General features: G+C 61.2%; 53 protein-coding genes and 3 pseudogenes. 35 read left to right on the top strand and 21 right to left on the bottom strand.

The features are described 5' to 3' along the window. Window positions 1-283: 283 nt before the first annotated feature. The 4 genes from BCA01S_RS28115 (at window position 284) to BCA01S_RS28100 (ending at window position 4,704) form a co-directional block, all read left to right on the top strand. Window positions 284-1,798, top strand: a complete 1,515-nt coding sequence (locus tag BCA01S_RS28115) for a mannose-1-phosphate guanylyltransferase/mannose-6-phosphate isomerase (RefSeq protein WP_027779757.1) — start codon at window positions 284-286, stop codon at window positions 1,796-1,798. 39 nt (window positions 1,799-1,837) lie between these two features. Continuing rightward, entirely contained in the window at window positions 1,838-3,214 is a 1,377-nt protein-coding gene (locus tag BCA01S_RS28110; RefSeq protein ID WP_027779756.1) for an undecaprenyl-phosphate glucose phosphotransferase, read from the top strand. 79 nt (window positions 3,215-3,293) lie between these two features. Further along, window positions 3,294-4,358 (top strand): sugar-transfer associated ATP-grasp domain-containing protein, encoded by a 1,065-nt coding sequence (locus BCA01S_RS28105; RefSeq protein ID WP_027779755.1) that lies wholly within the window; start codon window positions 3,294-3,296, stop codon window positions 4,356-4,358. A gap of 22 nt (window positions 4,359-4,380) precedes the next feature. After that, on the top strand, window positions 4,381-4,704 hold the full coding sequence (locus tag BCA01S_RS28100) for a hypothetical protein (protein WP_027779754.1): 324 nt from the start codon (window positions 4,381-4,383) through the stop codon (window positions 4,702-4,704). A gap of 28 nt (window positions 4,705-4,732) precedes the next feature. Here the strand turns inward: BCA01S_RS28100 and BCA01S_RS28095 are convergent, their stop codons facing one another. Beyond that, complete coding sequence (locus tag BCA01S_RS28095) at window positions 4,733-5,599, bottom strand: hypothetical protein (RefSeq protein WP_027779753.1); 867 nt, start codon at window positions 5,597-5,599, stop codon at window positions 4,733-4,735. Window positions 5,600-5,872: 273 nt separating this feature from the next. After that, on the bottom strand, window positions 5,873-6,382 hold the full coding sequence (locus BCA01S_RS28090) for a phasin family protein (RefSeq protein ID WP_027779752.1): 510 nt from the start codon (window positions 6,380-6,382) through the stop codon (window positions 5,873-5,875). 76 nt (window positions 6,383-6,458) lie between these two features. Between BCA01S_RS28090 and BCA01S_RS38140 the strand changes: the two genes are divergently transcribed. Together BCA01S_RS38140 and BCA01S_RS28080 are read left to right on the top strand one after the other, a co-directional pair. Continuing rightward, complete coding sequence (locus tag BCA01S_RS38140; protein ID WP_027779751.1) at window positions 6,459-6,731, top strand: hypothetical protein; 273 nt, start codon at window positions 6,459-6,461, stop codon at window positions 6,729-6,731. Between the two features lie 162 nt (window positions 6,732-6,893). After that, the gene (locus BCA01S_RS28080) at window positions 6,894-7,280 is read left to right on the top strand and encodes an ester cyclase (protein ID WP_027779750.1); all 387 of its coding nucleotides are present in this window, start codon (window positions 6,894-6,896) and stop codon (window positions 7,278-7,280) included. Window positions 7,281-7,303: 23 nt separating this feature from the next. Here BCA01S_RS28080 and BCA01S_RS35385 read toward each other — a convergent pair whose 3' ends face one another. From BCA01S_RS35385 to BCA01S_RS28060, 4 genes are read right to left on the bottom strand one after another with little or no spacing between them, the layout of a single operon-like run. After that, the gene (locus tag BCA01S_RS35385; RefSeq protein WP_042319626.1) at window positions 7,304-8,797 is read right to left on the bottom strand and encodes an efflux transporter outer membrane subunit; all 1,494 of its coding nucleotides are present in this window, start codon (window positions 8,795-8,797) and stop codon (window positions 7,304-7,306) included. Between the two features lie 10 nt (window positions 8,798-8,807). Beyond that, window positions 8,808-9,950 carry an ABC transporter permease gene (locus BCA01S_RS28070; RefSeq protein WP_027779749.1) on the bottom strand — a complete coding sequence of 381 codons (1,143 nt, stop codon included), beginning with the start codon at window positions 9,948-9,950 and terminating at the stop codon, window positions 8,808-8,810. After that, the gene (locus BCA01S_RS28065) at window positions 9,947-10,897 is read right to left on the bottom strand and encodes an ABC transporter ATP-binding protein (RefSeq protein WP_027779748.1); all 951 of its coding nucleotides are present in this window, start codon (window positions 10,895-10,897) and stop codon (window positions 9,947-9,949) included. Before BCA01S_RS28065 ends, BCA01S_RS28070 begins: the two co-directional genes overlap by 4 nt. Beyond that, on the bottom strand, window positions 10,894-11,862 hold the full coding sequence (locus BCA01S_RS28060; RefSeq protein ID WP_027779747.1) for an HlyD family secretion protein: 969 nt from the start codon (window positions 11,860-11,862) through the stop codon (window positions 10,894-10,896). The genes BCA01S_RS28065 and BCA01S_RS28060 overlap by 4 nt, the downstream gene beginning before the upstream one ends. Before the next feature lie 181 nt (window positions 11,863-12,043). Between BCA01S_RS28060 and BCA01S_RS35380 the strand changes: the two genes are divergently transcribed. Then, window positions 12,044-12,868: a TetR/AcrR family transcriptional regulator gene (locus BCA01S_RS35380; protein ID WP_027779746.1), complete on the top strand. Its 825-nt coding sequence runs from the start codon at window positions 12,044-12,046 to the stop codon at window positions 12,866-12,868. 2 nt (window positions 12,869-12,870) lie between these two features. On the opposite strand, the gene BCA01S_RS28050 is transcribed toward BCA01S_RS35380, so the two are convergent. After that, entirely contained in the window at window positions 12,871-13,659 is a 789-nt protein-coding gene (locus tag BCA01S_RS28050) for an aldolase (RefSeq protein WP_027779745.1), read from the bottom strand. A gap of 18 nt (window positions 13,660-13,677) precedes the next feature. Then, the gene (locus BCA01S_RS28045; protein WP_027779744.1) at window positions 13,678-14,382 is read right to left on the bottom strand and encodes a haloacid dehalogenase type II; all 705 of its coding nucleotides are present in this window, start codon (window positions 14,380-14,382) and stop codon (window positions 13,678-13,680) included. Window positions 14,383-14,503: 121 nt separating this feature from the next. Between BCA01S_RS28045 and BCA01S_RS28040 the strand changes: the two genes are divergently transcribed. Next, window positions 14,504-15,355, top strand: a complete 852-nt coding sequence (locus BCA01S_RS28040; protein ID WP_027779743.1) for a LysR substrate-binding domain-containing protein — start codon at window positions 14,504-14,506, stop codon at window positions 15,353-15,355. A 55-nt stretch (window positions 15,356-15,410) separates the two neighbouring features. Here the strand turns inward: BCA01S_RS28040 and BCA01S_RS28035 are convergent, their stop codons facing one another. The 5 genes and pseudogenes from BCA01S_RS28035 to BCA01S_RS28015 form a co-directional block, all read right to left on the bottom strand. Next, on the bottom strand, window positions 15,411-17,213 hold the full coding sequence (locus BCA01S_RS28035) for an NAD(P)/FAD-dependent oxidoreductase (protein ID WP_027779742.1): 1,803 nt from the start codon (window positions 17,211-17,213) through the stop codon (window positions 15,411-15,413). 84 nt (window positions 17,214-17,297) lie between these two features. Continuing rightward, complete coding sequence (locus tag BCA01S_RS28030; RefSeq protein ID WP_027779741.1) at window positions 17,298-18,470, bottom strand: sigma-54-dependent Fis family transcriptional regulator; 1,173 nt, start codon at window positions 18,468-18,470, stop codon at window positions 17,298-17,300. Between the two features lie 255 nt (window positions 18,471-18,725). Beyond that, window positions 18,726-20,492, bottom strand: coding sequence for a methyl-accepting chemotaxis protein (locus tag BCA01S_RS35375; RefSeq protein ID WP_042319621.1), 1,767 nt, complete (start codon window positions 20,490-20,492; stop codon window positions 18,726-18,728). Window positions 20,493-20,697: 205 nt separating this feature from the next. Then, window positions 20,698-20,859 (bottom strand): annotated as a pseudogene (locus BCA01S_RS37405) (DUF2950 family protein); the annotation flags it as partial. Between the two features lie 21 nt (window positions 20,860-20,880). Next, window positions 20,881-22,884: a bifunctional DedA family/phosphatase PAP2 family protein gene (locus BCA01S_RS28015; protein WP_027779740.1), complete on the bottom strand. Its 2,004-nt coding sequence runs from the start codon at window positions 22,882-22,884 to the stop codon at window positions 20,881-20,883. 203 nt (window positions 22,885-23,087) lie between these two features. Here BCA01S_RS28015 and BCA01S_RS37400 point away from each other — a divergent pair, with 203 nt between their 5' ends. Both BCA01S_RS37400 and BCA01S_RS28010 read left to right on the top strand, forming a co-directional pair. Beyond that, window positions 23,088-23,438, top strand: coding sequence for a hypothetical protein (locus tag BCA01S_RS37400; RefSeq protein WP_084166962.1), 351 nt, complete (start codon window positions 23,088-23,090; stop codon window positions 23,436-23,438). Between the two features lie 87 nt (window positions 23,439-23,525). Beyond that, the gene (locus tag BCA01S_RS28010) at window positions 23,526-24,002 is read left to right on the top strand and encodes an OsmC family protein (RefSeq protein WP_027779739.1); all 477 of its coding nucleotides are present in this window, start codon (window positions 23,526-23,528) and stop codon (window positions 24,000-24,002) included. Window positions 24,003-24,107: 105 nt separating this feature from the next. Here the strand turns inward: BCA01S_RS28010 and BCA01S_RS28005 are convergent, their stop codons facing one another. Both BCA01S_RS28005 and BCA01S_RS28000 read right to left on the bottom strand, forming a co-directional pair. Beyond that, complete coding sequence (locus BCA01S_RS28005) at window positions 24,108-24,359, bottom strand: hypothetical protein (protein ID WP_020068515.1); 252 nt, start codon at window positions 24,357-24,359, stop codon at window positions 24,108-24,110. A 67-nt stretch (window positions 24,360-24,426) separates the two neighbouring features. Next, window positions 24,427-24,894 (bottom strand): Lrp/AsnC family transcriptional regulator, encoded by a 468-nt coding sequence (locus tag BCA01S_RS28000; RefSeq protein WP_027779737.1) that lies wholly within the window; start codon window positions 24,892-24,894, stop codon window positions 24,427-24,429. Between the two features lie 155 nt (window positions 24,895-25,049). Here BCA01S_RS28000 and BCA01S_RS27995 point away from each other — a divergent pair, with 155 nt between their 5' ends. Further along, a complete protein-coding gene (locus BCA01S_RS27995) occupies window positions 25,050-25,721 on the top strand; it encodes a LysE family translocator (RefSeq protein WP_027779736.1) in 672 nt (223 codons plus the stop codon). A gap of 18 nt (window positions 25,722-25,739) precedes the next feature. Here BCA01S_RS27995 and BCA01S_RS27990 read toward each other — a convergent pair whose 3' ends face one another. Continuing rightward, entirely contained in the window at window positions 25,740-25,913 is a 174-nt protein-coding gene (locus tag BCA01S_RS27990) for a DUF1289 domain-containing protein (RefSeq protein WP_020068518.1), read from the bottom strand. 173 nt (window positions 25,914-26,086) lie between these two features. Between BCA01S_RS27990 and BCA01S_RS27985 the strand changes: the two genes are divergently transcribed. Continuing rightward, window positions 26,087-26,407: a YnfA family protein gene (locus BCA01S_RS27985; RefSeq protein ID WP_027779735.1), complete on the top strand. Its 321-nt coding sequence runs from the start codon at window positions 26,087-26,089 to the stop codon at window positions 26,405-26,407. Window positions 26,408-26,488: 81 nt separating this feature from the next. Here the strand turns inward: BCA01S_RS27985 and BCA01S_RS27980 are convergent, their stop codons facing one another. After that, a complete protein-coding gene (locus tag BCA01S_RS27980; RefSeq protein WP_027779734.1) occupies window positions 26,489-26,998 on the bottom strand; it encodes a DUF1993 domain-containing protein in 510 nt (169 codons plus the stop codon). A gap of 311 nt (window positions 26,999-27,309) precedes the next feature. On the opposite strand from BCA01S_RS27980, the gene BCA01S_RS27975 reads away from it, so the two are divergent. The 6 genes from BCA01S_RS27975 to BCA01S_RS27950 all read left to right on the top strand — a co-directional run bounded on the left by BCA01S_RS27975 (window position 27,310) and on the right by BCA01S_RS27950 (window position 32,598). Continuing rightward, window positions 27,310-28,869, top strand: coding sequence for a S53 family peptidase (locus tag BCA01S_RS27975; protein WP_027779733.1), 1,560 nt, complete (start codon window positions 27,310-27,312; stop codon window positions 28,867-28,869). A 54-nt stretch (window positions 28,870-28,923) separates the two neighbouring features. After that, a complete protein-coding gene (locus tag BCA01S_RS27970) occupies window positions 28,924-30,579 on the top strand; it encodes a S10 family peptidase (protein ID WP_027779732.1) in 1,656 nt (551 codons plus the stop codon). Between the two features lie 162 nt (window positions 30,580-30,741). Next, window positions 30,742-31,380 carry a hypothetical protein gene (locus BCA01S_RS27965; RefSeq protein WP_027779731.1) on the top strand — a complete coding sequence of 213 codons (639 nt, stop codon included), beginning with the start codon at window positions 30,742-30,744 and terminating at the stop codon, window positions 31,378-31,380. 153 nt (window positions 31,381-31,533) lie between these two features. Beyond that, window positions 31,534-31,893 (top strand): hypothetical protein, encoded by a 360-nt coding sequence (locus tag BCA01S_RS27960; protein WP_027779730.1) that lies wholly within the window; start codon window positions 31,534-31,536, stop codon window positions 31,891-31,893. Window positions 31,894-32,179: 286 nt separating this feature from the next. Further along, the gene (locus BCA01S_RS38620) at window positions 32,180-32,326 is read left to right on the top strand and encodes a hypothetical protein (protein ID WP_169740544.1); all 147 of its coding nucleotides are present in this window, start codon (window positions 32,180-32,182) and stop codon (window positions 32,324-32,326) included. Window positions 32,327-32,331: 5 nt separating this feature from the next. Further along, window positions 32,332-32,598, top strand: coding sequence for an RNA-binding protein (locus BCA01S_RS27950; protein WP_027779729.1), 267 nt, complete (start codon window positions 32,332-32,334; stop codon window positions 32,596-32,598). 140 nt (window positions 32,599-32,738) lie between these two features. Here BCA01S_RS27950 and nadE read toward each other — a convergent pair whose 3' ends face one another. Beyond that, window positions 32,739-33,599 carry an NAD(+) synthase gene (nadE, locus tag BCA01S_RS27945; RefSeq protein WP_027779728.1) on the bottom strand — a complete coding sequence of 287 codons (861 nt, stop codon included), beginning with the start codon at window positions 33,597-33,599 and terminating at the stop codon, window positions 32,739-32,741. Window positions 33,600-33,867: 268 nt separating this feature from the next. Here nadE and BCA01S_RS27940 point away from each other — a divergent pair, with 268 nt between their 5' ends. Continuing rightward, complete coding sequence (locus tag BCA01S_RS27940; protein ID WP_027779727.1) at window positions 33,868-34,872, top strand: L,D-transpeptidase; 1,005 nt, start codon at window positions 33,868-33,870, stop codon at window positions 34,870-34,872. Between the two features lie 64 nt (window positions 34,873-34,936). On the opposite strand, the gene BCA01S_RS27935 is transcribed toward BCA01S_RS27940, so the two are convergent. Further along, window positions 34,937-36,496, bottom strand: coding sequence for an ABC1 kinase family protein (locus BCA01S_RS27935; protein WP_027779726.1), 1,560 nt, complete (start codon window positions 36,494-36,496; stop codon window positions 34,937-34,939). 586 nt (window positions 36,497-37,082) lie between these two features. Between BCA01S_RS27935 and BCA01S_RS27930 the strand changes: the two genes are divergently transcribed. The 5 genes and pseudogenes from BCA01S_RS27930 to BCA01S_RS27910 all read left to right on the top strand — a co-directional run bounded on the left by BCA01S_RS27930 (window position 37,083) and on the right by BCA01S_RS27910 (window position 42,293). Continuing rightward, window positions 37,083-38,504 carry a UbiA family prenyltransferase gene (locus BCA01S_RS27930; protein WP_027779725.1) on the top strand — a complete coding sequence of 474 codons (1,422 nt, stop codon included), beginning with the start codon at window positions 37,083-37,085 and terminating at the stop codon, window positions 38,502-38,504. A 477-nt stretch (window positions 38,505-38,981) separates the two neighbouring features. Then, window positions 38,982-39,674 (top strand): phosphatase PAP2 family protein, encoded by a 693-nt coding sequence (locus tag BCA01S_RS27925; RefSeq protein ID WP_027779724.1) that lies wholly within the window; start codon window positions 38,982-38,984, stop codon window positions 39,672-39,674. A gap of 484 nt (window positions 39,675-40,158) precedes the next feature. Next, window positions 40,159-41,439, top strand: a complete 1,281-nt coding sequence (locus BCA01S_RS27920; protein ID WP_244146083.1) for a hypothetical protein — start codon at window positions 40,159-40,161, stop codon at window positions 41,437-41,439. 318 nt (window positions 41,440-41,757) lie between these two features. Beyond that, window positions 41,758-42,000, top strand: a pseudogene (locus BCA01S_RS27915) (glycine betaine ABC transporter substrate-binding protein); the annotation flags it as partial. A gap of 2 nt (window positions 42,001-42,002) precedes the next feature. Further along, on the top strand, window positions 42,003-42,293 hold the full coding sequence (locus BCA01S_RS27910) for a helix-turn-helix domain-containing protein (protein ID WP_027779721.1): 291 nt from the start codon (window positions 42,003-42,005) through the stop codon (window positions 42,291-42,293). A gap of 168 nt (window positions 42,294-42,461) precedes the next feature. On the opposite strand, the gene BCA01S_RS27905 is transcribed toward BCA01S_RS27910, so the two are convergent. Further along, window positions 42,462-43,634 carry a TIGR03118 family protein gene (locus BCA01S_RS27905; RefSeq protein ID WP_027779720.1) on the bottom strand — a complete coding sequence of 391 codons (1,173 nt, stop codon included), beginning with the start codon at window positions 43,632-43,634 and terminating at the stop codon, window positions 42,462-42,464. A 283-nt stretch (window positions 43,635-43,917) separates the two neighbouring features. Here BCA01S_RS27905 and BCA01S_RS27900 point away from each other — a divergent pair, with 283 nt between their 5' ends. Next, entirely contained in the window at window positions 43,918-44,475 is a 558-nt protein-coding gene (locus tag BCA01S_RS27900; RefSeq protein WP_027779719.1) for a carboxymuconolactone decarboxylase family protein, read from the top strand. 35 nt (window positions 44,476-44,510) lie between these two features. Beyond that, window positions 44,511-45,041: pseudogene (locus BCA01S_RS35370) on the top strand (helix-turn-helix domain-containing protein); the annotation flags it as partial. A 200-nt stretch (window positions 45,042-45,241) separates the two neighbouring features. Here BCA01S_RS35370 and BCA01S_RS27890 read toward each other — a convergent pair. After that, window positions 45,242-45,451: a hypothetical protein gene (locus BCA01S_RS27890; protein WP_027779718.1), complete on the bottom strand. Its 210-nt coding sequence runs from the start codon at window positions 45,449-45,451 to the stop codon at window positions 45,242-45,244. A 418-nt stretch (window positions 45,452-45,869) separates the two neighbouring features. Between BCA01S_RS27890 and BCA01S_RS27880 the strand changes: the two genes are divergently transcribed. The 9 genes from BCA01S_RS27880 to BCA01S_RS27840 all read left to right on the top strand — a co-directional run bounded on the left by BCA01S_RS27880 (window position 45,870) and on the right by BCA01S_RS27840 (window position 55,461). After that, window positions 45,870-46,625 carry a DeoR/GlpR family DNA-binding transcription regulator gene (locus BCA01S_RS27880; protein ID WP_027779716.1) on the top strand — a complete coding sequence of 252 codons (756 nt, stop codon included), beginning with the start codon at window positions 45,870-45,872 and terminating at the stop codon, window positions 46,623-46,625. Window positions 46,626-47,172: 547 nt separating this feature from the next. After that, the gene (gene phnS / locus BCA01S_RS27875; protein WP_027779715.1) at window positions 47,173-48,261 is read left to right on the top strand and encodes a 2-aminoethylphosphonate ABC transporter substrate-binding protein; all 1,089 of its coding nucleotides are present in this window, start codon (window positions 47,173-47,175) and stop codon (window positions 48,259-48,261) included. A gap of 117 nt (window positions 48,262-48,378) precedes the next feature. Next, window positions 48,379-49,479, top strand: a complete 1,101-nt coding sequence (gene phnT / locus BCA01S_RS27870; protein ID WP_027779714.1) for a 2-aminoethylphosphonate ABC transport system ATP-binding subunit PhnT — start codon at window positions 48,379-48,381, stop codon at window positions 49,477-49,479. Further along, entirely contained in the window at window positions 49,457-50,410 is a 954-nt protein-coding gene (locus BCA01S_RS27865; protein WP_027779713.1) for a 2-aminoethylphosphonate ABC transporter permease subunit, read from the top strand. The genes phnT and BCA01S_RS27865 overlap by 23 nt, the downstream gene beginning before the upstream one ends. Next, a complete protein-coding gene (gene phnV / locus BCA01S_RS27860; RefSeq protein ID WP_020068552.1) occupies window positions 50,400-51,263 on the top strand; it encodes a 2-aminoethylphosphonate ABC transport system, membrane component PhnV in 864 nt (287 codons plus the stop codon). The genes BCA01S_RS27865 and phnV overlap by 11 nt, the downstream gene beginning before the upstream one ends. 97 nt (window positions 51,264-51,360) lie before the next feature. Then, complete coding sequence (locus tag BCA01S_RS27855; protein ID WP_244146084.1) at window positions 51,361-52,095, top strand: phosphonate utilization associated transcriptional regulator; 735 nt, start codon at window positions 51,361-51,363, stop codon at window positions 52,093-52,095. Window positions 52,096-52,170: 75 nt separating this feature from the next. After that, window positions 52,171-53,448: a phosphonoacetate hydrolase gene (gene phnA / locus BCA01S_RS27850; protein ID WP_027779711.1), complete on the top strand. Its 1,278-nt coding sequence runs from the start codon at window positions 52,171-52,173 to the stop codon at window positions 53,446-53,448. Further along, on the top strand, window positions 53,445-54,896 hold the full coding sequence (gene phnY / locus BCA01S_RS27845; RefSeq protein ID WP_027779710.1) for a phosphonoacetaldehyde dehydrogenase: 1,452 nt from the start codon (window positions 53,445-53,447) through the stop codon (window positions 54,894-54,896). Before phnA ends, phnY begins: the two co-directional genes overlap by 4 nt. Before the next feature lie 4 nt (window positions 54,897-54,900). Continuing rightward, window positions 54,901-55,461, top strand: a complete 561-nt coding sequence (locus BCA01S_RS27840; RefSeq protein ID WP_027779709.1) for a phosphonate degradation HD-domain oxygenase — start codon at window positions 54,901-54,903, stop codon at window positions 55,459-55,461. Window positions 55,462-55,534 lie beyond the last annotated feature (73 nt).

The raw sequence follows: 55,534 nt of genomic DNA, 5'->3' as shown, positions 1-55,534 counted from the left end.
GTAATGCTTCAGTGGCATCTGCATTCTGGCGCCACGCCGATATGTATGCCGTTTGTTTTTCGTGAGCGACCCGCTGCCGCCTGAGTGCCCAAGGGTGGACGCTCACGGACGAGAACCCGGTGTGCATCCTTGCCTTACGCGGACAGAACGGCTCGCGTAGCCCGTTGATGCCCACACCCCGTCATTGATCACATATGAGACCGGAAAGGTGCCGACGTATAGCGTATTTCGTCGGCGCTTACGCGATTAATCGTTATCCGGCTCGTATGTCTTGGAGCGATAAATGGATAAAGTTTTTGCAACCGCCGGCGAGACGGACTTCGAAGCTCTGCAAAAAGCATCGCAGGAATGCCCCCCGCTCGCGCAAGTCATTCTCGCAGGCGGCTCGGGCACGCGTCTATGGCCTGTGTCGCGTGAGCAGTTCCCGAAGCAGCTGATCGATGTGATTGGCGACAAGACCTTGTTGCAGGCCACGATGAACCGGATGGATGACTTCAATCCGCTATGGAGCGTCGTGCCCGATCCGGTAATTGTGTGCGGTGCCGAACATTATTTCGCAACTTCTGAGCAGGCTCGGGAAAGTGGCGTGAATGCCCGTATCGTCGTTGAGCCCGGTCGCCGCGATACGGCGCCCGCGCTGACCCTTGCCGCGCTGACAGCAGCATCTGAAGGCACGGACGTAATTCTCGTCGCGATGCCTGCGGACCACGCGATTGCAAATGTGAAGGCGCTCCATAAGGCAATTGAAATTGCGGCCCGCCATGCGGACGCGGGCGCTATTGCCACGCTGGGCGTTCCGCCTACTGGCCCGGACACGGGCTTTGGGTATATCCGCCTCGGCAGTGCACTTTCGGACGGCGCACATCGAATCGAACGTTTTGTCGAGAAGCCGGCGCCCGAGCTGGCCGCGCAGTACGTCGAGTCCGGCAATTACTGGTGGAACAGCGGCATGTTCGTAGTACGCGCATCCGTATGGCTCTCCGTGATCCGTCAGTTCCAGCCGCAAATACACGATGCATGCGTGCGAGCTTACGAAGGCGCCAAGGTCACCGACGGCTGTGTCGTTCCTGATGCTGAAGCGTTCTTGCAGTCGCCGTCGGACTCGATCGATTATGCGGTCATGGAACATTTAGGTAAGTCCGAATCGCCGTTCTCTGGTGTGGTCGTGCCGCTCGAGGCCGGCTGGTCGGATCTGGGCTCGTGGGACGCCGTGTGGCAGGCGATGGAAAAAGATGATTGCGGCAACGCATCGAGCGGACGTGTTCTCTTCGAAGGTGCGACGGCAACTTACGCTCGCTCGCAAGGCGGCCGACTGCTCGCATGCGTCGGTACGAACGATCTGATTGTCGTCGAGACGGACGACGCTGTTCTGGTGGCTGACCGTTCGCACGTGCAGGACATCAAGGGACTCGTGTCGCGTATCAAGGCGGAGAAGTCACCCGAAGCGGATGCGCACAGAAAGGTGCGTCGCCCGTGGGGCTTTTACGATTCGATCGATCAGGGCGACCGTTTCCAGGTAAAACGAATTGTTGTGATGCCGGGCGCGCGCCTCTCGTTGCAGATGCACCATCACCGCGCGGAGCACTGGATCGTGGTGAGCGGTACCGCTCTCGTCACGCGCGGCGAAGAACAGTTTCTTCTTGGCGAAAACGAGTCGACGTATATCCCGCTGGGTATTCGTCACCGGCTCGAGAATCCCGGTTGCGTTCCGCTTCAGATCATTGAAGTGCAGTCCGGCACCTATCTCGGCGAAGACGACATCGTTCGATTCGACGATAAGTATGGCCGTGCTGGTTAATCGGCCGTGGCGAACCAGAGAGCGTACGAGGGAACTGCTATGCGATTGATCACAGGTCTGATGGCCAGGCTGTTCGATGTGGCGATGATCCTCGGAGGCGCGGTTGCCGCGTCTCACATCCGCTTCGACGATTTCGCGCAACGAAACTTCTACCTGGCATTTGTCGCGTTTGCGGCGGCGTTTTCGCTCGCTGTGTTTCCGGCACTGGGCGTCTATCAGTCGTGGCGCGGCCGTTCGAAACGCGTTCTCGCCGGGCAGGTGGCGCTCGGCTGGCTCGTGGTGCAGGCCTGCGCGCTTGCGTTGATGTTCTCGTTGCACCGCATCGATTTCGTCTCGCGGTTATGGTTCGTGTATTGGACCGGCATCGCGGGCGGCGCAATGATCGCTGGGCGCATGGTGACCCACGTTCTTCTCGGACGAGTGCGCAACGCGGGATTGAATCTCCAGAAGGTCGCTGTCGCCGCGTGCGGAGAACATTGCGACGAAATCTTGCGCAAGATGGAGATGGAGCCCGCTGCGGGCTTTCGTGCAAACGCTGTCTACAACCTGCGTCCGGACAAGGAAACCACGATGTCCGTGCCCGTGTTCGAGCAGCGCGCCGCGTTCGCGAAATACGTGCGCGAACAGCAGGTGGATGAAGTGTGGCTGGCGCTGCCTTTGTCGGAAGAGCGCGCGATTCTGGAACTGGTCGATGAATTCCGCAACGATCTGATCAATGTGCGCTTCATGCCGGATGTGCGGGCCCTTGCCCTTTTCGATGGAAGCGTGACCGAGTTGCTCGGCTTTCCAACCATCAACCTGGCCGCCTCGCCATTGCCGCCGAACGCTCTCGTGAAGAAAGAGCTGTTCGATCGCATCTTCGCACTGATTGCGTTGATTGCTGTCTCGCCGATTCTTCTCGCGTGTGCGATAGCGGTGAAGCTCAGTTCGCCCGGTCCTGTGTTCTTCAAGCAATGCCGAAAGGGCGCGGACGGCCGCGTCTTCATGATTTACAAGTTCCGGAGCATGCGCTTGCATGCGAAGAAGGAAGGAGTGCTTGAGCAGGCTACGCGTGGCGACCCCCGCATCACGAGGGTCGGACGATTCTTGCGGCGTACGAGCCTGGATGAGTTGCCGCAGTTCTTCAACGTGCTGCGCGGCGATATGTCCGTCGTGGGGCCGAGGCCGCACGCGCTCGAGCACGACGACCTTTATCAGCACATCGTATCGGGCTATATTCACCGCTATCGGATCAAGCCCGGGATTACCGGGTGGGCACAAATCAATGGCTTTCGCGGGGAGACGGACCGCATCGAGAAGATGGAGGGCCGCGTAGCGCACGATTTGTACTATCTTCGGAACTGGTCGTTCGCGCTCGACGTCAAGATCATTTTCGCGACTGTATTCAAGGGGCTGCATCATCCCAACGCTTACTGATCCGTCCGTTGGATCGAGGCCCCAGCAATGCAGTGAAGTACGTGCGGTGCTTAAGCATAATCAGCAGGGGGAGGGGACTATGAAACTGATCGACGTTGAGACAGTAGCCAGACGTTCAATAAAGAGCGTGGGGCGATACGCATTCCACCGGGTGCATGGCGTGCAGGCTAAGCGCGTCCTGCGGCAACTGGAGAAGAAATACGGACCAGCGGACCCGGCGACTCTCAAGCAGGCCGATACGTACGCACTGGACGTATTCGGCGATGCGATCTACGCACCCTGGCTTCGCGTTTATGCTGCGTTCAGCGGCACTTTCAAGGAAGGCTGGATCCCCGACAACTTTTACGGCGGCGTGGTCGTGCCCAACATGAAAGGCGGCTACGGCAGGATCTCGAACCTGAAGCCCATGTCGCGGGTCATCTTCGGCGGTGACGCGTTTCCCGACATAGCCTACTTCGCGAATGGCTTGTTCTTTACGGACCGCAACGTGGTGGTTCCTGAACGCGAACTCGAAGACGCGGTGTTCCGCGACTGCGATAAGGTCGTCTTCAAATTGGACGGCTCAGGGCAAGGCAAAGGCATTCATTTCTTCGACCGAAAATCGTTCGACTGCGATCTCATCAAATCGCTCGGCAACGGAGTACTACAGAAGTTCATCGTTCAGCATCCATTGCTGAGCGCGTTCGCTGCCAACTCGGTCGCGACCTTACGCCTGACCACGGCGGTGGATGACCTTGGTCGCGCCTCGCTGCGCGCCGCATTTTTGCGCGTGGGCAGGGCGAGTCATACCCATATCACGGTGGATGACGAAGTTTGTGTGCCCGTGGACCTGGTAACGGGTGAATTCGCTCGCAAAGGCTTCATGAGCGACTGGGGCGCGACGGAAGAGCACCCCGATTCCAAAGTAAGGTTCGCCGGACTGAAAATGCCTGCGTTCAGCGATTGCATCGATACCGTTCTGCAACTTCATCGCAAGGTGCCGTTTGCGCGCTGCATTGGATGGGACGTGACAGTCGACAGTGACGGCAAGGTGCAGATTATGGAATGGAACGGCGAACACAACGACGTGAAGTTCAGTGAGGCGACGCAGGGCCCCTGCTTTCAGGACCTGAAGTGGGAACTGCTGAAGGGTAGTGCCTTATGACGGTATTCAGCGAGGAACGTGCGTGAGCGAACAATTGTGGTGCGTCCATATTGAGGGACCCGACGACTTCATTGCTATGGCTTCGCGAGAAGCGGCGCAGCGCGAAGCGTCGGCTATCAATGCGTATGTGGAGCGCTCAGGACAAGCTGGGAGCGCCTTTCGTGCGCGCGCGGTCGCAATGGAATGGCCGTTCACGCCGGAAGGGCACGCCCGCGCGCTGGAGAGCGACTGGGAAGACTTGCAGCGCATGCCGCACCGTCAGCAGCAGGGCGGGTCGTCCCAGGGCCTGTTGACGAATATCGCGCGGCGCGTGAAGGAACTCATTGAAGTGGCGCGAGGCGCATGACTGAACGGCCACGCGGCCGCTCAAGTGTTCAAACCCCCAGACGCTTCACAATTGCCGTCTTTACGACCGGCATGCCAATCTGCAAGAGCTTGCGGAAGCCCTCGTCGCGCCCGACCTTTTGCTCGACGTTATCTATCATCGCCTGCATGACGTTCGCGGGATAAAACTCCCGGAACAGTCTGTTCGCGCCGATTTGCTCAAAGACGTGATGAAGGAATGAGCCGCGCGGCGGTCCCACTCGTTTGAACAAACCCATCTTCACAACGCGATTGTTCCAGAGGTGCAGCGAGTACGAATTGGCGCACAACGCTGCGCACTCGTCGAAGTACTGCGGAAGAAATACCTTGTAGTAATCGTCGAAATGTACCGGATAGAAGTCGCTTTCTGGTACTCCCGCATTTACGCCATATACGGACGTCAGCAAACGCGGACCTGTGTCACCCCATTTTATGGAGGTGCCTTTCATCGCTTCGATCCGTTGTAAAAGCTCCAGCAGGCGCGGATCGGTGGGATCGAGGCGCAGCAAAGCGGTGCAGATGCTGGTGGCCGACTCTCGCCCGATAATGTTGCCCTCCAGGCTGCGATCAAACGCGCGCAAAAGCAGCATGTCGGTGTCAATCCAGATTTCGTCCGTTTTCGTAAACATGACGAAGCGAAAATAGTCGGTGAAATGCGCCATTGACGGGGTACCGTCAATAGAAAATGCTGTTAACGCGTCGGGTTTCACAATTTCGCTTGCGTCCTTGACGATCACGCCCTTGGGTACGTTTTCTACCTCGCCATAGGTATAAAGCGCGACGTCACTGCCATAGGCGGTGAACGAACTCAAACAGGCCACCTCATAGGCCGAAAGCTCTGGGCCATGCCAAAACGACGCGAAACGTGCGCTACTCATAGTCCATCCATTGGGAAATCTGGTGCGGTGGAAAGCAGGCGGGGCCCGGAACTGGTCGGGCCACTAGAGGGCGGACGGCGCACGCGCCTCTGCCTGGAATGCATGTGGCCCAATGATAAACACGCGACAGGTTTTCATATTAGTAAAGACCCTAAATGCAGGACATTTGTCGCGAAACGTTGAGTGCAATGGCCGTTAATGCCCTTTCGCATCGCCACCGGACGCGAGGGCGCGGCAGGCCGACACGCCTTTGCCGCGCTACCTTGCGCTACTTCAGTGCAGGTCGGTACGCCCTGTGGATGACACGACATTGCCTGCACTGTCCAGGATTGCGACAGGCCCGCTTTGCGCGGCCGGCGGCTCGTCGATCACGAGCGGGCTTGTTACGGTTGTGTGTTCCGTCGGTGCAATGCCGATTGAAGTGGCGCTGCCAAAAAACGAAAACAGCGTAGACAGGTAGCTGCTTACGCTGTCCTGGAGCACACCTGCAAGCTCGTTATGTGTATCCACGGCGATGTCTTCGACATGCCCCCAATATGCGCAGCTCTTCTTCATTGCGGCAGGAACTTGCTGGAGCTGCAGATCGATTACCTGATCCAGGGATACAGAAGATAGCGCGGCATCGACAAGCGCCTGCTGCTCGGACAACGACGTCTTGACGGTCTGCACGTTTAATTCGACAACTTTCTCGAGGCCGGCAACTGCTTTCGCTGCCATCTGGTAGGCGACAATTGCATTGTCTTCGTGGCGAACTTCCGGCTGGGTCAATACAACAGCGTTCATAAGGGTGCTCCGTATCAGTGCGGGGGGAGGGAATGCGCAACAACGCGCAGTGTTCAAGCAACGGCTATTCCTCGCCATGCAAACGGATCGAACGCATGTCGGCAATTCGCCAGTGGCGCGGCTCCCAGCGTCCAAATACTATTGGCTCGCGCCGGCAGGCGCGTCGCTTGCCGCAGTGGCGGGCGCCGACACGGCAGGCCCGCTTTGCGCGGCCCCACTCACTGCGGCCGCGCCGCTCGCCTGGTCGGTCGACGAAGTACCGGAGCGGTTGCAGCCGGCCAACGCCATGGCAAGCGAGGCTGCGCACGCGGTGACCCACAAAGCCGAATTTTTCATGGTCGTGAAATAACGTCTGTTGAGGCGACACAAGGAGCGCGCCGCATTGGGACGACACAGCAATGCGTATGCCTCGCGCGCAATACCGTCGTTTCGAGTAGCGCGACCATGCGATTCCAGCTTTCGAGCGGTTATGCTGGAACCCACTCACCTATACGAGAAATGGAAACTTGCCATGACTGAGCCCGATCTCTCAAACGTGTACCGAAGCTACATTGCCTGCCTTAACAGTCAGGATTGGAACAGGTTGACGCAATTCGTCCATGACGACGTTTACTACAACGATCAGCGGATCGGCTTGTCGGGCTATCGCGCGATGCTGGAGAGGGATTTTGTGGAGATTCCAGACCTTCATTTCGACATCGAACTGATGGTTACCGACCCTGCGTATGTAGCGGCACGGCTGCGCTTCAATTGCACACCGAAAGGAAAATTTCTCGGGCTCGACGTCAACGGCAGAACGGTGACTTTCACCGAAAATGTGTTCTACGAATTCCGCGGCGAAAGAATTGGTCAGGTGTGGTCCGTGATCGATAAGGCGGCTATCGAAGCGCAGTTGTAATTCCACGCAAAGCGAGCAGGCTGTTATGGGTTGCTGCCTAGCGGACTACCAAGCGGATCGCCAGGCGAATTCCCAGCCGGGCTGTCAGGCTGCGTGCCAAGCGCCTGAAACAGCGCAGCGGTGTCGGTAAAGCGGTTTGCTCGAGCCCGCGTTTGATCGAGTGCAGTTTGCAACATCTGACGTTGAGCATCGAGTAGAGCAAACTGGCTGATCCCGCCTGCCGCATATTGCTGAGCCGCAACGCCAAGGCTCGCCTCGGCCTCCTGTGCGGCCTCGGTGCGCGCCTGGAGTTCTCGTGCGTCGTTCTGCATTGCCGTCAGAGAGTCGGCGACCTGTTGCAATGCTTCAAGCACGGTTTGCCGATAACTCGCAAATGCGGCGTCGTACACAGCCTGCGCCGCGCGTTTCTTCGCATGCAGTTCTCCGCCGTGAAAGATCGGCTGAGTCAGATTCAGGCCGATATTCCACACGTTCAGCCCATTCACAATGTCGCCAATGCGCGTGCGTTCCGAGCCGATTCCCGCGGACAACACGAATTGCGGGTACAGGTTCGCCGTGGCGACGCCGACATTTGCGCTGGCTTGATGCAGCAAAGCTTCCGACGCCTTGATGTCCGGCCGCGCACGAGCGAGCGTTGACGGCAAAGCCACTGGAATATCGACTGGCAGATGCAGTGCGTCGAAAGTAAGTGTGTCGAAATCTGCTTCAGATGGCGCTCTGCCGAGCAGAATGGCCAACTGATGGTCGGCAGCGGCCAACTGTGTTGCCAGCGGCGGCAACGAAGCGCGAGTCTGTGCAAGCAGCGTGCGCTGGCTGCGGACGTCGAGTTGCGACACGCCGCCGGCAGCTAAACGCGCTTCCATGATCGACAGTTGATGAGCCTGTGCTTCGACAAGCCGCTGCGTGAGCGTTATTTGTTGTTGCAGCGAGGCGCGGCGCACGGCGGTAGACACCACATTTCCCGCAATGGCGAGCCGTGCCGCATCGAACTCATACGATTCGTAGTCGACTTGCGCCATACTTGCCTCAAGCGCGCGCCGATTGCCGCCGAAGATATCGAACACATACGAAACGCTGACCGATGTGCTAAATAAAGAGAACGGTCCGGGGCTCTCGACAAGCGGAATACCGAACGCAGCGGGGTCTACCTTTTGCCTTGCACCCGAAACAGTTGCGTCGATGCCCGGGAATTGCGTACCACCCGCGAGTGCGGTGTAATTTTCACGCGCTTCGATCAGCTTGGCGCGCGCTTGCGCGAGCGTCGGACTTTCACGCAATGCGTCGTCCACGAGATGGTTCAGTGCGTCTGACTGGAATTGACGCCACCACATCGACGTCGGCCTTGGCGTGAGGCTGAATTTCTGCGCGGCGCCCGCCGCTCCGTTGGACTCGACAGTACGCTCGGGCAATGTCTCGCGTGTATAGCTTTGCGTGCGCGGTACCGCCGGTGCCTGAAAGTCCGGTCCCACGGTGCAGCCGCTCAAAACCACTGCGCAGGCAAGAAGAAGTGTTCTCATGGACATTCTCCTAGTCGAGCGTGCGCCGATAAAAGCGTAGCGCAATTGCCATGACGATGGCGGTAAATAGAGCCATGGGCCACACCGAGGGCCAGAGGTCCGCCCATCCGACGCCCTTGACCAAAATGCCGCGAATGAGCCGGTTGAAATAGGTCAACGGCAACAGGTTGCCGATGAATTGAGCCCATTGCGGCATACCTGCAAACGGGAACATGAAACCGGACAGAAGGATATTCGGCAGGAAATAGAACACAGTAAGCTGCATGGCCTGCAGCTGATTCTGTGCAAGCGACGACAGTGTGATTCCTACCGTCAGGTTCGCGGCAATGAAGAGCAGCGCCGCGAGGTAAATCGCCACCGGGCTGCCGACAAAAGGCACATGAAACACGAAGCGCGCCGCGAACAGAATGATCGATGCCTGAATCAGTCCGATGGCGACGTATGGCACGATCTTGCCGGTCATGACCTCGATCGGCAGAACCGGCGTAGCCAGCAGGTTTTCCATGGTGCCGCGCTCACGTTCACGGGTGACGGCGAGCCCAGTCATCATGACGAGTGTCATCGTCAGAATTACGCCCATGAGTCCGGGAACGACGTTGTACTGGGTAATGCCTTCAGGGTTGTACAGATTGTGAACCTGAACGCCAAATGCGTTTTGCCCGCCATTCAGATGTGCGAGTGGTCCGGTGATGTCCTTGTCGGCGACCGGTTGCACAAGGTGCGGCAGCGCGGCAACGGCGGTTTGCGTTGCAGTAGGGTCGGTCGCGTCGGCTTCGAGCAGCAGCGAAGGGTGCTCGCCACGCAGCAGCTTTCTGGAGAAGTCGACGGGTATATTCAGCACGAATTGCACGCGGCCCCTCGCAAGCGCGCGGCGCCCGGCTTCTTCGTCTGGCAGCGTCTCGACGATGTCGAAATAAGCTGAGTTGGTCATTGCGGCAACGAAGCTGCGCGAAAACTCGCTCTGATCGTGCACGATGACGGCAGTGGGCAAATGCTTCGGGTCGGTGTTGATTGCGAAACCGAAGAGCGCGAGTTGAACGATGGGCACACCCACGATCATCGCGAATGTGACGCGATCGCGCCGCAGTTGAAGGAACTCTTTCAGTACCACACTCCACCAGCGCGTCAACGAAAAAGCAGTACCTGTGCTCACGTTTGCGCTCCAAAGTTGTCTTTCGAATGGCTCATCAAATAGATGAATACGTCTTCAAGACCTGTTTCTATGGGCTCCATGCGAAGTGTCGTGCCTGCGGTGGCCTGCCTGATGGCGCGTTCGAGCGCCGCGTGATCCCGCCCGCTCGCATGCAGTGCGGCGCCGAATACAACGGTCTGATCGACGCCGGGCGTTGCACGTAGCTTCTCCGACAGTTCGCTCAGGTGCTCGCCTTGAATCGACCACGTCGCGAGGTCCTGCGACTCGATCACCTCTTTCGACGTGCCTTGCGCGAGCAGCTTGCCGTAGGCGATATAGGCGAGCTTGTGGCAGCGCTCGGCTTCATCCATGTAATGTGTGCTGACGAGCACGGATATGCCGCGCGCCGCGAGGCGGTGCAGTTCTTCCCAGAAGTCGCGGCGTGCAGTGGGGTCGACGCCCGCAGTCGGTTCGTCGAGCAGCAGCAATCTGGGTTCGTGCAGCATGCAAGCCGCGAGCGCGAGACGTTGCTTCCAGCCTCCTGAAAGCGACCCTGTCATCTGATTCGCGCGGCTTTGCAGCCCGAGTGCTTCGAGCGATTTATCGACTGTTTCGCGCCGGTTGCGCATCTGGTAAATGCGCGCAACGAAGTCGAGGTTCTCCCGAATGGTCAGATCTTCCCAATAGGAGAACCGTTGAGTCATATAACCGACATTGCGCTTGATCTGCGCACTGTCTCGACGGATGTCGTAGCCGAGGCATGTGCCGGTGCCCGAGTCGGGCGTGAGCAGTCCGCACATCAATCGGATGCACGTGGTCTTGCCGCTGCCGTTCGGTCCGAGGAAACCGAAAATCTGGCCACGCGCCACCCGCAATGAAACGTTGTTTACGACGTGTTTGTCGCCGAAATGTTTGTTGAGTTCATGCACGTCGATGACGTACTCGCGGGAGTCAGAGTCGTTGCTCATTTGAGCACTACCGTCACCGGCTGACCGGGATGAAGTTTTGTTGCATCCGCAACGGAGGGGTGTGCCTCGATCATATAAACAAGCTTTGCGCGGCTTTCGTTGCTATAGATGACTGGCGGCGTGTACTCCGCGTTGTTCGAAATGTAGGTGATTTTTGCCTGCACATCCGCCGCGCAACCGTCGCAATGCATGATCACCTCGCGACCCGGCGTGAGTGCGCCAACCAACGTCTGGGGCACGAAAAAGCGTACCTTGATGTTCTGCGGCGGCAGCATCTGTACAACCGGGCTGCCCGCCGGCACCCATTCGCCGTTGCGATAGAGCGTGTCGTAGATCAGTCCGTCGGCAGGCGCATTGACGCGCTTCTGATCCAGCTTCCACTGCGCCTGCGCGACCACGGCTTCAGCCGCTGCGACCTGCGCCTGCTGGGCGCTGATCTGTTGGGAGCGGCCGGGCAGACGCGCCACTTGCACCTGATTCGTAAGTTCACGCACTTGCGCCGACGTCGCGTCTGCATTCGCACGCGAATCGTCGAGTTGAGCTTTCGGAATGCCGCCTGCGCTGTACTGCGCTTCGTCGCGCGCGAGTTGCAGCGCCGCCTTGCGCGCGTTTGCGGCAGCCTGGGCGAGCTGTGCGCGATTGACGTTGACTTCCGGCACGCGCTTGCCGGTCTGGATGTCGGCGAGCTGAGAGCGCGCAGCCGCGAGTTGCTCCCGCGCCTGCTGTAGGGCGGCCGTTTCGTCGACGACGTCCAGAGCGAAAAGCGGCGTGTCTGCTTTGACGGTTTGTCCGCGCGTGACCTGCAATTGCGTGAGCTTGCCCGCCTGCGACGAACCCAGGTAGACATACTCACCCTCTACATAGCCCTGATAGGCATTCTCGTCGTGATACGAGCACCCCACGAGCAGAACGCCGATGATGAGCGTCCATGCGGGTCGCCTGATTGATGTGATGAAGTACTCCATTGATCTCGTTCCACTCTCCGCACCGCGGTCGCGGCGTGTGTTCAGCGGGCATTCCATTTTCATCGCCGGGAAGGGCCGCTCCTGATGCTTCCCCGAATGCTCGATCCGCCAGGATGAAGTAGAATGAATGCTATGTGAATTTGAATTCAAATTCAAACTGTTTTTTCAGCGGAACTGACTCATGCCAACAAAACCAGTGACGACCGCAGGGCACGTCGACCGTAAAGAGAAGGCTGGAAAAGCGCAGGGAACAACGCAGGCGCGAGCGACGAAACAGACAGACCGGGCAGTACAACCCGACGCTAAGCCTCGCGCAAAACAAGCAAAAGAGCGTGAGACGCCGCCACGGCCGAAAGCAGTGAAGCGCGCGAGCCGTCCTGACGGAGCGGCGACACGCCAGCATCTGCTCGACATTGCGGGGCAGGTCTTCGCAACGCGCGGTTTCGCCGATGCCACCAGCAAGGAAATATGCGAGCGTGCGGGCACGCCGATGGCGTCGGTCAACTATCACTTCGGTAGTCGCGAGGCGCTATACGAGGCGGCACTCGTAGAGGCGCATCGTCAGGTGGTGAGCCTCGACGAATTGACCGCACTGACAGAAGGGGCGGGCGACCCTCGCGACAAGTTGCGCGCGGTGATCTCGCGATTCGTCGGCCTGTCCACCAGCACGAGCGCGCCGTGGGGATTCATGCTGATGTTGCGCGAGATGCTGTCTCCGTCGCCCGCGATTCCGGCGCTCATCGAAAAGGCGGTGCGGCCGAAAGCTGCGGTTCTGCTCGGTTTGATGGGGGAAGTATTGCAGTTGAATCCGCAGGAGCCGACTGTGCAGCGAGCGGTGATGTTCACCGTTCTGCCCTGCATTGCGTTGATGATTGCGCCGCGGCAGGCGCAGGCAGCGTTGCTGCCCGCCGTTGCCAAAGATAAGAATGCGCTCGTGGAAGACTTCGTGCGCTTCGTCATGGCGGGGCTGGACGCAGTCGCCGCAGCGCACCGGGCGCGCAAGTAACTCTATTGGTCGAACGCGATTGCGCGCCTGCGCAGTTCGCGCACTGCACTGTCCAGATGGGCACGTGCGCTCTCCTTGTCGCCGTCGCGCATCTGTTCATAAGTGCGCTGCGCCACGTCGTGCGGCACGGCTTTGAGTGGGCGATTGCTGCTCATCGCCTTTAGCTGGACTTCCGCGGCGCGCTCCAGGTAGTAGAGGTCGTCCCACGCTTCCGCAATACTCGCGCCCGCAACCATTACGCCGTGATTCTTGAGGAACAGGATATCCGCATCGCCGATCGTCCCGGCAATGCGGTCGCCTTCCGAATCGTCGAGCGCAAGTCCGTTGTAGTTCTCGTCGACTGCGGTGCGGCCATAGAACTTCAGTGCAGTCTGCCCGAGCCACAATAGCGGCGGACCTTGGAGCAGGCACAACGCCGTGGCATTCGGCATATGCGTGTGAAACGCGGCCTTCACGCGCGGCTTCAACCGATGCAAACGTGCGTGGATATAAAACGCGGTTGCTTCCGGCTTGCCCTGGCCGGCTACGACATTCCCGTCGACATCGCAAACCAGCAGCCGTGAAGCCGTGATTTCGGAAAACGCATAACCATACGGATTGACGAAGAACAGGTTGTCGTGCCCGGGCACCACAGCCGAGAAGTGATTGCAGATTCCCTCTTCAAAACCGTACTGCGACGCCAGTTGAAAGCATGCCGCGAGTTGAATTCGTGCTTCGTTGATGGCGTCGGATTCGAGCCGCAACGCCGGCTGCGGATTCGTCGCGCCAATGGATGAAAGCGTGTGCGCCATGGTCGTAGTTCCTGAAAGTCACCAGCCGAGCGAAGCGAAAAGCGCCGGTACCTGATCGAGTGTGGAGAGCGTTGCATCGGGCGTGTAATCGGGCAGCAGCGTGCGGCCTGTTGCGCGATCTATCCACACGCAGCGAAAACCGACGTCGCGAGCGGCTGCGTGATCGAGATGCGGACTCGCGCAGATATGCACGACTTCGTTGCGCGTCACGCCGAGTTGCTCATGCGCGTAATCGAACAGCCGTCGCGCGGGTTTGTAGGCGCCCGCCTGCTGAGCGGTGATGACGCGGTCGATATGGCCGCCGAGTTGGGCGACATTGCCGGCTATGACGTCGTCGTCGGTATTCGACACGATGCACAGGCGGTAGCCATCCTGCTTCAGTCTCTGCAACGTATCGACCACTTCTGGAAACGGCGGCATGGCGGAGATGCTGTCGGTCAATGTGCGGACATCGCGTTCGTCAGTGGGCAGCCCGAGTTCCGTGAGTGCGAGACGAAGTCCAGCGCCTGCCACCTCCCGAAACGATCGATGCGGCGCGGTCTGTTCGAGCGCATGCTCGTGCCGGTCGTACACTGCGATGAGCCGTGCCGGATCGACGTCGTGACCGTGCTTGGTTTCGAGAATTTCGCGGACGGCCGCCTGCAAGCCTTCGTCCCACTGGATCAGCGTGCCGTAGCAGTCGAACGTAAGCCAGCGGGGGCGGGCGGTGTTGTGCAGTGACATGAATGGACTCCGACGTAAGTAGATCTGTGAACGACGTCAGATTAAGCGCATTGACAGATATTTGAAAATTAAATTAACCTCTCGACGTCAGTTGCATCTTAAATAACGAAGCGAGTCCGTCATGCTTGATCTCGACCTGCTGAACACGCTTATTTGCGTTGTCGACGAAGGCAGTTTCACGCGTGCGGGCGAGCGCGTGCATCGCACGCAGTCCACGGTGAGCCAGCAGGTTCGGCGGCTCGAAGAACTCGTCGGCCGCACGTTGCTGATGCGTGACCGTACCGGCAATCAGGTGACGGCAACCGAGCACGGCGAACTGCTCGCGCAATACGCGCGGCGGCTGCTCGCGCTGGCGCAGGAAGCACAAGATGCGTTGACGAGCGACGTCGCGGTCACGCCGCTTCGCATCGGCGTACCGGAAGATTTCGACGCGCGCCGCATGTCGGCGATGTTGTCCGGCTTCGTCAAGACGAAGCCAGGGGTGCGGCTCGAAACGGTGGCCGGCATGAGCGCCGAACTGCAACGCAGGCTCTCGGGCGGTGAGATTGAGATCGCGCTGGTCAAACGCGAGCCGGCGAGCGGGGAGTGTCTGGCGTCATGGCCGGAGTCGCTCGTGTGGGTGCGAGGCGCGCATGCTCCAGCGCCGGAGGAGTCGTCAGACGAACCCATACCTCTCGCGCTATTTCCGCAAGGCTGTGTCTACCGGCAGCGCGCGATCCGGGGTCTCGACAAGGCGCATCGCCGCTGGCGAATCGCATTCGGAAGCCATAGCCTCACGGGTATCCAGGCGGCCGTTTCTTCAGGGCTCGGCATCTCTGTTCTGCCGACCACAGCGGTACTCCCCGAGCACCGCGTATGCAACGGCTTTCCGCCTTTGCCGCCGACAGAGCTCGCACTTGTCAGCTCCGGCGGCGTGCTCAACGTGCATCAGCGCGCGCTGGTCGACTTCCTGCTGGCGGAGATGGAGGCGTAGAAGGGCCGGCCGAATGACAAACAAGAACTGAAAAACCGGCCCGACTGCTCGACGCCTACGACAGGTGATGCACTTCCTGCAACCCGAACACTGGCGTTGGAATGCCTTCCATGCGAGCCTTCAGTTGCAGAGACAGATACTGCGAGTAGTGCCGCGACTGATGCAGGTTTCCACCATGAAACCACAGCGCCTGCTGCTGCGTGGGCTTCCACATGTTGCGCTGTTCGCCTTCCCACGGACCTGGATCTTTCGTCGTATTCGAGCCGAGTCCCCACACCTTGCCGACCTTGTCGGCCACTTCGCGTGAGATGAGATCGGCGGCCCAGCCGTTCATCGACCCATAGCCTGTCGCATACACGATGAGGTCCGCTTCGAGTTCGCTGCCATCGCTGAGCAGCACCGAATGCTCTTTCAGTTCCACCACGTCCACGCCGCTTTTCAGCTTGATCTTGCCGTCGGCGACGAGTTCGGACGCACCGACGTCGATGTAATACCCCGAGCCGCGACGCAGGTACTTCATGAACAGACCCGAATCGTCGTCGCCGAAATCGAGCATGAAGCCGCTTTCTTCGAGCCGCGCGTAGAACGCCGCATCGCGTTCGCGAATTGCGTTGAAGACCGGAATCTGGAACTGGTGAAGAATCGCATACGGTATGGACGCAAAGGTCAGGTCAGCCTTCGCGGTCGTCATGCCCGCCGCCACCGCGCGCTCCGAATAAAGATCGCCGAGCGCGAACTCCATCAGCGAATCCGATTTGACGATGTGCGTGGACGAGCGCTGCACCATGGTCACGTCGACGCCGGCTTCCCACAGGGCCGCGCAGATGTCGTGAGCCGAATTGTTCGCGCCGATCACGACGACTTTCTTACCGTGATAGGCGTCCGGACCGGGATGCCGCGACGAATGATGCTGCTCGCCCTTGAACACATCCATACCCTTGAAGCTCGGGATATTGGGCTTGCCCGACATGCCGGTGGCTAGCACGAGTTGCTTCGGCCGAAGTGTGAGATTGCGGCCTTCCCGTTCGACTTCGACGATCCATTCGCCCTTGGCTTCGTCGTAGCGCGCGGATTTGCACACGGTCGAGCCCCAGTAGTTCAACTCCATGACCTTCGTGTACATCTCGAGCCAGTCGCCGATTTTGTCCTTCGGTGTGAAAACCGGCCAGTTGTCCGGAAAGGGCAGGTAAGGCATATGGTCGTACCAGACCGGATCGTGCAGACAGAGCGTCTTGTAGCGCTTGCGCCATGCGTCGCCCGGCCTCTCGTTTTTGTCGATGATGATGGTCGGCACGCCAAGCTGCCGCAGCCGCGCACCCAGTCCGATACCGCCTTGCCCGCCGCCGACGATCAGGCAATACGGCTCTTCCGACGTACCGAGTGTGTCGAGTTCCGCCTCGCGCCGCTCCTTCCAGCTCGTGCGGTCGCGGCGTGCACCGTGCTCGGCGCCCATAGGCCGCTTCGGGCCTTTCGGCTCCTCATGGCCTTTCAGTTCCGCCATGGTCGTGAGCAGGGTCCAGATGAGGCCGTCCTTCAGGCGAATGAAACCGCTGCCTCGCGCGACTCCGGTTTCGAAAGTGATCCAGCCTTGCGCAATGCCGTCGGCTTGCGTCGCCGTTTCGTTCTCCGCAAGCCGGAGTTTCGACGGCTTGATCGCGTCCACCTGTGCGTCGAGCATCGCGGCGATCTGCTCGCGGCCTTCGAGCGTCTTGATGTTCCATGTGAACGCGACCAGATCGCGCCAGTAACACTCCGGCTGAAACAGGTCGACGGCGGCCTGCGTGTCGCCGCGTTTCAGCGCGGCTTCAAGACTTTCGAGCACTTGGGATATCGCTTGATTTGCAGTGTTTTCAGACATGGTTGCTCCTCCATTTGAAACGGATAGTCGGACTTCATTGGTAGCGCGGGTTCTATGCCCGCTAGGGGAATCGGGGCAGCGCCGCTAGCACTTATGCGGCGGCAGGATGCGCAGCTTCGCAATGCGCCGGTACAAGGTCGCGCGGGACATGCCGAGCGCTTGCGCGGCCAGTTCAGTGCGCCACTTCGCGTCGTTCATTGCATCGACGATGCGGCGGTGTTCGAGCGCGTCGCTATCGGACAGAACCGGCGCAGCGTGCGGCGCGGCACTCCCGGCGTTACTGCTACTGCTGTTCTCTCGCGGCGCGGCCGTCCTGCTTCGCGCAATCCGCGCGGCGGAGGGCTGACGTACACGTGCATAGAGCGGCGAGCCGGTGTCGCCCAGTCTCAGCGAGACGAGGCCGCGGCCCACTTTCGCGTTGAAGAGACGCTCGGCGGGAACGTCGAAAATCTCCGACACGTGACGCGGCAACTGGTTGAGCGCCGGCACACATTCGCGTGCGCGGCGGTTTGCGGCGATGACGTGGCCGCGGGCGTCGATAGCAATCAGGATCTCGGGCTGCGCTTCGACGTAATGGCGGTTGCGATGCGCAAGCAGCACCCAGCAATCCGCGGCCGCGTTGAGGAAGCAGGCGTCTTCGATCAGGAGCGCGCTTTGCCGCACGATGTGATTGACGAGCCGCTGGCTTTCGCGGTCGTCGGGGGAGCGCACGGCCGACGCATCGAGTACGCCGAGCAATTCGCCATGCAAACCGAAAATCGGCGATGCGCTGCATGTGAGGGTGGTGAAGGCCGCACGGAAGTGATCGGTTCTATGCACGGTAATGGGCTCGGCGTCGAGCAGCACCGTCGCGACACCGCAGGTCCCTTCCTCGCTTTCGGACCAGCATGAGCCGAGATAGAGCCCAGCGCGTTTGAAGTCGTGCCGGCGGTCTTTATCGACGCGGTAGTCGATCGTCACGCCCTGTGCGTCGGTCAGCATCACGCAGTAGTCAGCTTCCCGCACCATCTCGTGCAGCCGCGACAGGCACTGGCCTGACGCGCGCAGAAACGATTCCTCCCGATGCTGCACGTCGCGTAATTCCGGCACGGTCAGAATGCGCGGACCGGCGGTCGCGCCCGGATCGAGGTGATATTGCTCGAGCGAGCGTTTATACGACGACGCAAGCCGCTTCCCGTCGACGCCCGCACGCGTCGTCCGTCCTTCTATGACGTTGCATATGCGGTCGATATGTCTCGTTGACGGAACGTAGGGCATGACGAGCCTCCGGGCGAACTCAGCGCGAACTGGGTGCTGGAGACATTCTGCGCCTCTACCCGGCGCGTGTCTCCGAAGCCTGAAACGTACGGTACGTTTGTAGCATGCGCGAATCGGCAGAGCACACTGCAGTGCACCATCGTCGCCGGTGAGATTTTTTTCTCAGCATGCCAACACGCGCGGGACGCGGCGTGAACGCTTGCCCGGAGCAATAAAAAACCGGCCCGCAGGCCGGTTTTTTATCAGGTGTAAAACTCAGAATGTTTGCCAGGTGTCCGCGCCTGCGCTTTGCAATTCACGTTCTTTGGGCTGCGTTGGCGCCATGGGCGACGATACAGCGGCTTTTGCGAAAGTCGTGACCGGTTTCGACTGCGAAGGCGCAGGTTTCTTCGGCGGCGCAATGGCGGGCGCCGGCTTCATTCGAACGCTTCGCGCCGTGCTTTTCACCGTCTGCTGTGCCGCGTCGACGCGGAAGATCGACACCGCCGCACGGAGGCTTTCCGCCTGATCCGACATGGCCTGTGCAGCGGCGGTGGCTTGCTCGACGAGCGCCGCGTTTTGCTGCGTGACCTCGTCCATCTGTGTGACGGCCACGTTGACCTGCTCGATACCCTTCGTCTGCTCGGACGATGCCGACGCTATCTCGCCCATGATGTCTGTCACCTGTTTGACCGAGCGCACTACTTCGCCCATCGTTTGACCGGCATTTTCAACGAGCAGCGAGCCGTTTGTCACATGAGACACCGACGCTTCTATCAGGTCCTTGATTTCCTTCGCCGCTGTCGCGCTGCGCTGCGCGAGCGTGCGGACTTCGCCGGCAACCACCGCGAAGCCACGACCGTCTTCGCCTGCGCGAGCGGCTTCGACCGCCGCGTTGAGGGCGAGAATATTCGTCTGGAACGCAATTCCTTCGATGACCGAAATGATTTCGGTCACCTTCGTCGAACTCGAAGAAATGTCTTGCATGGTGGCCACGACCTGCTGAACCACTTCGCCACCTGAGGCCGCCGTCGCCGACGCCGCCGACGCGAGCGTGCTGCCCTGGCGCGCGTTATCGGTGTTGTTGCGCACGGTCGAGGTCAGTTCTTCCATGCTGGCCGCGGTTTCCTGCAGCGATGCGGCCTGTTCCTCGGTGCGTTGCGAGAGATCCTGATTGCCTTGCGCGATCTCGCCAGCGGCCACGGAAATCGACTCCGCCGATGTTTTGATGCCGGACACAATAGACGTGAGCTTCTCGCGCATTGCCTCCAGAGAAGCCATCAAACTCGTCCGATCGCCGGGCACCACTCGCACGCTGACGATGAGGTTGCCTTCGGCGATCTGTGCCGCCATTTCCTGCGCGGCGCTCGGCTCGCCACCCAACTGGCGCAGAATGCTGCGCGAGATCAGCGCGGCGGTGACAATGCCCAGCAGGACGGCGATACCCGCAATGACCGCGACCATCGTGCGGACCCTTGCGTAAGTGGCGACAGAGTTCTCTCGAGCTTCCTTATTCTGCTGGTCCTCTAGAGCCGCCAGCTCGACTGCGCGTGCGAGCCACACTCGCTGCGGCGGGCGTGCGTTCTGCAACAGCTCCTGCATCGCGCCGGCGGTGTCGTGCGCCAGTGCGAAGTCCATCGCCTTGCGCTGGGGCGCGATCGCTGCAGCTTCGTCCTGCTTGATCTGGTCGAGCAGCGAACGCTCTTTTGGCGCCGTGCCGGGCTCTTCAGCGAACATACGTGCGAGTTGCTGGAATGCGTCCGCATAAAGCTGGTCCTGCTTTTTCATGCGTTCCGCCTCTAGCGCAACATCGCGCGGATCGCTGATCAACGCGAGATTTCGAAGCGCGATGGCGCGATCCTGTATCGACGAGCGCAACTCGTTCGCAAGACGCGTTTCCTCGTTATTCACGCGAGCGATGCCGTCCAGACTCGCGTCCAGTTCCGAGAGACCATATAAGGCAATGGCGGCGAGCACCAGCATGAATGCCGTCAACAGCCCGAAGCCGGCTTGCAATCGCGTCGATACCTTGATGTTTTTCATTTCCGTCCGCATTCAGAAAGGCGTATGTCTGGTTTACGTCTGCCTGACGGAATACTGAAGGACATTTGTAATCGACGACGTCATGTCGCGCCGCGACGGGCAGGTGCAAGGACGTCGCGGCAAGATGGGGGCCGGCAAAATTTGCCGCTATGGGTTGCGCCGATGCGTTACTGCTGTCATCGGCGTCGCATGATTCGCGGCCCGTTCAAGGCTGAACCGGTTTCCATGTCGGATCGGGATCGAACGCTTTCAGCGCTGCCGCTTCTCGCGCCGAATTCGGCCCGAGGTTCTTCTGATAAACCTGGCCGTCCTGATTAACGATAAAACTCATCTCGCCGGTCTTGCCATACTCGCTCGGCCACGCAACGCGTCGTTCGAGAGGCGTGCGTCACTCTGCGATGGAGGCAAGCAGCGATACCGGCACGCCATGACAGCTCACCGTCGCGACAACCCCGACGCCGAGGCCTTCGACGAACTTCACGCGAGTGTCGAACGGCGACACCTGTTTATCCACGCGCAGAATGTTGAGCGGCCACGTTGAATGCGATAGCCGTTCATGCGCAATGGCGCCGACCCACAGCGGCACGGCTGCCGCGCCGTCGCCGACCGCATAACCGCTTGGCCAGAAGCGCAACACGTCGCGCTCAGCGCGCGTGTCGCCGGGGCGCATGAAAACGAGCGACGACGGCACTCCGTTGTTCAGCTTCGGCAGTACGGGCAGAGCGACGGCGGGCACGTCCGGCGAGGCCAGCGAGAGCAGGCTATGGGCGGACACGTCGGTGCCTTCGAGCCATCCCTCGCTGCGCAGTTGGCGGCGGATCGCGTCGCCCTCCGATACCCATTGCAGCGTGAGCGGTTCCTTGCGGTCGCCGCCCATATCCGAGCGATAGCACGGCAGATGCTTCCACACGGAAACCGTCCACTGCTGCTGCGTCACGCGCGCGAGCGGCAGAGGCGCTGGCGTGCCGGGCGGCGTCATCATGCCGAGACCCGACTGCAGACTCATGCTCGCGAGCACCACCACGAGGACGACTGCCGGCATCCAGCTGCGCGTCGGCGGCTGCTGCGGATGACGCAGCATCGCGGTAAGCGCGACGATCGCCACCCACACGTACGAGAGCGCGGCGCCGCCAATCGCGTCCGATACCCAGTAGCGGCCGAAGTACACGCCCGCAAGCGCGACCACGGTTACGACGAGCGTGCTCGCGGTGACCACCAGCAATCCTTCGAGCATGCCGACCCGCCGCGCGAGCAGGAACGCAAGAAAGCCATAGACGATGACGGTGGCCGCCACGTGGTTGCTGGGAAACGCGTAGGTATTCGTCATGAGCGCGTTGGGCGCGGCGCGCTGCATTGCGAACTGCAAGGCGAAGATCAGCATCTGCGAAAAGACGACGGCCGCGAGCCAGTAGCCCACAGTGCGCCAGCGCCGCTCCAACAGCATCCATAGCGTAACGGTGACGATCAGCGCGGCGAGCGTCGCGCTGCTGCCGAGCGTTGCGAGAGCGGCGAGCACCGTGTCGCCCCACGGCGTGCGCACCGATTGCATGAAGCGGTACACGGACTCGTCGACATGGGTGAGCGGATCTCCGGCGACCACCTGATGAAGCACGCCGAAGAACAGTGCGCCGCACACCAGCACGACCAGCGACGCCAGCAGGACGCTGGTGGCATCCGGCGCTTGCGGGTCCAGCATTCTTCGCGCGACCCGGCCAAGCGGTCCCGGATGACGGCACGCCCAGCTGCCGAGATGCCGCCCAGCCGCGTTCGACCACGCGTTGGCATGCGAGAGCAGGAATGCAGCGGCGCGATAGCTGAGCCAGACGCTGCCCGCGAGCAGCGCAAGGACCACCACGAGCCGGAACGAGACGGCCCCGGCGAGCAGCACCGAAGCGCCGAACACGACGCCCGGCAGGATATGCGCCGGTGCCCACAGCAGCGCCGAGAGCACGTTCATCGCGTAGAAGCGCACGGGCGACATGCCGAGCATTCCGGCGACCACCGGCACGATCGCACGCAACGGTCCGACAAAGCGCGCGAGCACTACGCTCTTTGCGCCGTGCTTGTCGAAAAAGCGGTAACCCGCTTCGAGCACTTCGGGATGTCGAGAGAACGGCCAGAGCTTGACGATCCGCTTCTTGTAGCGGCTGCCGAGCCAGAAGCTGAGGCCGTCGCCGGCAATCGCACCGACGATTGCCCACACGAGGACCCAGCCGAGGCTCAGCGAGCCGGTGCCGGTCAGTGCGCCCGCGAGAAACATTGCGGTGCTGCCGGGAACGAAGGTACCGACGACCGCGACCGACTCCAGAAAGGCCGCGAAAAATACAACCGTGAGCATCCATTCCGGATGGCCGGCCAACTGATGCAAGAGATGAAGGTAGGCTTGCTCCATTGTGCGCGATCGGCCGTTATGGCGTCACGATCGATCATAACGCGCATGGAGCGTTTCTATTCCCCAACCGGTCCTTTTCGCGGGCGTCGGCTCGCGCGAGGACTTGGGTAGGGCGTCCCGTGGAACCTGTGACGGCGGTGAACGAAGTGGGCAACGGTTCGTCATACTGGTCGAGGGGCGCGTTACCTAACGGAGTGCAGCAAATGAAAATCGCAACTGGCGGTGTGGGGCGGACGGTGCTGATTGCGGCATGCTTCGCCGGCTTTAGTGGAATGGCTTGCGCGCAGTCGGGCAGCGCGAGCGCGGGCGTTGGCGGCTTGAGCGCAACGCCGTCGGGAGGAAACGTGAATGGCGCCGGAGCAGTGGGTACAACTCTGACCCCCACGCCTGGCCTTGCAACGCCGGGAGGTGCTGCGGGAACTGGCGGGATCGGCGTGACGGGTGCCGGCGCTGGCCGCGTGCCGAACAACATGCGTGCGAACGGCACGAGCCTGAACCAGAACCCCGATCCCCGAGTACCGAACCTGAGCGGAAGGCCCCCGGCGCCGCGATAGATCGAGCCGCGCGAGCCGGATCGACTGGCGCGGCCGGCTTAGAATGGGCGTCCCATCAACCGGTTGATTCGATTACAGGATGCGCCCATGGCATACGGTGAGCACAAATACGAAGTGTCCGTGCAGTGGACAGGCAACCTCGGCAGCGGCACCTCGGGATATCGCGATTACAGCCGCGATCATGTGATTGCCGCGGGAAGCAAGCCCGACATTCCAGGCTCGTCCGACGCCGCGTTTCTCGGCGACGCAAAGCGGTGGAACCCGGAAGACTTGCTGGTCGCATCGGCTTCGGCCTGTCACAAGCTGTGGTATCTGCATCTTTGCGCGGACGCCGGCATTGCCGTGGTGCAATACCAGGATCACGCCGAAGGAACCATGCTCGACAGTGCGCAGCAAGGGCGTTTCTCGCAGATCGTTTTGCGCCCGCGCGTCGTGATTCAGTCGGGCGGCGACGTCGAACTCGCGCGGCGCCTGCATCACGTCGCGCACGAGAAGTGCTATATCGCGAACTCGGTGAACTTCCCGATTCGGTGCGAGCCGGTGATCGAGACGAACCCGGGCTGAGCGATCTATCGCCGGGCGCTGCTGATTGCAAGCAATCGGAAGTTAGCGGACCTTTGCCGCCTACCGAGCGGCTATTGAGCTATCGCACGGGACACTCCCAGCGCTTTAGCGATTGCCGTCGAGCAGATCGCCCAGCAGTTCGTCGAACGCGGCCTGCGCGTCTTCCAGTTCCTGCAACGCGGCGTCGAAAGTCTGCAGCGCAAATTGCGAGGGATTGCCGCTGCCGGCTGGCGGAAATTGCGATTGCAACGACGCAAACGCTGTCTTCACGCGTTGCGTCGCGGTCAATACGCGCTCCATTGCAGCGCTCTCTTCGGCGCGGGCTTTGTCGTGATCGATGTTGCCGGTGTTGTCCATTCGGTACTCCGTGTTCGTGGGTGCGGCGCGCGCCGCGTGAAATGGCGTGACTATGCCACGTTCGGGCTCACGATAGCGGCAAGCCGCCGTCGGCCTTTACTTCGCGCAGCGACAATGCCGATTCGACCGACGTCACGCCCGGCAGACTGCGCATCTGGTCGCGCATGAAGCTGCCGTAGTCGTCCAGATCACGCGCCACCACCTGCAAAATGTAGTCCGCGCTGCCCGACACGTTGTGACACGCGATTACCCGCGGTATGGCCTGCACCTCGCGCTCGAAGCGGTTGGCCACATCTTTGTCGTGCACGGCGAAGCGCACGAGAATGAATGCGACCACGCCGAAGCCGAGCGCCGAACGTGCGAGCACTGCGCGGTACTGGCCGATGTAGCCGTCGTTCTCCAGCCGCTTGAGGCGTCGCGCGCACGGTGTTTCACTCAGGCCGACCAGTTCGGCGAGCTTCGCGTTCGACATGCGGCCGTCTTTCTGCAGCGCGGCGAGGATCGCGCGATCGGTCTTATCGAGGTCTGTTGACATGGCTTGGCGGGCGCCTTTCGAGTTTTAGTGGGAAGCTGGCGGAAACAGCGCGATGTTAGCGTATTCCGCCAAATCTCCGGCCTGAACTCCGGAAATTCGCCAGCAAAACCTCCGTCGACAATAGCAAGATAGAGCCTCGAAACAACGAGGCTCTCATGATTTCCGCACACCTTCTTGCTGTCTATATTGCCGCGCTGCTGGTCGTTTATGCCGTACCCGGGCCCGACATGGCGTTGATCCTCCAAACCAGTATTGGGCGCGGCGTGAGGAGCGGCTTCGCGGCGGCTTGCGGGCTTGGTTTAGCGCGTGCAACCCATGTGACGCTGTCCGCTTGCGGGGCCGCCGCGCTGTTGCGCAACGCGCCGTGGCTGTACGACGTGGTGCGTTATGGCGGCGCGGTTTATCTCGCGTGGATCGGCATCCAGATCTTCCGCTCGCCGATGTTCGCGTTACCAGAAAGCGGCGCGGCGCGCGACGAAGCTAACCCCTCGACGGATGCAACAGCGACAGCGACAGCGGGCATGCGGCAATTGAGGGCGGCGTTCGTCAAGGGTTTGCTGACCAACCTGCTGAATCCGAAAGCGCTGCTGTTCTGTTCGGTCTTGTTGCCGCAATTCGTGCGTCCCGAGGCGGGTCCCGTGGCGTTGCAGATGATCGAGCTGGGTTCGGTGCTGCTCGCGGTCGGTCTTTGCTTCGACCTCACGTATGCGATCGGCGCCGCGCGGATCGCGGGATGGATGCGCGCGCACCCGCTTGCTCAAACGTTGCAGCGCTGGACCTTCTCCGCCGCGCTGATCGGATTCGCACTGCGGCTTTCTCTCGATTGACGCGAATTCGACCCGGCTTTACCGGTTCAGCTTGCGTTCGCGGCGCGAACGGTCGTCGATAATTTTTCTGCGGTGCTTGTCTTTCATCTTCTTCCAGGTTTTGCATTCGTCGCGGGTGCGCAAGCAGCCAATGCAAAAGCCGGTTTCACTGTCGAATTTGCAGATGTCGATACAGGGCGATGCTGTGCTCATGGCCGGTAGACAGGTTGTTGGGGGGCAGAGGAGGTGAGGCGACTTTCGCACGCCGCATGCCTGTGCGCCAAGTGATTGTGTTAATAAAGCCGATAGAGCGCCGATCGAGCGCCCATTCAGCGGCCATGTCCGGCCGGCGACTACACGAACACCACCGCCATGCTTCGCCTTCGATGAAAACATTTCTGCTTTATGCGATTACCGCCGTCGCCGAGATTATCGGTTGCTATCTGCCGTGGCGCTGGCTGAAAGAGGGCGGCTCTGTCTGGCTGCTCGTGCCGGGCGCGCTCAGCCTCGCGGTTTTCGCCTGGCTGCTCACGCTGCACGGCACCGCCGCGGGCCGCGTGTATGCGGCGTACGGCGGCGTGTATGTGGCGGTGGCGATCTTGTGGCTATGGGGCGTCGACAAGGTGCGGCCAACGTTGTGGGACGCAGCCGGCGTCGCGGTGACGCTCGCCGGCATGGCAATCATCGCATTTCAGCCGCGCGCCTGAGCGCGTGAACCGGCGTGCCCGGGTGCCGATGCACCGCGGCGCGATTCCGGTGCGGCCCAGCGCATCCGCTATTCCAATCGCTTACTTCAGCCCGCCCAGATAGTCGAGCTTGCCGAGTTCCACGCCGTTGTGGCGCAGGATGTCGTACGCCGTGGTCACGTGGAAAAAGAAGTTCGGCAGCACGAAGCCCAGAAGATACGACTGGCCCGTGAACTCGACCGGGCCGCTACGCATTTTCAGGGTGACTGCGCGCTCCTCCGATCCGTCGATCTGCTGCGGGCTGAATTCCTGCAGGTAGTCGATCGTTTTTTGAAGGCGGGCATGCAGTTCGTCGAAGGTCTGTTCGACGTCGTCGTATTTGGGCGCTTCGACATTGGCGAGACGCGCGGCGCAGCCCTTTGCGGTGTCGCTTGCGATATACACCTGACGCACGAGCGGCAACATGTCTGGCGCGAGGCGGGCGTTCGTGAACACCGACGGATCAATCTGCTTTTCGGCTGCGTGTGCCTGCGCCTTGCCGAGGATGGCCTGAAGATTGGTGAGGCCGCGAATCAGCACGGGCAGTGATGCTTGATACATCGAAATTGACATGGGGTTCCTCTGATTCTTCGATTGCCCGCGCGGACGGCGCGTGAGGCAATGTAACGGCGGGATAGCCGCTGCAGCATCATAGCGGAGCGACGCAAACCGCGCATTACGCGTCCCGCCGCGTTAGCCATTCGGCCTACTGCCGCCTGCGCCGGAACTGTGTTCGAATGCATTGGTCCGAAGGTTTGCGAAGTCCTGCAAGCAGCACCCTGAAATCAGCAACGTGCCGTCTGTCGTCGGGCAGAGAGCGGACAGGGCGCCCCCGCCAGTCCCTCGTGCATCCGGCGCCGTCACGCCAACAGGAGAGTCGACACATGGCCACCAAGCACCCGCTGCCCGGAAGCGAGCGAACGGTAGAACAAGGTTCGAAACTCATCGGAGCTTGCGATCCGTCGGAAAAGATCGAGGTTTTCGTTATGCTGCGCCGCCAGCAGCAGGCGCAGTTCGACGCGCTGATGAGACGCATAGAAGCAGGCGACCCGAACGTGGAACCGCTGTCGCGTGAGACGTTGGCAAAAGACTATGGCGCTGCCCCGGACGACATCGCCAAAGTCAAGGCATTCGCGGCTGCGCACGGCCTGAGCGTGGTGCGTGACGACCCGGCCGCGCGCTCCGTGCTGCTCTCGGGAACCGTCGCGCAATTTCAGAGTGCGTTCGAAGTCAAGCTTGAAAAGTATCAGCACCATACGGCCGGGGAATTTCGCGGCCGTACCGGCTCGGTCAGCGTTCCCGACGATCTGCACGGCGTCGTGGAGGCGGTGCTCGGGCTCGACAACCGTCCGCAGGCACGGCCGCACTTTCGCATCCGCCCGCCGTTCCGCTCGGCCCGGACGCATCAGGCTTCGTTCACGCCGCTCGAACTGGCGTCTCTCTACAAATTCCCCGAAGGCGACGGCGGCGGTCAGTGTGTCGGCATCATCGAACTGGGCGGCGGATATGACCCGGCTGACCTCTCGTCGTACTTCGCGAGCCTCGGGGTGCCGTCGCCCACGGTGAAGTCGGTGAGCGTCGATCAGGCGCGCAATGAGCCGACGGGCGACCCTAACGGTCCCGACGGCGAAGTTACTCTCGACATCGAGATCGTCGGCGCAATCGTGCCCGGCGCGACCATTGCCGTGTACTTTGCGCCGAACAGCGACGCGGGTTTCATCGACGCCGTCAGCCGTGCGGTGCACGATACGGTCAACAAGCCGTCGGTGATCTCGATCAGTTGGGGCGGCCCGGAATCCATCTGGACCAGCCAGTCGCTGAAGGCGTTCAACAGCGTGCTGCAAACCGCAGCCGCGCTCGGCGTGACGGTCTGCGCCGCGTCGGGCGATAGCGGATCGAGCGACGGCGCGGGCGCGGGAGACCAGGTCGATTTCCCGGCGGCGAGTCCGTATGTACTCGCGTGCGGCGGCACGAGCCTGAGCGCATCGGGTACGTCCATCACGCATGAGGTGGTCTGGAACGACGGCCCGCAAGGCGGTGCGGGCGGCGGAGGCGTGAGTGGCGCCTTTTCGTTGCCGGCCTGGCAGGAGGGCCTGTCGGTTGCCCTGTCGAAGGGAGGCAAGAAGCCGCTCGCGAAGCGCGGCGTGCCCGATGTCGCGGGCGACGCCTCGCCGCTGACCGGCTACACCGTGCTCGTCGCGGGCACACAAACGGTGGTCGGCGGCACGAGCGCGGTAGCGCCGCTGTGGGCCGCGCTGATTGCCCGCATCAACGCGGCGAAAGGCAAGCCGGCGGGCTTCGTGAACCCGAAGCTGTATAAGGCGGCGGGCGTCTGCAACGACATCACACAGGGCAATAACGGCAGCTTCGCGGCGTCGGCGGGCTGGGACGCCTGTACGGGACTCGGCAGCCCCAATGGTCAGAAAGTGGCCGGAGCACTATAGTCAGCAGGAATCCGCAGCACCGGCACAAGACGTGAACGTACCCAGGGAGTCATCATGACAAGCACAGAGTCAACGTCCGTTAGTCCGCAATCGTCGCAGAATTCTCAAACCTCGGGCACGCCTTCAGCGGCCGGTGGGAAACGCAAGGCGGCCGATCAGCCTTTCTTCGATCCGGTTGCATACGGCAACGGGCCTGACGACTCCGTAACGGCCACGGACGAGAGTGCCGCGATCACGCATCACTCGGTCACGATAGACGGCAAGAAGATCAATTACACGGCAACGGTGGGCCATCTCGTGATCGTCGATCCGAGCAGTTCGGAACCCGCCGCGCGGATGTTCTACGTCGCGTTCACGCAAGACAACCAGAAAGAGGAAACCCGGCCGCTCACCTTCTTCTATAACGGCGGACCGGGCTCGTCCGCGGTGTTCGTGCTGCTCGGCTCGTTCGGACCGCGCCGCATCAAGACGTCGATGCCGAACTTCACACCGCCCGCGCCCTACACGATAGAAGACAACCCCGACAGCCTGCTCGACAGAAGCGATCTGATCTTCATCAATCCGGTCGGCACTGGCTATTCGGCGGCTATCGCGCCGAAGAAGAACCGCGATTTCTGGGGCGTCGACCAGGACGCGGATTCGATCGCGCAATTCATCAAGCGCTTTCTGACGAAGAACAATCGCTGGAATTCGCCGAAGTACCTGTTCGGCGAGTCGTACGGTACGGCGCGCAGTTGCGTCGTCGCCTACCGGCTGCACGAGGGCGGTGTCGATCTGAACGGCATTACGCTGCAATCGTCGATTCTCGACTACACGCAGGCGGGCAATCCCGTCGGCGCGCTGCCCACGGCCGCCGCCGACGCGTGGTATCACAAGAAGCTCGGCATCGCGCCGCGGCCGACCGATCTGGGCGCATTCGCTGAAGAAGTCGCGCAGTTCGCGCGCACCGACTACCTGGCGGCGCTGCGCAAATTCCCGACCACCGATTCTGCGACGGTCGAGAAACTCGCCGAATACACCGGCATCGACAAGACGACCTTGCTTGCATGGAGTCTCGATGTCGCGTCGTACGACAGCCGCGGCAATTCGCTATTTCTGACCACGCTGCTCAAGCCGCAAGGTCTCGTGCTTGGCGCATACGACGGCCGGGTCACCGCGATCGGAACCGGCATAGCCGGCAAGGTCGATCCCAATTCGGGCGGCAACGACCCGACCATGACGGCGGTTTCGGGCGTCTACACGACGATGTGGAACGTCTATCTGAACGAGCAGTTGAAATACACGTCGAACTCGGCGTTCACGGACCTCAACGATCAGGCATTCCAGTTCTGGGACTTCAGCCATATCGACCCGACAGGTGCTCAAAAGGGCGTGGACGACAAGGGCAACGTGATTCTGTACACGGCCGGCGATCTGGCGGCCGTCATGGCACTCAATCCGGACCTCAAAGTGCTGTCGGCAAACGGCTTCTACGATTTCGTCACGCCGTTCTATCAGACTGTGCTCGACCTGCAGCAGATGCCGCTGCTCAGTCAGCAGGTTCGGCAGAACCTTTCGGCGCGCTTCTATCCGTCGGGTCACATGATTTATCTCGACGGCGGCTCGCGTACCGCGTTGAAGGCGGATCTCGCGGCAATGTACGATTCGGCGGTGGCGAACACCGAGGCACTGAGCCGTATTCGGGCGTTGCAGGCTCGCGTGGCACAGTAGGTTGGGCAGTGGTGGGTCCGCGGCGGCATTGCGTCGCCGTGGAAGGTCCATCGCGACGCATGTCGTGTATCCGGCGGGCAAGCATTTTTTTCGCATGCGTATTGAATGTGTTTTAATTACCTTGCGAATTGACTATTGCGTGCCTCGCAGGCGCGCCGACGAATGAACGCAGACATTGCAGACAGGCGTCGCAGCGGCTGTTCCAGCGACCACACAGGTAGGATCTTCAGGGCACATCTGCTCGCGCTTGCGTCCCGGCGTCCCGGCTCGTTGCGGTTCGCCATGGCGCTGAGCGCCACGGCGCTTCTCGCGTTGCGCGTTGGTGGCGCATATGCGCAGGAGGCGCGCATGCTCGACGAACGCGTTACGCAGCAATCGATCGGCGAAACGATATGCCGCCCTGGCTATGCCAGCGCGGTCGCGCCGCCGTTCGATGAACTCATGGCGCACAAAGACCGGATGCTTGCCGAGCGCGGCATCGACGCCGACGATGGCGCCGATTTCGCGCTGGACAGGCGCGTACCCGTGGTGCTCGGCGGTTCGCCGGACGCGCCTTCCAACCTGGGTCTGCTGCCGTGGGCGGGCCGCCAGGGTGAGCGCCGCAAGGCGCGTGCGGCGGTCATGCTCAAGCGCTGCGTCTGCGAAGGCACGATCAGTCTCGCGGAGGCGCAAGCGGCGATCGTCGGCGACTGGTCGGTGGTCTATTCGGGCTTCAGCCAGACCTCGTGCGACGTCAGCCGGTTGGACGTCGCCACCAGCGCCGAGAGCGGGCGAGCAGCCGGACATGGCTCACAGCCTTGAGGCTGTGTTCCCCGGAACCTGCGTGCCGGCGATCAATTTCGTTCGCATGGACCTGGCCGCGCTTGTGCAGATTGAAGAGGGTTTCTTTCGACGTGCGCCTGTGAGTCGCTTGCCGTTCATCGCGCCACCTGAACTTATTCCTGGAGAATCATCATGATCCATTCACCTCTTGCCGCGGCGACGCTTGCTGCACTGACCCTCGCATGCGCCGCAGGCAGCGCGTCCGTACTCGCCGCCGAGCCGGTTCATTGCGGTAAAGCCGACGCGCTGCAAATTCGGGGCGATGTGCCTGCAGCCATCAGCTTCGACGTGTATCGCCAGTTGCGTCCGCTGAATGCGCAACGCGTCGCGCTGTTCCAGTCTGCTGGCGAAGTGAAGCATTTACCCGATGGACTTGCGGTGTGCGAAGTCGCGGACGACGGAGTCGACGATCCGTCCGCAGTCCTGGTCGAACTGCCGCAAGGCAAGAACGCATGGTGGGTCAGCGCAGCCAACGTTCAGCAGGCTGATTGATCCTCTTGTGCTAAGCCGGGTCGCCCCGTTGCACCCGGCGTGATCACTGCGGTGATGGACGCGGCGGTCCGTTTCTTGCAGCCCGCTTTCGCATGCCGCAGGCGCGGTCCATAGCCCGGCGCACCCAAGGAGCATGCAGCCTCGCTACCCAGCGAATGTTCCACTGTTCAGGTACAGTGCACTGACTGCGTCTTTAACGCGGTGTCCCCGAGACGCCGTGACGTGCTGCATGCATGGTCGCAAGTGGCTTTCTGAAAAAGGGCCAGCCCAATTACCGGAGATTCGAATGATTGCCTTCTACCTGTCATTGGCCGCGCTTGGCGCAGCGGGCGCCGCACTCATCCGTGAACTCGCCGCCGCGCAGGCCAGACAGCGTGCCGCCTTGCGCCGCGTACAGATACATGCCGCCGACCGCAGTAGCCGCCGAGGGTAGGCCGCATGAATCTGATCGTGCGCAACATCGCGCCGTCGTGCAGCGAGCAGGAAGTGCGCGAATTCCTCCAGCGCGAACTGGGACACTACGCCCGCAATGTCGAGGTCGTCGACGCCGGTACGCCGGGCGCCTATGCCACGGTCGAACTCGACGCGCAGGTGCCGTATGTCGGCGAGGTGATCGCGCGTCAGATTCATGGCAAGCAGTTGGGCGGCATGGTGCTCGAGGCGAGCGCCGATCTTTTCACCGACGAGCCGCCACCGGAGCAGTGACTGCTGGGCCTTCCTCTGGCGTATTCCGCAGAGAAGGCGCGAGTAGGGTGCGGACGATGCGCAGAAAGAGGCGTTTCAAGACTTGAGCCGGCGGCGCGCCCAACTGGTGTTCGCAGTGTTGCTGTGCCACTCTTGCCGTCTTAGTCCGCGCTTCCAGCCTCCGGCCAATCGAACAGCGTGTACGGCAACGCGCGCTTGTGCCGCGTGATCTCGTAAAAACGCAAGATGATCTTGCGTGCCTCATCGCTTACGGATTTTCCTTCCAGGAAGTCGTCGATCGTTTCGTATGGAACGCCGTAGGCGTCTTCGTCGGGACGTTGCGGGCGCAACGCTTCGAGGTCCGCGGTCGGCACCTTGTGAGCGAGCGCGTCCGAGGCGCCCAATGCTTTCGCGACCGCACGCACCCGCCGCTTGTTGAGCCCGGCGAGCGGTAGGACATCGGCGCCGCCGTCGCCGAATTTCGTAAAAAATCCCATTAGCGACTCGGCCGCGTGGTCGGTGCCGATTACCACGCCCATGCGCGTGCTGGCTACCGCGTACTGCGCGATCATTCGTTGCCGCGCCTTGATATTGCCGTGGACGAAGTCTTCCTGCGCTTCGTCCGCGAATGGCAGTCCGCTCTGATGCAGCGACGCGAGCATCGCGTCAGCGGCGGGCTTGATGTCCACGGTCAAGGTTTCGTCCGCGCGAATAAAGGCCAGTGCCTGCTGCGCGTCGGCTTCGTCTTTCTGCTCGCCGTGCGGCAAGCGTATTGCGACGAAACGCGCGTCGTAGTTCGCGGCGCGCAGCCGCTCGACGGCCAGTTGCGCGAGGCGCCCGGCCGTAGTCGAATCGATGCCGCCGCTGATACCCAGCACGTAGGCTTTCAGGCCGTTGCTGCGCAGATAATTCGCGAGAAAAAAGACGCGGCGCTCGATCTCCGCGTTGGCGTCGAACTCTGCGGTGACGTGCATTTCGGCGGCGATGTCCGCTTGGATCGCGGCTGGATCGGTTCGCTTCATGATCTTCTGCTCCTCGCGCCCGGGCGCAATGTCAAAGAAACAACTTCGGCGCGACAGTGGCGAGCACGTAGCGGACCCGCCGGAGGTCCATCGACAGATTGCCATGCGCTGAGTAACATCCTCGTTCCGAGCGCCGCATCAACCTGCGAGCAACCAATAATAATCACATCAGTGCGAACCCGCGATGAACCATCTCAAGCGGCCTCGCCCGCCTGTATTCGTCTGTCCGACTTTTGCACGAGTCGCCGCGCAGTGCAAAGCCGGCTGTATGCCGTATGCATTTTTCTGGCCGCGCGCCACGCGTGAGTTGTATTGCGTAATTCGGTGGCTGCCTGGCCGGGTGCTATCCACCTTTGCCAGGTTGAGCAAGCTTATATGCGGCGTCGCGCTTGCCGTCTCCGCTTGTGCGGCCTTCGCTGCCGGGCCGCCCGCGGCAACGAGCGGCGCGGCGTTCTCCGTCGACGCGTCGTCCGTCGCGGCACCCGATGCGGCCGGCGGCGTGGACCCGCGCCGGGCATTCGCGTTGCGCGATGTATTCGCCCGCCACGTCACGCGACGGCTCAATGTGCCGGCCTCCGAGCAGCGCGCCTACGCCGCTCGTCTGCAAGCGGCGTTGCGCGAGCACGAGCTCGGCGAACTGTCCGGAGAATACGTCGTCATGGTCGACCGCAATGCGAACGTGCAGGCGCTGCTGATCTACTTTCGCGCGGCGCCCGCCGACACCTGGCAGATGATCGGCGCGTCGCCCGTGTCCACCGGACGGCCAGGCGAGTACGACCACTTCGTCACGCCGCTCGGCGTGTTCGAGCACACGCCGTCCAACATGGATTTCCGCTCTGAAGGCACCGAGAACGAGAACCATATCCGCGGCTACGGCAAGCGTGACATGCGCATTTTCGATCTGGGCTGGGCGCAGGCAGAGCGTGGCTGGGGCAAGGGCGGGATCTCGCAGATGCGATTCCAGATGCACGCTACCGACCCCGACCGGCTGGAGCCGCTGCTCGGCGTGCGCCACTCGAAGGGTTGCGTCCGGATCCCCGCATCACTCAACACTTTTCTGGATCATTACGGGATCCTCGACGCGGAATATGAGGCGCTCGTCGACTCGGGCAAATCGCTGTGGGTGTTGAAGAGCGATCGGCAGATCATGCCGTGGGCGGGGCGGTATATCGTCGTGGTGGATTCTGCGCGCAAGGCCCGTCCGGCGTGGGCGCCGGCGCCTGACGCAAGGACGCGCGCCAAAGTGCCGGCAGCGGCGGACACGGCGGATTGATGTGCGGCGTTTGGTCGGCGGTCAGCGTCTCGAGCGCCATGCGATCCGCGCATTAGTGCATCCATCAACGCATCAGCAACATCGTGCCCGCGCCAAGGATTCCACCGCACAAAGCGCACGCCCACAACAGCGCCCGCGTACGTCGGTATTCGCGACTGATGTCGGCGAGCAGTTGGGCGTTTTGCCGCGGCGTGCGCGCGCGGTCGTGTTCGTGCTGCAGATAGCGCACGGCCAGTTGCGGCACGCGTGGCAGCATATGGGCGAGATGCGGTAGCTCGTGTGAAATGCGCTGGAACCAGCCGCGATGATCGACGTCGCGCCGCGCGATGTCCGCGAGCACGCGCCGTGCGATGTTCCATGTATCGACGCCCGGATGCAGCGCGCGCGCCAGCATCTCCGCCTGATGGAACGATCGTTGCGCGGTAGCGAGCCGGCCGGAAACAACCCCGTCGAACGGAAGCACCGCGTGCAGCAGTTGGTGGAAGAGCGACCCGGCGGAGCGGTCTTGCGCAGCCGCCGCAAAATGCGCTTCGGCTCGGGTACGCAATTCAGCTTCGAGCATTTCGGGGCGAGTCTGATGCGGCACATGCCCGGCGTCGCGGTGCAGTTCGGCGAGCCGGCCGTAGTCCTGCTCGAACAGGGCGGTCGCGCCATGAACGAAGAACTCGCGCTCGCCGGTCGAGAGGCTGGACATGATCGAAAATTCCGTCAGCACGAGTCGTCCTGAAGAATCGGGCTCGATGCTTACGCGAACCCGTCGCGCGTCAAGCGTCGCGTGAAAGAAGCCGTGTTCGAATGCCTGCTCGGTCACCACTTCCACAATGTGCGCAGCGAGCGGTGCGAGCTTCACCTGATGCGCATGCAGACCGCTCAGGTCGGTAGCCGGCAGCGTGTCGATGCGCTGCACAGTGAGCGTGTGACTGGTGCAAAGATCCCAGATCACGTCCGGTACGACGAGGCGCGTGTCGCCCGCGAAATGATGGCCCGTCTGGCTCAGGTTGGCGGCTTCAGCGCGTAGATCGAAGCGGCGCTGAATCTCGTCCGCGAAGGTTTGAGCCAGCGCCCGCAGCCGCAGGCGGCGCGCGGTGCTCGACAGCTTTTCCAGCCAGCGGGCGACCCAGCGCAGAAGCGCAAGCTCGTCGCCGATCTGTTGCAACTGGCCAGCGCGCAGCAATTTGATTGCCACTTCGCGATGACCGTTGACCGGCATCAGCAATCGCGCGAAATGCGTCTGTTCGGCGAAACCGCTGCGCACCGGTATCAGGTCGACCGCGCTGAAGAGGGCGGCGAGCGGCCGGCCGAACGCTCGAGTCAAGGCTTCCTCGGATTCGCGCGGCGGCAGCGGCGTTTCCATATGATCGATCGCGTCGATCGCGTCGTGCAATGTCGAGGTTGCCAGTTCAGGGTGCTCGACCAGCGTCTTCGCGAACTGGCCCGCAAGCGGGCCGAGCGCGGGCAGCAGGCTGTGAACACTGCGCGCGCTGCGTGTCGACGAATGCACGCGGCCGACGAGCTCGGCCAACCAGTGCAGCTTGCGATTGGCTGGAGCGGCAAGCCAGATCAGGCGCGCGCCGTAACGCAGTGCGTGGCAGAGCAGGAGTAAGCGGCGAAACAGTGGGGGCATCGGCAGTTCGATTGGCGGCAATGCGGCGCACAAGAACTGGGCGCCGTGTGGCCAGGACAATCAGATTATCAGGAATGCGCGCCGGCGGGCGCATCTGCGAACCGGCAGCTCGGTCTTGCCAGGGAGTCAGCGTGCTGAACGCGTCGGTCTCGCCATGCGCTCTATGGTGATCGCATCTGACCATTGTTCAATCTTCAACGCTGGTCTTTCTGGAAGCCAGCGAGGCTCGCGATTCGCTGAATGATTCGGTATCGAGCACATGTAGGAAGAACGAACGAAGCTCATGACCCACACAAGCGATACGTGTGAGCGCCGCTGTTTTTTTAGGAGAACAGTTCTCGAAATAATGTTCGCGCCGGCGACGGCGGAGAACATACATCCGCCACGATGCTATGGCGGAAAACTTAAGGAAACCTGAAGGAAATCGCTTTGCAGCCTTTATGACAGTTTTTTTAACGACGCAGTGACAAATGTGTTCTGGCGCACAGTTTGGAACAACTAGACCACTATTCTCGAAGAGGGAAGTGTAAGCAGTGCGCGTTGCGTGAACGTATCGAGCATCCAAACACATTCACACGAGGAAATGATGGCCGAAGCGAGCGTACCCCTTTGTGTCGATCTCGATGGCACGCTGACGAGCACCGACCTCCTGGTGGAATCGTTCCTCGTGCTTGTTAAACGAAATCCGCTGTATGCGTTCTTATGCATTGGCTGGCTGTTGCGCGGTAAGGCGCATCTGAAGGCCCAGATCGCACAGCGTGCCGCCATCGACGTGACGTTGCTTCCTTATAACGCGCGCCTCGTGGCGTTTCTGCGAGAAGAACGGTCGTGTGGCAGAGACCTATATTTATGCACCGCTGCAAACCGCAAGTTCGCTGAAGAGATAGCGACGTATTTCGGGTTCTTTAAAGGGATTCTGGCGAGCACTGACGCCCACAATCTGTCGGGTGTTCACAAGGCGTCTGCGTTGTCCGAAGAATTCGGTCCGCACGGTTTCGACTATTGCGGCAACGCGCTGTGTGACGTGCCGGTCTGGAAGCAATGTAGACGGGCGATCGTTGTGGGAACGCGCCAGATCGCCGAGGCGGCCGAAATGGTCAATCACAAGGTGCTCTTCTTCGAGGATCGGCGATCGCTAATCGGCCTTACTGTCAGGGAAATGCGCGTTTACCAGTGGGTCAAGAATCTCCTGATTTTCGTGCCGCTGCTCGCATCGCACCGATTTACCGAGGGGGACACGCTGCAAGCCGAAGTCATTGCATTTTTTTCTTTCTGCTTCTGCGCTTCGTCTGTATATCTGCTCAATGACATGCTGGACCTCGACGCGGACCGACGCCATGTTCACAAGCGCGATCGGCCGTTTGCGTCGGGACAGTTATCGCTGGCTTTCGGCATGCTTCTCGGATGTGCGCTTCTTATTGCCTCTGCTGGATTTGCTCTGCTGCTGCCTTTTACTTTTCAACTGGTACTGGCCGGCTACTTTGCGACCACGCTTGCTTATTCGCTCAGGCTCAAACGGTTCATGCTTGTCGACGTCTTTGTTCTCGCGGCTCTTTACACCGCGCGCGTCGTGGCGGGCGGCGCCGCGGGCGACATTCCGCTTTCCGACTGGTTGATCATGTTTTCCATTCTGATCTTTCTGAGCCTCGCCATGGTCAAACGCTATGCCGAGCTCGACGCGCTATTGCGTGAAGAAAAAGTTTGCGCAGTGGGGCGCGGGTACGTCACCCAGGATCTGGGTATTCTGCGTTCATTCGGTACCGCGTCCGGTTACGTCGCAGTACTGGTTCTCGCGCTGTATATGAATTCGTCCGATGTACGCGCGCTTTATCGACATCCGCATGCACTCTGGTTGCTATTCGGACTGCTGCTCTTCTGGATCAGCCGTGTATGGATGTTAGCCTTTCGCGGCGAGATGCACGACGATCCAATCGTATTCACCATCAAGAACCGCCTGAGTTTGTTCGTAGTATTCCTTTGCGTGGCGACGGTGATAGCGGCAAGTTGACCTTTGAGCATTCAATCGATGCGACTGGTTTTCTTTCTTCTTTTCGTCAGCGCGCCGTCGCTATTAATGTCCGCTCGAGCAGGGCTGTGAGCAAGTCAGAAGCCCATACCTTCTTTCAAAAGTGCGGGCGCTGCGGCGCGCACTTTTCCGGCCGTAAGGTCCCCTGCTTGTGCCAGTACTTCGCGCGATATTGCGCTCAGCAGCATTGCCCGATGACGGCGATCATTGGGCTGACGTCGACTAGAGAGTTTGAGGGCAATCTGAAAGCATTCCGCATTTTGCGGCCGGAGCGGAGTCCTTTCTTCATTCTTGCGTGCGCCAACGCGCATTCGAGAGCCGGTTCCCGGCATCGCACGGTGGCAAATAACATAATCTGGGTGTACCGCAGGCAGCAAAGCGACTCGTTGGGCGGGCCTACTCCGCAAGACGGACGGTTACCGTCCTGTCCCAGTACGTACCTTATTGTCTACGCGAAAAATGAATAGCTTCGACACGAGCATTGAGACTTTTTTTAGCGGATTCCATTCTTGTGTCCTGTGCAATCATGCGGTGCAAGCCATCGCGGACATGTACACATTCAAAGGTCTGGTACTGATTCCCGTTTTATGGTGGCTATGGTTTCAGTCGACCGAGCGTCGGCAATGGCGGCGTGAAGTTGTCATTGCGACTACCGTGAGCGGGCTATTGGCTCTTCTCGCTGGAAGACTTCTGGCGCATTTTTTACCGTTCCGCACGCGCCCGGCGTTTTCGCCCGATCTGCACCTTCATTTCCCAGTTGTCCCGCAAAGCGAAAGCTTGTTGTCAGCGTGGAGTTCTTTCCCGAGCGATCACGCAATGTTGTGGATGTCGGTTGCGGTAGGCATCTTCATTGTCTCTCGCCGCGTTGGCATTCTTGCGCTGCTGTATGTCGCCATATTCATTTGCATTCCGCGCGCATACCTCGGCTTCCATTACCCGACCGACCTGTTGGGAGGAGCCGCGATTGGCATCGTCATTACCTACATCATGACTCGCGACTCCGTGAGAGCGCATTACGCGACGCCCATGTTGCGCTGGATCGAGCGCAATCCTGGACCATCGGCCATGTTGGGTTTCGTGCTGTGCCTGGAGCTCGTTACCCAGTTCGATGAGATTAGAGCCTTCGCCACTTCCGTTTTCAAGGTTGTCTGATTCGTTTGTCATTCAGACGGTGGACTGAACGATTCAAGCGGAGCGCGTTACGCGAATGCCGGCTCTCTCGACTCTTATCCCGCACGTAGCATGCAGCGACGTGGGTGTTTCGCTGCGCGAATAAGAGCCGAGATGAGCGCTGTCCTTCTCCAGGTCATATCTGAAGGCCAAAGGTCTACACAATCTGAAAGGGGTGTTGATGACTGCTCGAAACGGAACGGCGTATACCGGCAGGCCGTTGTATTTGTGGAGCGTCTGGCTGATTGCTACTGTTGTGGCTTGCACGCCGCTCTTTGTCTCGTCGATTCCGCCATTGGGACAGCACTTCTATAACATCGTCAGAGTAGACATTCTGGCGCATCCCGGTTCCTACGCTGGCAACTTCGTAGTTCGGTGGGACCCATTGCCTGACCTTGCGATGGACCTGACCTTGCCGTGGATCGCGAAGCTGATGCCGGTGGAGTGGGCAGCATGGTTCTTTATCGTGGTCGAACTCGCGTTGCTCAGCTCGGGCTGCCTGGTTCTCAGCCGTGCTCTGAATGGCCGGTGGTCATGGTTCCCGCTGTTCAGTTTTCTGCTTCTCTACAACTGGATCCTGATACGCGGTTACGATAACTTTCTGTTCGGGACCGGCCTTTGTTTGTGGGCGATAGCCTTGCATGTGGCGCTTCGCCGGTCCACGGTCGCGCGGATCATAGCGTCGTCTTGCAGCGCCCTTGTGATTTACTTCTGCCATCTTTTTCCTTTGGCCGTTTTTGCACTGATCATAGGAACGTGGGAGCTTGGCTGTTTCCTGCAGGAAGGGAAACTGCGAATCCGCTCGCTCGTCATGCACGCGAGCGCAAGCCTCGTTCCGTTGATACTTCCCGTGGTATTACTGGCGCATAGCAGTACCGGCGGACTTCGTGGCTCCGTCGATTTCGGCGTCGTTCATATATTCGCCAAAGTCAGCCGTTGGCTCGATGTCTTCGCAATCGGCAATCCCCCGGCCGACGTCGCAGTGCTGGCGAGCATGGGCCTGACATTAGCCGTCGGCTTTCTAATGAGATGGTGGTCCTGTAAACCCGAGTGCCGGATCACGGTGATTGCGCTTCCCCTGGTAGCGCTATTTGCGCCGTTCTCCGCATTTGCTTCTTATGGCGTGGTCGAGCGATGCGCGCTGAGCTTCGCATTTCTGCTGACAGCCCTGGTAGATGTGCGGACTTCGACACCGCATCTGCAACGGGTCGGCGCGCTAGCGCTTGCAATCGTTTTCCTGTTTCGCATTGCAACAGTAACTGCCGATTGGCGTGCGGCGAAGCCTTCCATTCAGGCGTACCGCGCTACGTTCGCGTCGTTGAAATCGGGCTCGGTCCTGTTTCAATACAAACAGGATACGACGTATCCGTCTCCAAGAACCGCGCCTCACCGCTGGAATCCATATCTGGATAAGGTCGTTGCGCTTGCAACGCTCGATCGGGTTCTCGTGCCGGATCTCTATCTGAAGGCGGGCCAGCAGCCAGTGCTTTATCGCGCAGAAAACGCCGCATTGAGGAAGTTCCAGGACGATATCGAGAACGGCGACACGGCATTCCGGGCGAATGACGGTATGTTGCGCGCGTGGGCCGCGGACTTGCAAAACAGGTTCCCGGACCTGCAAACCCGATTCACGGAAGTCTATCTCGCTGTGTTCGATCCGCAACGACGCCTGTCTGAAACACTAACCGGTTGGCAACTCGTTGCGACGCTACCGGAACATCGGCTCTACCGAATGCTTCCTCGTTGAGCGCGGTCATCATGCTTCCGATCAGCTAGCCGCTTACGGTGCGTAAGGTCGTTCGCAGAATGTCGTTTTACTGCCAGCGGACGTCGCATTCGCGGCATGCCGGCGCGGCTGTTGACCATTACATTCGAAGGAACCCCGCCACGTCGCTACAACCGTGCCGCACAGGACGAACAAGACTCAGCCCGAATGAAACAGGCACGCGAAACGGCTGCCCATCAGCCGACAGGCGCGTCCTTTTTATCGGACACGCAACCGCTTGCCGACGGATGGGAAGGCACGAATTCTCTCAGCGCCGCTGTCCAGCCGGGCGAGGCGACCGCAGGCGCGAATGTCGTGGTCGGCGGCAAGAACTTCACGGAGCAGCAACTGCTTGCCGAGATGACGACCGAGCTATTGCAGGCCAAGGGTTTCACCGTTACGAAAAAGGACGGCTTGGGCAGCGCGGTGTTGCGCGCGGCGCAGGAGAACGGACAGGTCGACGTGTATTGGGAATACACCGGAACTTCGCTGATCACGTACAACAAGATCAATGACCGCCTTTCGCCGGAAGACACTTTACGCTGATGGAGCAGAATATAGAGCGTCCCGTTCCCGTGCAGACGCTCGCCTCGCTGGTCGGCATTTCGCCTCGGCAGTTCGAGCGTATGTGGCTCAAGCACTTCGACATGGGACCCTCGCACTTCTACCTGGGCGTGCGCCTGAAGGCAGCGCAAAAGCTTCTGCACGAATCGACGTTTTCGATTTTCGACATTGCCATGCAGTGCGGATTTGCTAGCGCCTCGCATCTGGGGCGGTGTTATCGGAAACTCTTTGACGCCACGCCCGGACAGGAACGTGCCGCCAGGGGCAAGTGAAGATCACCATTGCGTAAGAGGCAACGATCCGGTTCCACCTGCTGCGAGCCGGGTCAACCTCGAACGCAACAGTGGTGTCTCGCGAGTTGTGTCGAAGGCTCCGGCGCTCGCGGTGTTCAATCAATGCGGCCGCTCATTGTGCATGAGCGGCCGTGCATTTTCTCCGACCTACATGCCGATGCTCGACCCTCCGCTCGAACTCGTGCCTGTGCTCGTTCCCGTGGCGGAACTCGAGGTCGATGCCGGATTCAGATCGATTCTTCCATAGACGCCGTCTGCTTCGTCATTGGGCCCCGCCGCGAAGAAGAGCGTAGTAGCAGGCTGATTGTTGAGCCCGTTGCCGAACGCAATGCCCCACAAGCCCGGCTCGACGATCGCACTGCCGGTCGAACTCTTGATGGCACCCATTGACTGGCCGCTCGATGCGTTGAAAGCGTTAATCGTGCCGTCGCCGAAATTGCCGATCAATATCGCGCCGCTCAATGAGCCGAAGTTGCTCGGCGCTTGTGCAATACCCCATGGTGCATTCAGCGCACCGCCCGTTGCGAAGTGCTGCTTCAGGTTACCTGCCGTATCGAATACGTCCACCATACCGAGTCCCGCGCCGGCGACGTCGTCATGTTTGTCGGCATCCTGCTTCGCGTAGGTGACGAACAGGTTCGATCCGATCAACTGGATGCCGAACGGCGCAAAGCCGGCAGGAATGGCTGGATCCGTAAAGGCGCCGGGCATGGCGACCTTGGCAAAGTTGGTGTCGAAGACGTCGATCTTGTTGTTATGGAAATCGGCAGCGTAGAGGAAGTTGTTGCCGTTGTTGGCCGCGAGCGCGAGGCCCTTGTACACGGCGCCGCCGGTGCCGTCGTCGTACATGACGAACGCATTGGTTGGCCCAACGGCTGGCGCCCATGCGGTGACGGTGCCGCCTTCGCCCACGAAGATGAAAGCGGCGACGCCAGACTTGCCGTTTTGCGTCACGTTGAAGCTTTGCGTGCCGTTGAATACGATGCCTGTTGGCGACGCTGTCCCGTTCTTGCCGTCGGGGATCGTGACGACGAGCGATTGCGGCACGCCGTTGCCGTCATAGAGTGTCGCGAGGTTGGTTCCGTTGTCGGCGACCCAGACGAAGCCTTTCGGATTGAAGGCCACGCCCCAGGCATTCTTCAGATTGACGTCGGTGTGCGCCGCCGACACGGCGCCATCCGAGACGAGCGCCTTTGCGGTGAACGACGACTGTGCAGGCGGCCCAGAACTGGGAGAACTGGAACTGCCGCCGCATGACGCGAGTGTCGCGATAGCTGCGCTGCAGGCTACGACGGTGAACGCTGCGAGTAGAGACTTCATGGCCGCACTCCTTGTTCCGTCCAAAGGTCACAACGCTCAATGAACGAGAGGGCGATCGGGTTTATTCCAGTGGAGGGAACTTATTTGCGAGTACTTTCTATGGCTGAACCGGATAGATAAAAGGGGGGGCGAATTCACGTGCTGGCCTTGGGTTTGACGCGTGGCGACTAACTGCGATGTAGCGCAGCAATTACATGCAATGTAATTGGCGCCATGAGCGGCGGCATCTAGTCTGTGTCTGTCGCGCTTCCATTCCGGTTGCGCTCACCGCCAGGGAGATACCATGTCCCGCTTTCCCACATACACGATCGAATCCGCTCCGGCAGAATCAACGCCCGTGCTCCAGCAATTGCAACAGGCGTTCGGCCTGATACCGAACATCGCGGCCAAGATGGCTCGATTGCCTGTGCTGATCAACGGTTTTATCGGCCTGTTCGAGCGTGTGCATGCGAGCAGTTTGACCGAGCCGCAAATTCAGACGCTGTTGCTGACCAACGCAGTGACGAATGCAAGTGTCTGGGCCGTCGCATTTCACACGGCGCTGGCGTTGAAAGAAGGCGTGCATGCCGCCGACGTAGACTCAATCCGCCGCGGTGTCCTGCCTGTTGACCGCGAACTGGCCGCGCTATCCGCATTGGCGCGCACGCTGATAGAAAAGCGCGGCCACCTGAGCGAATCGGACCAGACGCGTTTCCTCGAAGCCGGGTTCAGCGCTGAGCAGATACTAGAGGTCGTTGCGGTGGTTGCCGCATCGACGATCACGAACTATACGGGCAGCGTAACCCAGCCGCAGCTCGAAACGCAGTTCGAGGAATTCGTCTGGCTTGCGCCCGCACGCTGAATTATTTTGTTCTTTACCTTGATTCCGGAAATCCGATGAACGCGAGCAGTCACGATCCGAAAGTGCCGCAAAGTGAGCTTGGCGACTTGTTGCGCTATTGGCGCGATATGCGCGGCGTGAGTCAACTGGATCTGTCGCTCGAGGCCGGCGTTTCACAGCGCCAGATCAGCTTTATCGAAAGCGGGCACAGCGTGCCGGGCCGGGACACGCTGCTGACGCTTGCACAGACGCTCGACGTGCCGCTGCGCGAGCGTAACGCGCTGTTGCTCGCGGCTCGCTATGCACCGGTGTATTCGGAAGCGCCATGGAACGCACACGAGATGCACAGTGTGATCGCCGCGCTGGAGCGCGTGGTTCGCCAGCATGAGCCTTTCCCGGCGATCGTGTTGGATCGCCACTGGAACGTTCTCATGACCAACGACGCGGCTCCGCGCTTCTTCGATTGTTTCATCGACATGGCCTCGCGCAAAAGTCCCCGCAACATGCTTCATCTGATCTTCGACCCGCAGGGCATGCGTCCCTTCGTGGCCGATTGGGACGCGGTCTCGCGAAGAACGATTTGCCGCTGGTTTTACTCGGCGCTGAACAGTGATCGCACGGGCGATGAGCCGTATGCAAGAGAGGCGAGCGCGAACTCAGAGACGCGTGCGGCCAGCCGACGAACGTTTCCGATCACGATGGAACGGTAGTTCCTGCCGCACGCAACGCCGCGTCCCGCCTGTGCGGCACGCGTGTCGCGACCCATTCAGCCGCGGTTAAGCCTCAATCAATCCTCGGGCTTCCCGCCGATGGTGTTGCCTTGTTGCCAGGCGCGCTTACCTTGCTCGGACAACTCTCCGCTGCTGTGCGACGCGTCCGGTTTTGTACCTTCTACTGCCATTGCGCCGCCCGGCTGCTCCTGGGCAGGGACGCGTTCACCCTTGCGCGCCGCGGCGCGATCGTCCTGAGTACGGCCTGCGTAAGTTTCTGTTGCCATTTCAACCTCCGGAAAGAAGAGAACCGTCATTATCTTTGCGATCGCAGCGCGAACTTCGTACCGATGGACGCGCTGGCTCGCATCGAGACACACCCGGAGTCAGTGTTCGCATTGCGCGTGCCAGACGCGGCGTTCGCGTCGCATCGAAGGCGTTCCATGCGGCCTGTGAGGAAATCGTCACACAATTTTCTCTCCGTGTATTATTCCGGCGTCGAAAGCTATTGCGGCACGGTTGAATGCATTGCGTGTAAGAGCCGGGTCTTCGCCAACGTCGCGTCGCGCTCGCATTGACGCACTCGCCGGGCGAGGTAGAAATCACAGTGCATCGCCGATACATAAAGCGGTTATGGGAAAAGGCTTTGACGAAGATATGCCCCGCGCGACAACCTTTCGCGGGACGATGAAGGAACAACGCTGAATGCTCGCAGAACAACGTCACCAATACATCCTGGCGCAAGTCGCCAAAACGGGCGCGCTGTCAGTCGCCGAGCTGGTGCGCGAACTGAATGTGTCGCGCGAGACCATTCGCCGTGACCTCAACGCGCTCGCCGGCCGCGGCCTGCTCGTCACCACCCACGGCGGCGCGCTTTCGAGCGACCGGCGCGAGCCCGACCTCGACACGCGTGAAGCGGCAAACGCCGGGGCGAAACGCGCGATCGGCGAGCGTGCGGCTGAGTTCGTGCCCGACGGCGCGTCGCTGATCGTCGACTCCGGTAGCACGACGCAGGCGGTCGCGCGAGCCTTACTCGACCGGCACCGTCTGTCGGTTTACACCAACGACTGGCGCATCGCGCTGCTGCTCGGACGGCGCAACGACAATCGCGTCACGCTGTTGGGCGGCGAACTGTCCGATATCGAAGACGCCACCTTCGGGCTCGACACGGTCCACCAGCTCACGCAATACCACGCGGACTTCGCATTCATCGGCGCAGGCGGCATCTCGCCGGACGGCTATCTCACCGACTACAGCCGCATGGCCGCCGAAGTGCGCAGCCGCATGATCGCCGCCGCCGACACGGTGGTCGTCGTGGCCGACCATTCGAAGTTCGGCCGGGTCACGCCGGTGCGGATCAACGGCATCGAGTCGGCGCGTTATCTCGTGACCGAGCTGGCGCCCGAGCGCGCCATCGGCAAGGCGATTACGGCCCATGGCCCGGAAATCGTGATTGCCTGAGTCCATGTGCAAGGCCAGTGCGCGTGCTGCTGCGACGGGTTGCGACACGCGTCGCGCCGCCTGCTGCCGGTAGAGCGCTGCCCGGCATGATCCGATTCCCGGTCGGCGGCCATGCAGCAGCGGCTCTGCTCAATCTCTTCACGCAACATTTCCCGCTACCTCGTTTGGCTTGGCTATTATTGGCGAATTGTGTCAATTTTTGGAATTCGACAGAATAGTCATGGCGTTGTCACCGAAACCTGTGATCCTTGCCGTGCCCATACAGGCATGGCAGGCAGCGCGAACGTGGTAGACAGGTTGTAAGTCTCGCTTGGAAGACGCCGCGGAGTTGTCGGCAATCTGCAATAGGCTGATCGCATCGGGGTCGGCTGCGGCAACATGCAACAAGTCACGCAAGCAGCACGCAAGCAGCACATAAGCGGCACATAAGCGACACGCACGCAAGCAGCAAATAAAGCGCAAACGGCGCGCACCACGCGCCGTTCAATCACAACAGGTATCGGGTTTTCCCGACCGTCTGGTTTTTTTGCCTTTCGGAGAAAGCGACATGACAAAGACAAACTCCCTTCAGACCACGGGCCTCGCACGCAAGCTTCTGCCGGCGCTGGTCGCCGCCGCGATGTTCGGTGGCGTGGCCATCCAGGCGCAGGCTGCCGATGCGGTGGTGTTGTACACCGCCGACGGCCTGGAAAATCTCTATAAAGACGTGCTGCCGGCCTTCGAAAAGAAGGAGGGCGTGAAAGTCAACGTCGTCACCGCGGGCAGCGGAGAGGTCGTGAACCGCGCGACAATCGAAAAAGACCAGCCGAAGGCGGACGTGATCGTCACGTTGCCGCCGTTCATCCAGCAGGCGGATCAGAGCGGTCTGCTTCAGGCATACCAGAGCGCGAACTACAAGAACGTGCCGGCGATCGCCAAGGCGCCGAACGGCTCCTGGGCGACCTTCGTGAATAACTATTTCTCGTTCGCGATCAACCCGGAAGTCACGAAAAACCAGCCGAAAACTTTTGCCGATCTGCTGCACCCGGACTACGCCGGCAAGGTCGCTTACTCGAACCCGGCAACGGCGGGCGACGGTATGGCCGTGATCATCCTGACGTCGTCGCTGATGGGTGAGGACAAGGCGTTCGACTATCTGAAGAAGCTGGAGCAAAGCGCCAAGTTCCACACCAAGGGCACGGGTTACCTCGACGTTCTGCTGTCGCGCAACGAAATCGCGTTCGCGAACGGCGATCTGCAGATGGATCTGGACGACGCGGCCAACGGCGGCCTGTCGCTCAAGCCCGTGTTCCTCGCGGCTGCGCCGGGCGAGCAACCGACCACGTTCCAGTTGCCGTATGCAATTGGCCTCATCAAGAACGGTCCGAACCAGGCGCAAGGCAAGAAGCTGATCGACTATCTGATGTCGACGGAAGTGCAGGCCAAGGTGCCTGACATCTTCGGCATTCCGGGCCGTACCGACGTGCCGCTCGCCGGCAAGAACGGCGAGACCGTCAAGCAGGCGATTGCGGGCGTGAAGCTGATTCCGGTGGACTGGAATCACGTGATGGCCAAGAAAGCCGACTGGACCGCGCGCTGGAAGAGCGACGTGATCGGTTCGTCGGGCAAGCAGATCGAAGTGGTCAAGCCGAAGTAAGCTGTTTTTCAGTCTCGCTTTCAGTCTTGCTTCGCAGTCGAAGCACGCAGCGCTCTCGCGATCGGTGTGATCGCCGGAGCGCTGCCTGAGCATCAATCTTGTTGGAGGATGAATCCGGTGAATACGGCCAGTCTTGCTGGGCGAGGCGCGCTCGAAGCCTCGCTGGACGCGCTCGGCGCCGCGCGTTCGGACGCGCCTGGCGGCGTGCAGATCGATCATCTGACGGTGCGCTTCGGTTCGCGCACCGTGCTCGACGATCTGTCGCTGACCATCCAGCGCGGCGAACTGCTCACCGTGCTCGGTCGCAGCGGCTGCGGCAAGACTACGCTGCTGCGGTTCATCGCCGGGTTTATCGAGGCGGACGGGTTGTCCGGCACGCTCACGGTCGCGGGCCACGATCTCACGCACGTGCCGCCGCATAAGCGCAACCTTGGCTTGTTGTTCCAGAGCTACGCGCTGTTTCCGCATCTGTCGGTATTCGAAAACGTCGCGTTCGGCTTGCGGGCGCGGCGCATATCGGCGAAGGATATCGCACGACGCGTGGCCGAGGTGCTGAAACTCGTGCAACTCGGCGACGCCGGGCACGTGATGCCCGCGCAGCTTTCCGGCGGCATGCAGCAGCGTGTGGCTCTTGCGCGCGCGCTCGTGATCGAGCCGGACGTGCTGTTGCTCGACGAGCCGCTCTCCGCGCTCGATGCCAATCTGCGAGCGTCGGTGCGCTCCGAACTGAAGTCGCTACATGAGCGCCTGCCCAATCTGACGATTGTCTGCGTGACGCACGATCAGGATGACGCGCTGGTGCTGTCGGATCGCACGCTGTTGATGCGCGATGGCCGCATCGCGCAGCTCGGCACGCCGCAACAGTTGTACGACGCGCCGAACGACGGCTTTGTCGCGCGCTATCTCGGCACGGCGAATCTGCTGCCGCCGCAAGTCGCTTTCGGCATGGACGACTCGCGCTACAACGAGCGCGAGCGGGTCGCCTGTCTGCGGCCGGAAGCGCTGCGCATCGTGCCGCTTGGAGAAGGGCAGTTGCACGGCGCGATAACATCGGTCGAATGGTATGGCGCGGTATTGTCGGTGTCGGTCGCTTTGGACGCGATGCCGAACGAACCACTCCTCGTTACCATGCAGCGCGGCCACGGCATGATGCCGGAGAAAGGCGCGCGCGTTTCCCTGCGTTACGAGGCAGACGATGTCGTCCTTATCCACCCCTGAGGCGTCGAATTCGCTTCCCGCCTCGGCGGCAGCCGCAGCCGACGCTCGCCGCAGCGCGAGCGCCGCTTTGCATCGGGCCGCGGTAAAGCGCCGCGAGCGCGCAGCGCAATGGCATCTGCTGTTCATCGCGGTGGTCGTGCTCGGGCCGCTCGTCATCTACCCGCTCGTGCGCCTCGTGCTGCTGAGCCTGAGTGGGCCGCATGGCTTCGGCCTGCAGGCGTATGCGGCGTTCTTCGGCAATCCAGAGACACGCGGCGTGATCGGCACGACGCTGTGGATTCTGTTCGCGAGCGCCGGACTTGCATCGCTGCTCGGCGTCGCACTGGCGTCGTTGCTGTTTTTCAAGCCATTTCCGGGCGCGCGGATGGTTACGCGCTTTCTCGAACTGTTCGTCGCGTTCCCGTCGTTTCTGGTCGCCTTCACGCTGATTTTTCTGTACGGCTCGCAAGGCTCGGTCAGCATCGGCTTGCAGCGGCTCTTTCATCTGGAGGCGCCGCCGCTCGATTTCCTGTTCGGCGTGGGCGGTGTGATTCTCGCCGAGGTCGTGTTCTACGCGCCGTTCGTCGTGAGGCCCACCCTGGCTTCGTTCGCCACGCTCGACATGCGTCTGATCGAAGCCGCCAGAAGTCTTGGCGCTAGCGGCTGGATGGTCGCATTCAAGGTAATCGTGCCGCTTGCGTGGCCGGGTATCGCTGCAGGCACGATCCTGTGCTTTCTCCTGACGCTCAACGAGTTCGGCATTCTGCTCGTGCTTGGCAGCGCGCATCTGATCACGTTGCCGGTCGCCATTTACAGTTCGGCCACTGTCGACCTCGATCTGCCGACGGCGGCAGCCGGCGCGGTCGTCATGCTGATCATGTCCTTGTCGCTGTACGCGTTGTACCGCCAGGTCAACCGTCGCAAGGTGAAAGGAGCGGGCCATGGCCGTTGAACTCGACCCGACCGTGCTGCCGGTCATGCACAAGAAGGCGCGCCCGGTGCGCCGGAGTTTCTTCGTGCGGATGCTCGGCGGCCTGTTTCTCGGTTTTGCCGCGCTGTTGTGCTTCTGGCTTTTCGTGTTGCCCGTGATCGTGGTCGGCTTGTCGAGCGTGGCGGCGCACTGGTCCGGCACGATTCTGCCGGCCGGCTTCAGCACGCGCTGGTTCGAGCGGCTCGGTTCCAGCGACTTCGACGCGCTCACAACGAGCCTCGAGATCGGCATGGGCGTCGCCGTGCTGGGCACGATTCTGGGGCTGTGGCTTGCGCTCGCACTCGAAGGACGCGACCGGCGCGGGCTCGGCGCGTTTGTCGACACCATTGCCATGATGCCCAACGGCGTGCCGAGCGTGGTGCTCGGTCTCGCGGTACTGATCGCGTATCACAAGCGGCCCGTTGACTTGTCGAGTTCCGCGGCGATCGTCGTGTTCGTGCAACTCGCGCTCGTGCTGCCGTTCTGCTACCGGTGCGCGGCGGCGGCGTTGCGCCCTGAACTGACAATTTTGCGCGAAGCGGCCGCGAGCCTCGGCGCGCCTCCGTCGATGGTGCTGCGCCGCGTGGTGCTGCCGCAACTCGTGCCGGCAATCCGCGCGAGTCTCGCACTCGGGTTCGCGCTGTCGCTCGGCGAATTGGGCGCGACCCTCACTGTTTATCCGCCCGGTTTTGCGACGGTGCCGATCGTCGTGGTCGGTCAGGTGGAGCGCGGTTACTACCTGCCCGCCTCCGCGCTGTCGCTGATTCTGCTGCTCGTCTCGCTCGCGGCGCTGCTGCTGATTGCGGCCCGTGTGCCGCGCCGTCGGATCGACTAAACCTACGGTTTCCTCGTTTCCCTGGTTGCGCGTCGTGCGGCGCGCAGACATTCCACATACTTTGAATGTGGCGAAATTTGTCAAACTGACCGAATATATGCAAACTGCTTCTGTCGATCCGATTGAGGTTGTGCGCAGGCATTCGCTGACGACACTGGTTCGCGACGAGATCCAAAGGCACATCGTCGAAGGCGAACTGGCGCCGGGTGCCAAACTCAACGAAGCAGACTGGGCGGCGCGCCTGCAGGTGTCGCGCGGGCCGGTTCGCGAGGCGTTCCGCGCGCTCGAGCAGGCCGGGCTCGTGCGCACGGAGAAGAATCGCGGCGTGTTCGTGCGGACGGTGTCGCTCGACGAAGCCGACGAGATTTACGCGGTGCGCGCGGTGCTCGAAGAGGCGGCGTGCCGGATGTTGGCCGCGAACATCGACGCGAGTCAGTTGGCGGTGCTGCGCGATTGGCTCGATGCCATGCGCGCTGCGCTCGATGCGCGAGATCACGATGCTTACGGGCGTGCCAACGTCGCCTTTCATGACGCGATCGTGGCGGCGGCGGGCAATCTGAAGTTGTACGAGACGTATCGAAGGCTGGTGAGCGAGTTGAGTCTTTTCCGGCGCGCGGCACTGGTGGTGCATGCCGATGCGATGGAGCGCTCGCTAGCGGAACATCGCGCGATTCTGACCGCGCTCGCTTCGCGCGATGCCGCGCATGCCGCGGCGCTGATGCACGCGCACGTGAACGGCGGCTTGCAGCGCGCGCACGAGGCGTGCGAGGGAGGCGGCGTCGCGGCCGGGCAGTTGGGAACGGCGCGCGGTGCGCCGGCTTCGGGCGACTGAAGCACGACCGAAGCGATCGCGTCGTCGTAACGCATTGGCTTGAGCACGCGTGCGTAGCACGCAGGGACGGGAACGATGGCAAGCGCAAACGAAAACGCGAAGCAACGCACGATCGACGTCAACGGTCGCGGCTACCGGCTGCCTGAGGAGCCGACGGTTGTGATCTGCGTCGACGGCTGCGAGTTCGATTATCTGGAAGCTGCGGTCGCGGCCGGCGTTGCGCCGTTCATCGGCAAGATGCTCAGGGGCGGCGCGGCCTTCAAGGGCGATTGCGTGATTCCCTCGTTCACCAACCCGAACAATCTGTCGATTGTCTGCGGCGTGCCGCCGTCGGTGCACGGAATCTGCGGGAATTACTTCTGGGACCCGAACGCGAATGGCGGCGCGGGTGCGGAAGTGATGATGAACGATCCAGCCTATCTGCGAGCCGGCACCGTGCTGGCCGCGGCAGCCGAAGCGGGCGCGCGCGTCGCGGTCGTCACCGCTAAGGACAAGTTGCGCCGGCTGTTGGGATGGCAGCTAAACGGCATCTGCTTCTCCGCGGAAAAAGCGGACACGGTGACGCGCGAGGAAAACGGCATCGACGAAGTATTGGAACTGGTCGGCTTGCCGTTACCCGACGTGTACAGCGCGGCGCTTTCGGAATTCGTGTTCGCCGCCGGCGTGCGGCTCGCGCAAACTCGCGAGCTCGACTTGATGTATCTGTCCACGACCGATTACATACAGCACAAATGGGCGCCGAGCACCGAAGGCGCGAACGCGTTCTACGCGATGATGGACGGCTATCTGGCGAAGCTCGACGCGCTCGGTTGGGTGATCGGGCTCACCGCCGATCACGGCATGAACGCGAAGCACGATCCGCAAAGCGGCGAGCCCAACGTGATCTATCTGCAAGACCTGCTCGACGAATGGCTCGGCGCGCGCAAGGCGCGCGTGATCTTGCCGATCACGGATCCGTATGTGGTGCATCACGGCGCGCTCGGTTCGTTTGCGACGGTGTATCTGCCAGGCGATGTCGATGCCGCGGAGGTGATCGAGCGGATTCGCGGACTGCAGGGCGTCGAAATTGCGCTCGATAACCACACGGCGTGTGAGCGCTTCGAGCTGCCGAATGACCGCGTCGGCGACATCGTCGTGATCGGCACGAAGCATGTGGTGCTCGGTACTCGCCGCGACGAGCACGATCTGTCGGGGCTCACGGTGCCGTTGCGCTCGCACGGCGGGCTGTCCGAGCAGGAAGTGCCGCTCCTTTTCAACCGGCGTGTCGACGGATTGCCGGGCGCGGAGAGCGGAAACAGGCTGCGCAATTTCGATATCTTCGACGTCGCGTTGAACCGCGTGTCTGCATCATGAACGCGACGCTGCGGGACCATCCGGCGTTCCGGGCGGAAGCGCTGCGGCTCGAAGGCGAACGCGCGGCGCGTCCACGCTCGCTCAATGTAGTCGATCCGTACACGGGCACGCGCGTAGGCACGGTCGCGCTTGCGAGCGTCGACGATGTGCGCGCGGCATTCGAATATGCCGTTGCTTATCAGGCGAAACTCACGCGTTATGAGCGCTCGCAGATTCTCGAACGCGCGGCCACGTTGTTGCGTGACAGGACCGAAGAGGCGTCGGATCTGATCTCGCTCGAATCGGGTTTGTCGAAACAGGACTCGCGCTATGAAATCGGCCGCGTGGCCGACGTGTTCAAGTTTGCGGCAATCGAAGCATTGCGCGACGACGGGCAAAGTTTCTCGTGCGATCTGACGCCGCATGGCAAGCGGCGGCGCGTGTTTTCGCAGCGCGAGCCGCTTGCGGGCGTGATCGTCGCGATTACCCCGTTCAACCATCCAATGAACCAGGTCGCGCATAAGGTCGCGCCTGCAGTCGCGACGAACAATCGCGTGGTGCTGAAGCCGTCCGAGAAAGTGCCGCTGTCGGCGCTTTATCTTGCCGACATTCTGTACGAAGCCGGCTTGCCCGCGCCCATGCTGCAAGTGCTGACCGGCGACCCGCGCGAAATCGCCGATGAACTTATCACGCACCCGTTGGCTGAACTCGTCTCGTTCACGGGCGGCGTGGCGATCGGCAAGTACATCGCGGCAAAGGCGGCGTACCGCCGCGTCGTGCTCGAGCTAGGCGGCAACGATCCGCTGATCGTGCTGGAGGACGCCGATCTCGAGCGCGCGGCGACGCTCGCGGTGCTTGGCTCGTACAAGAACTCCGGGCAGCGCTGCACGGCGGTCAAGCGGATGCTCGTGCAAAAGCGCATCGCCGCCGATTTCGCCGATCTGGTCGTCGAGAAGACGCGGGCCTGGACTTTCGGCGATCCATTCGATGCGGCCAATCAGATGGGCACGGTCATCGACGTCGCCGCCGCGCAGCTATTCGAGGCGCGGGTGAATGAGGCGATTGCCGGCGGTGCACGGTTACGAATCGGCAATCGACGCAATGGCGCGCTGTATTCGCCTACGGTGCTCGACGGTGTAGAGCCGGACATGACCCTCGTGCGGGAGGAAACCTTTGGGCCGGTGTCGCCGATCATCAGCTTCGACACGCTCGACGACGCGATACGTATCAGCAACGGCACATGCTTCGGATTGTCTTCAGGTGTATGCACGAACCGGCAGGACGCGATCACACGCTTCATCAACGAACTGCGAGTGGGGACGGTCAACGTGTGGGAGGTGCCTGGCTATCGGACAGAGTTGACGCCGTTTGGCGGCATCAAGGACTCGGGCCTCGGCTACAAGGAAGGCGTTCAGGAAGCGATGAAGAGTTTCACTAACCTCAAGATTTTTTCGTTACCGTGGGAGTAATAGCGTGGCATTGAGTGTGACGGACATCCGTTCGCTGTTCGAGCAATACGGTGAGATCGCTTATAGCGGCGAACCGGTGACGCAGCTTCAGCACGCATTGCAGAGCGGCGCGCTGGCTGAAGAAGCGGGCGCCGGTGACGAACTCGTCGCCGCTTCGTTTTTGCACGATCTCGGGCATCTGCTGAATCTTCAGGGCGCGACGCCGACGGAGCGGGGCATCGACGATCTGCACCAGTACTTTGCGCTGCCGTTCTTGCGGCCGGTGTTGCCCGATGCGGTATTGGAGCCGATTCGTTTGCACGTTGACGCAAAGCGCTGCCTCTGCGCGATCGACCGAGGCTATTTCGATCAGCTTTCCGCCGATTCGGTGCGGAGCCTGAGTCTGCAAGGCGGCATCTTCAGCAGCGAGGAAGCGGAGCGATTCCTGCAGAAGCCGTATGCGCAAGACGCGCTGCGGCTGCGCAAGTGGGATGACCGCGCAAAAGAAGAACACCGCGTCACGCCAGGTCTCGATCACTACCTCGATGTGGTGGAGCGCGTGATGCGTAAGAGTGCGATGTTCTGACCTCGGATGGTGTAGTTCTGGCTTATCCACGTCGTTGTCTTAGCGCTGCTTCTTGCGCAATTTCCGTGTGTCG

Origin of the sequence: Paraburkholderia caledonica NBRC 102488, from assembly GCF_000685095.1 — a bacterium.
In the GTDB taxonomy this organism is placed as follows: Bacteria; Pseudomonadota; Gammaproteobacteria; order Burkholderiales; family Burkholderiaceae; genus Paraburkholderia; species Paraburkholderia caledonica.
This window is presented reverse-complemented; position numbering and strand designations above follow the sequence as displayed.

What these genes read in the sequence shown, in the direction of transcription:
- BCA01S_RS28115 (WP_027779757.1), top strand. Translation starts at nt 284, where the DNA reads ATGGATAAAGTTTTTGCAACCGCCGGCGAGACGGACTTCGAAGCTCTG.
- BCA01S_RS28110 (WP_027779756.1), top strand. Translation starts at nt 1,838, where the DNA reads ATGCGATTGATCACAGGTCTGATGGCCAGGCTGTTCGATGTGGCGATG.
- BCA01S_RS28105 (WP_027779755.1), top strand. Translation starts at nt 3,294, where the DNA reads ATGAAACTGATCGACGTTGAGACAGTAGCCAGACGTTCAATAAAGAGC.
- BCA01S_RS28095 (WP_027779753.1), bottom strand. Translation starts at nt 5,599, where the DNA reads ATGAGTAGCGCACGTTTCGCGTCGTTTTGGCATGGCCCAGAGCTTTCG.
- BCA01S_RS28090 (WP_027779752.1), bottom strand. Translation starts at nt 6,382, where the DNA reads ATGAACGCTGTTGTATTGACCCAGCCGGAAGTTCGCCACGAAGACAAT.
- BCA01S_RS38140 (WP_027779751.1), top strand. Translation starts at nt 6,459, where the DNA reads ATGCAAACGGATCGAACGCATGTCGGCAATTCGCCAGTGGCGCGGCTC.
- BCA01S_RS28080 (WP_027779750.1), top strand. Translation starts at nt 6,894, where the DNA reads ATGACTGAGCCCGATCTCTCAAACGTGTACCGAAGCTACATTGCCTGC.
- BCA01S_RS35385 (WP_042319626.1), bottom strand. Translation starts at nt 8,797, where the DNA reads ATGAGAACACTTCTTCTTGCCTGCGCAGTGGTTTTGAGCGGCTGCACC.
- BCA01S_RS28065 (WP_027779748.1), bottom strand. Translation starts at nt 10,897, where the DNA reads ATGAGCAACGACTCTGACTCCCGCGAGTACGTCATCGACGTGCATGAA.
- BCA01S_RS28060 (WP_027779747.1), bottom strand. Translation starts at nt 11,862, where the DNA reads ATGGAGTACTTCATCACATCAATCAGGCGACCCGCATGGACGCTCATC.
- BCA01S_RS35380 (WP_027779746.1), top strand. Translation starts at nt 12,044, where the DNA reads ATGCCAACAAAACCAGTGACGACCGCAGGGCACGTCGACCGTAAAGAG.
- BCA01S_RS28050 (WP_027779745.1), bottom strand. Translation starts at nt 13,659, where the DNA reads ATGGCGCACACGCTTTCATCCATTGGCGCGACGAATCCGCAGCCGGCG.
- BCA01S_RS28045 (WP_027779744.1), bottom strand. Translation starts at nt 14,382, where the DNA reads ATGTCACTGCACAACACCGCCCGCCCCCGCTGGCTTACGTTCGACTGC.
- BCA01S_RS28040 (WP_027779743.1), top strand. Translation starts at nt 14,504, where the DNA reads ATGCTTGATCTCGACCTGCTGAACACGCTTATTTGCGTTGTCGACGAA.
- BCA01S_RS28035 (WP_027779742.1), bottom strand. Translation starts at nt 17,213, where the DNA reads ATGTCTGAAAACACTGCAAATCAAGCGATATCCCAAGTGCTCGAAAGT.
- BCA01S_RS28030 (WP_027779741.1), bottom strand. Translation starts at nt 18,470, where the DNA reads ATGCCCTACGTTCCGTCAACGAGACATATCGACCGCATATGCAACGTC.
- BCA01S_RS35375 (WP_042319621.1), bottom strand. Translation starts at nt 20,492, where the DNA reads ATGAAAAACATCAAGGTATCGACGCGATTGCAAGCCGGCTTCGGGCTG.
- BCA01S_RS28015 (WP_027779740.1), bottom strand. Translation starts at nt 22,884, where the DNA reads ATGGAGCAAGCCTACCTTCATCTCTTGCATCAGTTGGCCGGCCATCCG.
- BCA01S_RS37400 (WP_084166962.1), top strand. Translation starts at nt 23,088, where the DNA reads ATGAAAATCGCAACTGGCGGTGTGGGGCGGACGGTGCTGATTGCGGCA.
- BCA01S_RS28010 (WP_027779739.1), top strand. Translation starts at nt 23,526, where the DNA reads ATGGCATACGGTGAGCACAAATACGAAGTGTCCGTGCAGTGGACAGGC.
- BCA01S_RS28005 (WP_020068515.1), bottom strand. Translation starts at nt 24,359, where the DNA reads ATGGACAACACCGGCAACATCGATCACGACAAAGCCCGCGCCGAAGAG.
- BCA01S_RS28000 (WP_027779737.1), bottom strand. Translation starts at nt 24,894, where the DNA reads ATGTCAACAGACCTCGATAAGACCGATCGCGCGATCCTCGCCGCGCTG.
- BCA01S_RS27995 (WP_027779736.1), top strand. Translation starts at nt 25,050, where the DNA reads ATGATTTCCGCACACCTTCTTGCTGTCTATATTGCCGCGCTGCTGGTC.
- BCA01S_RS27990 (WP_020068518.1), bottom strand. Translation starts at nt 25,913, where the DNA reads ATGAGCACAGCATCGCCCTGTATCGACATCTGCAAATTCGACAGTGAA.
- BCA01S_RS27985 (WP_027779735.1), top strand. Translation starts at nt 26,087, where the DNA reads ATGAAAACATTTCTGCTTTATGCGATTACCGCCGTCGCCGAGATTATC.
- BCA01S_RS27980 (WP_027779734.1), bottom strand. Translation starts at nt 26,998, where the DNA reads ATGTCAATTTCGATGTATCAAGCATCACTGCCCGTGCTGATTCGCGGC.
- BCA01S_RS27975 (WP_027779733.1), top strand. Translation starts at nt 27,310, where the DNA reads ATGGCCACCAAGCACCCGCTGCCCGGAAGCGAGCGAACGGTAGAACAA.
- BCA01S_RS27970 (WP_027779732.1), top strand. Translation starts at nt 28,924, where the DNA reads ATGACAAGCACAGAGTCAACGTCCGTTAGTCCGCAATCGTCGCAGAAT.
- BCA01S_RS27965 (WP_027779731.1), top strand. Translation starts at nt 30,742, where the DNA reads ATGAACGCAGACATTGCAGACAGGCGTCGCAGCGGCTGTTCCAGCGAC.
- BCA01S_RS27960 (WP_027779730.1), top strand. Translation starts at nt 31,534, where the DNA reads ATGATCCATTCACCTCTTGCCGCGGCGACGCTTGCTGCACTGACCCTC.
- BCA01S_RS38620 (WP_169740544.1), top strand. Translation starts at nt 32,180, where the DNA reads ATGATTGCCTTCTACCTGTCATTGGCCGCGCTTGGCGCAGCGGGCGCC.
- BCA01S_RS27950 (WP_027779729.1), top strand. Translation starts at nt 32,332, where the DNA reads ATGAATCTGATCGTGCGCAACATCGCGCCGTCGTGCAGCGAGCAGGAA.
- nadE (WP_027779728.1), bottom strand. Translation starts at nt 33,599, where the DNA reads ATGAAGCGAACCGATCCAGCCGCGATCCAAGCGGACATCGCCGCCGAA.
- BCA01S_RS27940 (WP_027779727.1), top strand. Translation starts at nt 33,868, where the DNA reads ATGCCGTATGCATTTTTCTGGCCGCGCGCCACGCGTGAGTTGTATTGC.
- BCA01S_RS27935 (WP_027779726.1), bottom strand. Translation starts at nt 36,496, where the DNA reads ATGCCCCCACTGTTTCGCCGCTTACTCCTGCTCTGCCACGCACTGCGT.
- BCA01S_RS27930 (WP_027779725.1), top strand. Translation starts at nt 37,083, where the DNA reads ATGGCCGAAGCGAGCGTACCCCTTTGTGTCGATCTCGATGGCACGCTG.
- BCA01S_RS27925 (WP_027779724.1), top strand. Translation starts at nt 38,982, where the DNA reads ATGAATAGCTTCGACACGAGCATTGAGACTTTTTTTAGCGGATTCCAT.
- BCA01S_RS27910 (WP_027779721.1), top strand. Translation starts at nt 42,003, where the DNA reads ATGGAGCAGAATATAGAGCGTCCCGTTCCCGTGCAGACGCTCGCCTCG.
- BCA01S_RS27905 (WP_027779720.1), bottom strand. Translation starts at nt 43,634, where the DNA reads ATGAAGTCTCTACTCGCAGCGTTCACCGTCGTAGCCTGCAGCGCAGCT.
- BCA01S_RS27900 (WP_027779719.1), top strand. Translation starts at nt 43,918, where the DNA reads ATGTCCCGCTTTCCCACATACACGATCGAATCCGCTCCGGCAGAATCA.
- BCA01S_RS27890 (WP_027779718.1), bottom strand. Translation starts at nt 45,451, where the DNA reads ATGGCAACAGAAACTTACGCAGGCCGTACTCAGGACGATCGCGCCGCG.
- BCA01S_RS27880 (WP_027779716.1), top strand. Translation starts at nt 45,870, where the DNA reads ATGCTCGCAGAACAACGTCACCAATACATCCTGGCGCAAGTCGCCAAA.
- phnS (WP_027779715.1), top strand. Translation starts at nt 47,173, where the DNA reads ATGACAAAGACAAACTCCCTTCAGACCACGGGCCTCGCACGCAAGCTT.
- BCA01S_RS27865 (WP_027779713.1), top strand. Translation starts at nt 49,457, where the DNA reads ATGTCGTCCTTATCCACCCCTGAGGCGTCGAATTCGCTTCCCGCCTCG.
- phnV (WP_020068552.1), top strand. Translation starts at nt 50,400, where the DNA reads ATGGCCGTTGAACTCGACCCGACCGTGCTGCCGGTCATGCACAAGAAG.
- BCA01S_RS27855 (WP_244146084.1), top strand. Translation starts at nt 51,361, where the DNA reads ATGCAAACTGCTTCTGTCGATCCGATTGAGGTTGTGCGCAGGCATTCG.
- phnA (WP_027779711.1), top strand. Translation starts at nt 52,171, where the DNA reads ATGGCAAGCGCAAACGAAAACGCGAAGCAACGCACGATCGACGTCAAC.
- phnY (WP_027779710.1), top strand. Translation starts at nt 53,445, where the DNA reads ATGAACGCGACGCTGCGGGACCATCCGGCGTTCCGGGCGGAAGCGCTG.